Here is a 56873-nt window from a genome sequence, read left to right on the forward strand (position 1 = left end):
CGAGAACGAGGCTCACGGCCTGGTCCTTGTACTCCTGGGTGAAGTTACGGCGTGTCGCCACGCGATTGCCTCCGCTGCGATCAGCGGCAGTCTACGACCGGATGTCTACAAGATCGGGAACGGTCCACCGTTGCGCCGCCGAGAGGACGACCACGATTGGGAGCACCTAAGCCTTCCACCAGGGCCGACAAGCACCTCCACCAGCCCACGCCCGACGCTGCCTCGTCGCGTCGGTGCTGGTGCTCGACGGCGACCCTGTTCAGCCCGGCCGGGGACATCGTCGTGCTGCGGGTGGCGGGCGAGGTGGACCTGGACAGCTTCGTCGTCCTGGACGCCGCCCTCGACGACGTCCTCGAACGGCGCCCCGACCACCTCATCGTCGATCTCACCGGGTTGGTGATCTGCAGCTCCCGCGGCATCACCGCCATCGCCCGCACCGCGCAGGTAGCCATCGCCGACGGCACCCGCTACAGCATGAGCGGCGCCTCACCGATGCTCGCGCGGCTGTGGCCGCACTACTGGCCCGACGGTGACGCTCCCCCCATCCACCGCACCACCGCCGCCGCGGTGCTCTCCGCCATCGTGCTGCAAGCCGACCAGTGGAAGCCGGTGCCGACCGCGCCCGAGCAGGCGCGCCCCGTCGCGGACGAGCACCACCCGGACAGCCGACCGGTGCACCTCCTGGACGACGACGGCACCGACCCGTCCGGCCTCACCGACCGCCGCCATCCACGCCCCGACGTGCACGACCCCGATCCCTCAGCGCTCCGACAGGCGCTGCACCGCCACCGCAGCACGGTGTACCGCAGCGCACTGCACGCCCTCGGCGCCCCCTACAAGACTCATCCCCTGGCACCAGACCTCGACGCGCAACTGCGCATCGCCCTCGCCGGTTTCGCCACCACCACACCGGACGACCACAGCAACGCCCGCGCCAGCGGACCTTCTACGCATACGTCGTAAACGCTCACCGTTCCCTGCCGACGTGCCGGGTCCGAAGCATCCTGGGCAGATGTGGTCACCTGTGGATCAACCCGCCACCGCGCACCGCGACGCCTGATCCGAACACGGCTGGCACCGCGGCGGACCTGCTTCTGATCAGCTCGGTCAGGACAACCCCACACCGACGAGGCCGTGAACGATCAAACCAGCCGAATCATGACGTCGGCCGCCGCCCGACCAACACACGTCGTGGCCGACCACGCACCGCGTCCCCGGCTACACCTCCGGCGCCACGAGGTCGGCCGCCCGCCTCTGGGGTGGCGCGTCTAGCTGCGAACCAGCTTGTATACGTACCCACTGCGTTCGCGTGGGCTTTGTTGCACCAGTCGGTAGGTTGCGGTGGGCACGGAGGTCGAGTGTCTCAACGAACTCTCCTCGAACGGCCTGAGCAGTGCCCCAGGATTCGAAAGCTCGATCTCTTGTGGCGGCAAGCCGTCGGACCCGGCATCGATGAAAAGCGTCTCGCCCCCATGGGGTCCGTCTTCGATGAAGGCCAAGACCTCCCCGCTACCCACGAAGATCATGGTTTCAGTTTCCTGACCTCGGATCCAGGCCGTTCGGCACAGACCTCTCAACGCCGACAGGTCTCGCTGCGAGCGGTCGACCAGCACTTCCTCGACGCGTGAGGCCTTGAAGGGCCTGCGTCCACCTGGCTGCGGCAACCGCACGGCCGCTCGGAACACCACGTCGAACCACAACGGACCCGTGTTCCGCCGCCGGGCCGCGCGTCAGTGGCGACGGAGCGAGTATCCTCGGACACACTGTCGATCGTGCGATCCGGACCCCGTCGTGCTCACCGAACGTACGCAGTATCGAGACGGGGTCGAACATGATCGAGACGTCTGGCTACGCCCCGCCTGTTCCCGGTGCTCCCGGTGGGTGAGCAGGGGGCGGTGACGCGAGCGTTGTTGGGCCTCCCTAGACACGATGTGCGGGATCGGCAACTGGCTGAGCAGATCTGCCGGGCGTGCGTCGACGGGCTCGACGTGCACGGCGCGGCCATCTCGCTGCTGACCGGGAGCCCGTCGCGGGAGACGCTGTGGGCCAGCGACCCGACGGCCGACCTGCTGGAGGACCTGCAGTTCACGCTGAACGAGGGCGCCTGCATGCAGGCCGCATCCACCGGGTCACCGGTACTTGTCGCGAACCTGCACGACAGCACCGACGCCCAGCGATGGCCGGTCTTCGCCGCCGCGGTGGCCGAGCAGACCGACGCCCTCGCCCTGTTCGCCCTGCCCCTGCAATGGGGGACGATCAACCTCGGCGTGTTGGACCTCTACCGCCGCACCCCCGGCGGCCTGAGCCCGGAACAGTCGCGCGACGCGATCAGCGCCGCCGATGTCGCGGCGCTCATGATGCTCGGCGTCCGTACCGAGCCTGCCGACAGGGACGGCGACGGCGACGGCCGGGATGGCGATGGGAACGGGGACGGGGACGGTTGGCTCGATCCCGCGGTCAGCGGCCGTGCGGAGGTCCATCAGGCCACCGGCATGGTGCTGGTCCAGCTCGACGTCGACGCCGAGGTCGCCTTGGCGCGGATGCGCGCCCACGCGTTCGTCGAGCAGCGGCTACTCATCGACGTCGCCCGCGACGTAGTGTCGCGAAAGCTGCGCTTCACCGACGACATGGCCTGACACGTGACCGCTGAGGAGGCAACCGAGATGAGTCAAGCAGTCAGCGGTCGCGAACAGCTGGTGAGCCGAGCCTTCATCGGGCTCGCCGACACCCTGGTCGACGACTACGACATGATCGAACTGCTCGACCGGTTGGTCGGCTACAGCGCCGAGCTGCTCGCCGCGGACGCAGCGGGACTCGTACTGGGCGACGCCAAGGGAACCCTGCGGGTGGTCGCGTCCTCGAGCGAGGACGCCGAGCTGATGGAGCTGCTGCAACTGCAGAACGACGAAGGCCCGTGCCTAGAGTGCTACCACACCGCCACCCCCGTCAGCGTGCCCGACCTGGACGACGCTGGACGACGCTGGCCCGGGTTCACCGCGGCCGTGCGAGCACGGGGGGTGTTCCGTTCCGTGCATGCGCTGCCTCTGCGGCTACGGAAGGAGTCGATCGGTGCGCTGAACCTGTTCCACAGCCGACCCGGTCCACTCCCCGAGGTCGACCTGGCCCTGGGGCAGGCACTCGCCGACGTCGCCACGATCGGGATCCTGCAGGAACGGGCGATCCGACGCGGCGAGGTCGTCACCGAACAGCTGCAGACCGCCCTGAACAGTCGCGTCGTCATCGAGCAGGCCAAAGGGGTCATCGCCGAGCGCGCCGGGCTGCCCATGGACGCCGCGTTCGACCGGCTACGCCGCTACGCCCGCAGCAGCAACCAGAAGCTCAGCGACGTCGCCCGCCGCCTCGTCGAGCGCGACCTCGATCCAGAGCTGGTACTCAGAGCGGCTCACCCCGCCGCGGCCGGTCGATCGCGGCCGCTGCGCACGCCGAACACCTGACCAGCACCGCAAGGTTGCTAGCGCCTGTAACAAGGCGGCCGTAACGTAGGAGTTGTTGCCCCAGACCCCGGTGACCGCATCCGCCGTCGACCCGGAAGTCCGCCATGGCATCGCACGCAGCGGCAGCCACACCCGCAGACACCACCGGCGTGACCCCTGGGCAGCCCGCGAACGATCACCCCGCCGGGTGGTCATGGAGCACCGAACCGCTGCCCACGCGACACGGCATCATCGTCGTCCTACGGCTCGGCGGCGAAATCGACATGCTCAACCAGCCGGAACTGCAGACCGCCCTCACCGACACCCTCACCGGCAGACCGCACCACCTGGTCGTCGATCTGGCAGCCGTCACGTTCTGCTGGGTCCAAGGACTCGTCCTGCTCGCCGACACCGCAGAGATCGCCACCGGGAACGGAACCGGGTACGCCCTCAGCGGTCTGCCCGCGCCCATCCGGCGGCACGTCACCCTGCTGTGGGGCGACGCCTTCCCCACCACTTACCGAACAACCGCCATCGCGGTGAGCACCATCCGGGCCGACCACACCCGCTGATCCCCTGGCCGAATGTTCGACCCGCACCCACCCGGGTACCTACCAGGCACAATGGCGATCAGCGGCGACGACTGGCGGCGGCTGCCCGACCCTGACCCACCGGATTCGCCGTCTAGCGAGACGAGCCCACCCTGGGGCGGCGAGCCCCTGGACGACATCCGTCCGCCGCTGAACGCCGACGGGTTAGCAACGCCGCAGGATGCCGCCCGACTCCGCCATGAACTGGCCGCCTGGCTCGCCCTCGACGTACCCGACGAACCGCTCGAAGACCTGGTCCTCGCCACCTACGAGGCGATCGCCAACGCCGCCGAACACGCCTACGTCGACCACTCCGACGCCGCGGGACCGATCCACCTCCATGCTCGCCGCACCAGCGACTGCGTCATCATCACCGTCACCGACGAGGGCGAATGGCGGATCCCGACCGGGCAGGGCTTCCGCAGCCGCGGCCTTGCCCTGATGCATCTCCTCGTCCCCGACGTCCACATCGGCCCGACCCACACTGGAACCGCAGTCCACCTACGCATGTGTATACCGACCAACGGCCTCGCGTAGCGGGGTCGTTCGACCGGTCGTCGTGCACGATCAGGCGGGCATTGCCTCGACCAAGCTACGTCGAACCCGACGTCCTGACCTACGGAGTCTGATCACGCTCGTCGCGGACGCGCGTCGCCGTCCCAGCTCGGACTTCTCGTGGCCGTCGTCACCGCGCTCCCGTGAGCCGTACACCACCGCCCCACGCCCGGCCAGCACGGTGCAGTGGTGCCCACCCTGCCCGTCGCTCCCCTTGTTCCTGCTCAGACGATCGGCGACCCACCCGTCACGGCGATCACGTCTGCGGTGATGTAGCTCGACTTCTGAGAAGCCAGGAACACGTAGCTCGGGGCGAGCTCGGCAGGCTGTGCCGAGCGACCCATCGGCGACTGTTCCCCGAACGACTTCACCTTCTCCTCGTCCATCGTCGCGGGAATCAGCGGCGTCCACACCGGCCCCGGCGCCACCGAGTCGACCCTGATGCCCTTCGTCCCGCACCGCCACGTCCACCACGCGCCGGCACACGGCCTCGTCGCGGAGATCCCCGGAACCTTCACGGCCTTGCGGCCCGCGTCCTCGATCAGACGCACGGTCTCCTGGGCGTCCTTCTCCTCGGATTCCAGGTACGGGATGAGCACGTCTGCGCCCTCGCGCGCGAACGCCAGTGCCACCGCCCGCCCGATTCCGAACTCACCACCGGTGATGACCGTCTTCTTGCCCTCGACCCGTTGCTCCCCTTGTAGGTCTCCTCGCCGTGGTCGGGCTGGACGTCCATCTCGTCGGCGTGGCCCAGGTACTCGACCGTCTCCTCGCCGCTGCGAGGTGCTGCGTGCTGTGCAGTGGGGTCCTGCTGGGTGGGCTGGTCCTGCGTCACGCGAGATCCTTCGGGCGGTCCGACTGGCTGCTGCGACGGGACGGGTCCCCCAGAAGGGGGCGGCGAACCCTCGACCAACAGCGTCGAACTTCAGGCCTGACGCACGCTTCGGCCGGTGCGAGGGTCCTGAGCGCGACCGGCCGTCGATCCGGGTTGAACTTCGGCCCCAGCGCAAACGCTCTCGGTGTCGGGCCGTACCCGCGTTGCACATGCCGACGGGCGCCTCCCGTGTGGGAGGCGCCCGTGGTGGCCTGTGTGGCCCTACCCCGGATCACGGGGCAGTAGAGCGGTCAGTTGTTGTCCGACCGCTGGGCCCCGGCGATGTTCGCCCAGGCCTTGCGCTGCAGCGCGAACAGGTTGCCCGTCAGCTCTGCCCAGGCCTGAACCGGGTTGACCACGCCGGCCTTCGCAGGCTCCGCAGTCACGCGCGGTGCCGAAGGTGCCGAAGGCGTGACGGGTGCGGTCCACTCGGCCACCGGGCGGATCGGGGTCGCGGGCTCGGGTGCCCAACCCTCGCGGCCCTGCGGCCCGGGGATGCCCTGCGGTCCCGGGATTCCGGGAGGACCCGCGGGACCAGCCGGACCCACCGGGCCCTGCTCCCCGCGGGGGCCCTGCTCCCCCGGCGCGCCCGGCAGACCGTCCGCACCCCGCGGGCCCTGCTCACCACGCTCTCCGATCGGACCCTGCTCGCCGACCGGACCCTTGTCACCGGTCGGGCCGACCTCACCGCGGGGGCCCTGCTCACCGATCGGGCCCTGCAAGCCCATCGGCCCCATCGGGCCCATCGGGCCGGCCGGGCCGACCGGTCCCTGCTCGCCGGGCAGACCCGGCAGGCCCATCGGGCCGACGGGACCCTGCTCACCGGTCAGACCGGTCAGACCCTGCTCGCCACGCTCGCCGTGCTCGCCCTTCTCACCGGGCGCACCCGTGAGGCCCTGCTCGCCGCGCTCGCCGGGCAGACCCTTCTCGCCCACCTCGCCGGGCAGACCCTTGAGGCCCTGCTCGCCGCGCTCACCGCGCTCACCGGTCAGGCCCTTCGCACCGGGCTGACCCTTGAGGCCCTGCTCACCGGGCTGGCCCTTGTCTCCGGGCTGGCCCTTGTCACCGGTGGGTCCGGGCTTGCCGGTGACACCGGGCTTGCCGGGCAGACCCTGCTCGCCGCGCGGACCCTGCTCGGCCACCACCGCGGCCACGGTCACAGTGGCGTCGGTACCGGCGTCGGTGTCGGCGCCGACGTCGATGGCGCCGTTGTCCGTGTTTTCTGCCATGTCGAACTCCGTATCAAAGAATGCGGTACCGGCCGTGAGCCGGCAGTGCCGCAGAACGCGGCGCCGCAGAACGCGGCGTGACATGCCCCACCGGTCGCGACCGCGTCAGCGGTGGCGGTGTGGGCCGTGCCCAGATCAGGCGCCTGAGATCAGGCGTCGCGGTGCGCGCGGACGCCGGCCTTGGCCAGCCCGCGGCTGACCATGTAGCCGATCGCCAGCAGCGTGACGTAGAACCAGGCCTTATCGGCCAGGAAGACATCACCGCGGCCGTCGGAGTCGCCCACCAGGCCGGAGGCGACGAGCACACCGACGACGGCGACCAGGAACACGACGAACTCGGTCGTCTTGAACGCGGCCTTCGTCTCGGCGAAACGATCCACGGAGGCGCCGACGACGGTGCCGTCCTGAGCCTCGGTGCGGAGGACGTGGTTCGGGGTGTTGACAGACAAGAAACAGACTCCATTGATCGACTGCACCCGACGAGCAGTCTCAGAATTTAGACCGCAGAATCGCTCGGGCAACAGAAGCAACACTAGGCGCGTCCCCGGCCCGCTGACGTTTTAGAGACCCATGTCGCAGACCGTTTAGAGCAGCTGACGTGACTTGGGGAACAGCACACTGTGAACTGCTCGAAGATCAGCCGAGCCGGCACGACGCAAACCCTCAACATGACTTGCGATACACATCCGATTACACGAGCACAGTTGTGACCTGGCGTCGTGACCGAGCCAGGTGCGGCGGATCGCGCACCCCGGACCCTCCGTTGGAGATGCGCATTGCAGTCGACCCGTTTCGGCTCGCCCCGAGGCGCGGCAGTTGACCGCGACCGACAGTTTCCCGCCTGTAATCAGCCCCGTCCGCGGGATCTCGCACGGCGGCGACAAGTCGTCTGGGCAGAGATTCGCCTGGACTCCGAGAACGACCAGACGGTGATCAGGACTCCTGTTCCGGTGCTCTCATGTCCCGCACGCGACGGTGGGGAGCGAGGGCAGGCGGCGTTGGCTTCGCGTCACCTTGTCCGAGCGGGCTCGGGGATTGCGCATCCGCGGAACGGCGACCGAGAATCGGCGGGTCGCGACCGGCTGGTTGTGGCGTCCAGCGGAGATGCCTCGGAGTCCCATGGTCGGAGCCCCGGGTTTGGCCTCGAATCCGAGTACGCGGCGCGTCGCCCCGGCCCCTGGCCCGTCACCACTGACTTGACGATCTACCTGACCTGCGACGGTCGTAGGCGGCAATTCACGCAGGTGGCGGTTGCGCTGACCGCGACAGCGCACGGCGGCAACAACAACGACGAGCCCTCGCCGGGCGGGAACGCCCGGGTTACGGCGGCTTGACGGAGCAAACCCGGAGCGAACCAGCTGCGAGACGCCGTCACGTCCCGAGACGCAAGAGCAGGAACGCGCAGGTCAACCTATGTGTCAGCGCATTCTGCCGGTAAAGGCCTGTACGCCCGGCCCGGACAGCTCGGGCAGGGTCGCGGGTCGGCCGGCGATGGCCATCAGCAGGGCCTCGGCGGATCCTTCGACCACTGGTCCGGTTCCCCTTCGCCAGTCGAGATCGGTGGCGACGAAGGAAAGCCCTCGGATGCGCTCGCGGGCGTGGATCGGCGGCGCGGTCGGAGCGAACTCGAGCGCGGCTCGCACTCGGTCGGGGGGAACCTCGCGGGGCAGCCCCAGTGCGCGGCGGATGTCCTGGTGGTGAATGAGGCCATCCGTAAGCGCGATCCGGCCGCCGAAGCCGGCGGGCAGTCCGTGGGGCTGAAGGTGCTCCTTGGCTACAGCAAGCAGCTCGTCGGTGGAGTCGTCGGCGAAGGCGGCGACTCCCAGGGCGTTGACGCGATCACCGCTCAAGCGGCCGGCGAGGAACCGGCGGACGAGCGCGACCGTGCCGAGGGTGTCGTAGCTGAAGACGTGGGCCACGACGTCCCTGACCCGCCACTCCGTGCACAGACTTGGCGCGTTCCACTGCTCCGGCTCCAGTGTGACGAGCAGGTCTGCCAAGTCCGCGCGCTCTGCGCGGGCAAGCGCCATGGTGTCCACGGCCGGAGTCACCCGGCGTTCGCGGCGGTCTTCGCGTAGTTCTCCAGCAGCAGCGTCCAGCTGCCGCCACCGCGAATCGCGTCGTGGATGGCCTGGCCGCCGTCGAGCCGTTCGAAGTAGCGGTGCTCGACCTCGACCCGGGTCTGCTCGGGTCCGTCCTCGACGAACAGCACCTCAATCTCGCTGGCGTGGTCGGGGTCGGGGTCGAACTGCCACGCGCCGCTGATCTGCCAGGTGAACACCACCCGGTCCGGCGGCTCCCAGGCGAGGACGCGACCCCAGTCGCACTCGTTGCCGTCGACGCCCCGTTCGTACCAGCGCCCACCGACGCGCGGTTCGAGGAGGATCTCCGCCACCTCCGCCTCGCCGATGTGGTACTGATGCGGCCACCACCCCGTGAAGTCCTCGGTGAACACGCGGAAGGCCTGATCGACGGGCAGGCCGACAGTGGCGGTGGCGGTGATCGGCGGGATCGGCGCGGTCGTGGTCATCAGTCCTCCTGGTTCGAGACTTCGTCGTTTTCAAGGCGGCCGGCTGTCTCGGCCGCCTTCTGGAACCCGACGAGGGCATCGCCCCAGACGCCGTCGAGCCATGAGCGCAGCGCGCCGACGCCGTCCGGATTGAGCCGGTAGATCCGGCGGGTGCCCTCGGCCTGGCTGATCACCAGACCGCCGTCTTTGAGGACGCGGAGGTGTTGGGACACCGCCGGTCGGCTGATCGGCAGCTGGTCGGCCAGCTCCTGTACCGAGGACGGACGACGCGCCAGCAGTTCGAAGATGACCCTGCGAGTCGGGTCGCCGAGCAACCCCAACCCACCATCTCCGTAAGCTGACACGAACGGTAAGTCTAGGCGTACTGAAGAACGGGAATCAAGACCAGCGAAGGAGACCTCCTCAGGTGGTAGCCGCGAACGCAGTAGTGCGGCGTCGTTCAACGATGGCCGCGGCGGTGAGGGTGGCGATGCCAAGTAGACCACCGGTGAGGGCAAGGGCGGCGTAGCTGCTGGTGGCGACCATGAGGCCCGAGCCGAACCCGCCGGCCGCACCGCCGAGGGCGACCGCGACGTCGACCCGGCCCTGGGTTCGGGCCGTCGTCGCCGGATCGAGGGCGCCTGCAAGTGCGGCGGTGCCGCTGAGCAGGCCGATGTTCCAGCCGACACCGAGCAGGGCAACTGCGATCGCGAGGGCTGCCAGTGACGTCCCAGGGGGCGAGCGCTGCGATCAGGCCGGCAGCGAGCAGGACGGTTCCGGCGAGCACGGCGGCCGGGGTGCTGCCGTAGCGGTCGACGAGCCAGCCGCTGAGAGGGGCAGGCAGATACATCGCCGCGATGTGGATGGCGATGATCAGTCCGGCGGCGGCGACGCCGTGGCCATGCTCGAGGATGTGCACCGGTGTCATCGTCATGATCGCCACCATGACCAGTTGCGTGACGACCATGGTGATGCCCCCGGCGAGCACTGCGCGGGATCCACTCTCTCGCGGGGTGGGCGGTGCCTCGGCAGCGGTGATTACGGTGTCGGAGGCGGTCGCGGACGCGGTGGCCGGCTCAGGGTCGGCCGCGTGCGTTGACTGCTGGGCCCGAGCGTGCAGGAGCGGGTCGGGGCGCAGCAGCGCGGTCAGGACAATTGCTGCGGCTCCGTAGCCACGGCGGCCAGGACGAACGGTCCGGTCAGTGGGGGTAGCCCGAGGCCGACTGCGGTGGTGTCGGTGACCGCAGCGAGGTTGGGGCCGACGACGCCGCCAACGGTGGTGGCCACGAGCACGGTACTGATCGCGCGGCCCCGGCTGGTGGGGTGCGCGAGGTCGGCGCCAGGGAGGCGCTCGACGCTCCCACGCGGTCGCCTGCGCCGGGTCTGCTCCGCAGCCGACGTGGTGCGACGGTAGCAGTGTTCGCACCACAAACGACTCCACGGCGACGACGGTGGGATCCCGTCGCCGGGAAAGTACCTGGTTGGAGCGGTGGGCGCGGCAGGGTTCGAACCTGCGACCGCTCGGGTGTAAGCCGAGTGCTCTCCCGCTGAGCTACGCGCCCGCGCCCGGGCCGGAGCCCGGGGTACCTCAGGCGGCCAGCGCCGCCACCGCCTTGCGCCACCCGTTCTGGTCGCGCGCCTCGCCAGGCCCGTTGACCTCGGCGAACTGCACGATGCCGTCCTTGTCGACCAGGAATGTGCCGCGTGTGGCCATGCCGCGGGGCTCGAAGAACACCCCGTACGCCTGCGCGACCTCGCCGTGCGGCCAGAAGTCCGACAGCAGCGGGAAGTCGAAGCTCTGCGAGTCCGACCAGGCCTTCAGCGCGTACGGAGGATCGGTCGAGATCCCGAGGATCTGGACGTCGTCGTTCTGGAAGTCGGCGAGGTTGTCGCGGACCGCGCACAGCTCGCCGGTGCAGGTGCCGGAGAACGCGAACGGGTAGAACACCAGCAGCACGGCGCGATCACCACGGAACGACGAGAGCGTGACGTCCTGGTTGTTCTGGTCCTTGACGGTGAAGTCAGGGGCCTCGGTACCCACCTCGGGTGCCATGCGGTCCTCCACAGCTCGACGACGCCGACAAGCCTAGCGGGCGGATCCGCTCACTGAGCCGAGGCCGGGACGCCGACCACGAGGAGGGCGGTGTCGTCGTCCAACGCAGGCCCGAACCCGTCGAGGAGACCGCGCACCGCCGCGACGGCGTGCGACGCGCTCGCCGGTGCCTGCGACGCGAGGAACTCCAGCAGGTCGTCCTCGTCGAAGCGGGTGTCCCGGTCGACCCGGGCCTCGCTGAGACCGTCGGTGTAGAGCAGGAGGGTGTCGCCGGGGCCGAGATGCAGGGCCGTGGCGACGAAGGAGGCCTCGGGCAGCAGGCCGACGACCTGTCCCCCGACGTCGTAGCCGTACTCCGCTGTGCCGTCCGAGCGGATCACGACGGGCGGCGGATGCCCGCCGGTGGCGAGGACGACGCCGCAGCCGTCGGCTCCGGGTGTGAGCACGCCGAAGACCACGCTGCAGAAACGGTGCGCCGGGTCGAGCCGCTCCCGGTGCAGCGCGGCGTTGAGCTCGGTCAGCACCGCGACGGGGTCCGGATCGTGGACGGCCGCCGCGCGCAGCGTGTAGCGCGCCAGCGAGGTCACGACGGCGGCGCCTGCGCCGTTGCCGCACACGTCGCCGATGAACAGGCCCCACCGGCCGTCGTCGAGCCGGAACAGGTCGTAGAAGTCGCCGCCGACCTCGTCGGTCGAGGCGGGGTGGTAGTGCGCCGCGACCTCGAGACCGGGCACGACCGGCAGTGCCGGCGGGAGCAGGGTGCGCTGGAGGGTCGCGGCGAGGCGGGCGAGACGGTCGCGCTCGAGGTCGGCCTCCCGCCGCGCCGCCAGCAGCTCACGCTCGTACGCGCGGCGCTCACTGGCGTCGACGACGGTGGTGCGGATCAGCAGCGGCTCGCCGTCCGTGCCCGTCTTGAGGGTGGACGTGACCAGCACCGGCAGGCGCCGGCCGTCGGCCGCCGCCAGTTCCAGCGCCACCCCGTTGATCTCACCCTGCATCCGCAGCAGCGGCGCGAAGTGCGTCTCGTGGTAGAGCCGTCCGCCCACCGTGAGCAGGTCCGCGAACCGGCGGACCCCCACGACCTGAGCACGTTCCAGGCCCAACCAGCCCAGCAACGTCGCGTTGATCTTGGCGATCGTGCCGTCGAGCAGTGTGGAGAGGTAGCCGCACGGGGCGTACTCGTAGAGATCCTCCATGCTGTCCTCCAGCAGCGCCGAGAACCGCGCGTCCGGGCAGTCCGCGCTGCAGGGCTCCTCGACGGCGTCGGGCCCGGTCCGGCACATCGCTAGAGCCCGGCGACGAAGGACGCGATCGCCTCGGCCGTCGCCTCGGGCGCGCTGAGCTGCGGGCAGTGCCCGATGGCGTCGAGGGTGACCAGGCGGCTGCCGGGCACGGCCGCGTGCACGTACGCCCCCACCTCCCGCGGCGCGATGGCGTCGTGTGCGGTCTCGACGACCAGCGTCGGCACGGTCACACGCGCCAGGTCCGCGCGGTTGTCGGACAGGAACGTCGCCCGCGCGAACACCCGGGCGATCCGCGGGTCGGTCCGGCAGAAGCTGTTGGTCAGCTCCTGCCCCAGCTCCGGCCGGTCCGGGTTGTCCATGATCACCGGCGCCATCGCCGCGGACCAGCCGAGGTAGTTGCTGTCGAGCGACTCCAGCAGCTCGTCGATGTCGGCGGCGCTGAACCCGCCGCGGTAGCCCTCTTCGTCGATGTAGCGGGGCGACGGGGTCAGGAGCACCATGCCGGCGAAGCGCTCCGGGTCGTCGGCCACGGCCAGCACGCCGATCATGGAGCTGACCGAGTGCCCGACGAACACCACCTGGCGCAGATCCAGCTCCTGCACGAGCTCGCCGACGTCGTCGGCGTACCCGCGCAGCGACCCGTACCGCTGCTCGCTCCAGGCCGACAGGTCCGAGTTGCCCGCGCCCACGTGGTCGAACAGGACGACCGGGAAACGTTCCGCCAGCGCGGGAGCCACGAGCCGCCACATGTTCTGGTCGCACCCGAAGCCGTGCGACAGCATGACGACAGGTCCCTCCCGCCGTCCGGTGACGACGACGTTGTTCCGGGCCCGCACGTCCACGCGCACATCCTCGCATGGACCGGCCGACGCACCGATGGTGTTGACCATGCGGGCGACCCCCGGCATAGGGTGGGACGAACCGGAGGAGGCGGGCGTGCGGATCGAGGACTGGTTCCTGACCGCGGCGGAACGCGGCAACCCGGCCTACACGCTGCCCGACTGGTCCATCGGCAACCTCGTCGTCGCGCACGTGCACGGGTCGGCGTATTTCGCCCGATTGGTGGGCGTGGTGTCCGCCCTCGATGCGGACGACCACCTCTTCTTCACCGACTGGCGCGGAGACGCCGACGAGCGCCTGGGCCCCGAGGGCCCCACGGTCGGGACGCTGTTCGGCGACGCGGCCAAGCGCGGCGTGGTCGTCAAGGGGCTGGTCTGGCGCAGCCACCACGACGAGCTGTCGTACAGCGAGGAGCAGAACCGCCACCTCGGCGACGACGTCAGCGAGGCCGGCGGAGAGGTGCTCCTCGACCAGCGGGTGCGCCGCGCCGGCTCGCACCACCAAAAGACGGTGGTCGTCCGGACGCCCTCCTCGGATGGGCCCGACGTGGCGTTCGCCGGGGGCATCGACCTGTGCCACACGCGCCGCGACGACGCCGCCCACCACGGCGACCCCCAGACCGTGCCCATGGCGAAGGAGTACGGCGAGCACCCGCCCTGGCACGACGTCCAACTGGAGCTGCAGGGGCCGGTCGTCGGGCTGCTCGACGGCGTGTTCCGCGAGCGGTGGACGGACCCGCGCTCGCTGGACACCGACAACCCGGTCTCCTACCTGAAGGACCGGCTCCGCCACGTCGACCTCACCCCGGACCCGCTTCCGGAGCAGCCCCCGGACCCGTCGGACACCGGACCGTGTGCGGTCCAGGTCCTGCGCACCTATCCCGCCATCCGACCCAAGGCGCGGTACGCCCCGCACGGCGAGCGCTCCGTCGCCCGCGGCTACGGCAAGGCCTTCCGGCGGGCGCGGCGGCTGATGTACATAGAAGACCAGTACATGTGGTCGCCGCACATCGCGCGGCTGCTGGCCGACGCGCTGCAGAGCAATCCCGAGCTGCACATCATCGTCGTCGTGCCGCGTCATCCCGACGTCGACGGCCGCTTCGCGCTGCCCCCGAACGAGGTGGGGCGGATGGAGGCCATCCAGGTGGTGCAGAAGGTCGCGCAGGACCGGGTGCACGTCTTCGACCTCGAGAACGCCGCCGGAACCCCGATCTACGTGCACGCGAAGGTCTCCGTCGTCGACGACGTGTGGGCGTGCGCGGGCAGCGCGAACCTCAACCGCCGCTCGTGGAGCCACGACGGCGAGCTGTCGTGCGCGGTACTGGACGAGACGCCCGACGAGCGGGAGCCGCGCGACCCCGCCGGGCTCGGCGACGGCGCGCGCCGTTTCGCCCGCGAGCTGCGGCTGACGCTGATGCGGGAACACCTCGACCGGGCCGACGGCGACGACGACGATCTCCTCGACCCCGACGACGCCGTCCGGGCCGTGACCAGCGCCGCGGACGCCCTCGACGCATGGCACGACGCCGGGCGGGTGGGGCCGCGGCCACCGGGGCGACTCCGGCCCCACCGACCGGAGAAGCTGCCGTTGTGGACACGGCTGTGGGCCGTGCCGGCGTACCGGCTCGTGTACGACCCGGACGGCCGTTCGGTCAAGGACCGCCTGCGCCGTCGCTGGTGAGCGGCGCGGGGAGAGGCGCCGTGGGGAGAGCTACCGCCGTGACCGCGCCACCCGACCCGACACCAGCCGCGCACCCGCCCAGCTGTCGCCCACGCTGACGTTCGACGTCTGCGACAGGCCCGCTGTGAGTGCGGCCTCGGCGATCTCGCTCGGCTCGACGTGCCCGCCGCGCCCCGTCTTCGGGGTCAGCACCCAGATCACGCCGTTCTCGGCGAGCGGGCCGATCGCACCGATCAGGGCGTCCGCGAGATCGCCGTCGCCCTCCCGCCACCAGAGCAGGACCACTTCGACGACATCGTCCGCGTCCTCGTCGAGCAGATCGTCGCCGCACCGCTCTTCGACGGCGTCGCGCACCGCCTCGTCGACGTCGTCGTCCCACCCGAGCTCCTGGACGACGGTTCCCGGCTCCACGCCGAGCTTGCCCGCGATGTCGGACCCCCGTCCGGCATCTTCCGCGGCAGCCACGCCCTGCACCCCTTTTCCTCGTCTCCGATCAGTTACGGCCAGTCGGGGCCGTTCCGGATGCGGCATCCGAACACGTCGACTCGTGAGCGCGCAACCGCCGTTCCGCCGATCACACATCGAGGGGCACGATAGGGGCAGCAGCGCGGCGCCGGAACACCCACATCGACGGGTGCGGGCCCGCGGGCGAGCACGATCCCAGTCAGCACGAGCCAGGGAGACCCCGTGACCGCGCAGGGCAAGGACGGCAAGAGCGAGGGCGAGCGGGTACGCATCCCGATCATCCGGGAGGGGCTGGCCGCTCACCTGCCCGACATCGACCCCGACGAGACCACCGAATGGCTGGAGTCGTTCGACGCCGTCGTCGACGCTGCCGGGCAGCAGCGCGCCCGCTACCTGATGCTGCGGATGCTGCAGCGCGCACGCGAGCGCCACGTCGGCGTCCCTTCGCTGACCAGCACGGACTACGTCAACACGATCCCGACCGACCGCGAGCCGTGGTTCCCCGGCGACGAGGAGGCCGAGCGCGCCTATCGCCGTTGGATCCGGTGGAACGCCGCGATCACCGTGCACCGCGCGCAGCGGCCGGGGATCGGCGTCGGCGGCCACATCTCGTCCTACGCCTCGTCGGCGACGCTCTACGAGGTCGGCTTCAACCACTTCTTCCGGGGCAAGGACCACCCGGGTGGCGGCGACCAGGTCTTCATCCAGGGCCACGCCTCCCCCGGCATCTACGCCCGCGCCTACCTCGAGGGCCGGCTGGACGAAGACCGGCTCGACGGCTTCCGCCAGGAGCTCTCGCACGGCGGCCCCGGTCACGGCCTGCCGTCCTACCCGCACCCGCGGCTCATGCCCGACTTCTGGGAGTTCCCCACCGTCTCCATGGGCCTCGGCCCGATGAACGCCATCATGCAGGCGCGGTTCAACCGGTACCTGGGCGCGCGCGGGTTCACCGACACGAGCGACCAGCACGTGTGGGCCTTCCTGGGCGACGGCGAGATGGACGAGCCCGAGTCGCGCGGTTTGATCCACATCGCCGCGGGCGAGGGCCTGGACAACCTGACCTTCGTCGTCAACTGCAACCTGCAGCGGCTCGACGGCCCGGTACGGGGCAACGGCAAGATCATCCAGGAGCTGGAGTCGTTCTTCCTCGGCGCGGGCTGGAACGTCATCAAGGTCATCTGGGGCCGTGAGTGGGACGGCCTGCTGGCCCGCGACCGCGACGGTGCGCTGGTCAACCTCATGAACACCACGCTCGACGGCGACTACCAGACCTACAAGGCCAACGACGGCACGTTCGTCCGCGAGCACTTCTTCGGCCGCGACCCGCGGACGAAGGCGCTGGTCGAGCCGATGAGCGACGCCGAGATCTGGAACCTCAAGCGCGGCGGGCACGACTACCGCAAGGTCTACGCGGCCTACGCCGCGGCGACGGCGCACCACGGCCAGCCCACCGTCATCCTGGCTAAGACGATCAAGGGCTACGGGCTGGGGGCGCACTTCGCGGGCCGCAACGCGACCCACCAGATGAAGAAGCTGACGCTGGACGATCTCAAGGAGTTCCGCGACTCCCAGCGCATCCCGATCCCGGACAAGCAGCTCGAGGAGAACCCGTACCTGCCGCCGTACTACCACCCGGGTGAGCACGCGCCGGAGATCCGCTACATGCGCGACCGGCGGGCCCGCCTCGGCGGGGCGGTGCCGGAGCGCCGGGTCACGGCCAAGCCCCTCGTGCTGCCCGGCGACAAGGTCTACGAGGTGATCCGCAAGGGCTCGGGCAAGCAGGAGGTGGCCACGACGATGGCCTTCGTCCGGCTGCTGCGCGAGCTGGTGAAGGACAAGGAGATGGGGGCGCGCTTCGCGCCGATCATCCCCGACGAGGCGCGGACGTTCGGGATGGACTCGATGTTCCCGACGCAGAAGATCTACAACCCGCACGGGCAGCTCTACACCTCGGTCGACGCCAACCTCATGCTCGCCTACAAGGAGAGCGAGACCGGGCAGCTGCTGCACGAGGGGATCGACGAGGCCGGGTCGATGGGCTCGTTCATCGCGGCGGGCAGCTCGTACGCCACGCACGGCGAGCCGATCATCCCGGTGTACGTCTTCTACTCGATGTTCGGCTTCCAGCGCACCGGCGACTCGATCTGGGCGGCGGGCGACCAGATGGCGCGCGGCTTCCTCATCGGTGCGACGGCCGGACGGACCACGCTGACGGGCGAGGGCCTGCAGCACAACGACGGGCACTCGCAGCTGCTCGCCGCGACGAACCCCGCCGTCGTCGCGTACGACCCCGGGTTCTCCTACGAGGTCGCGCACATCGTCAAGGACGGGCTGCGGCGGATGTACGGCAGCCAAGAAGGAGACGAGCAGGGCGACGACGTCCTCGAGGGCGAGAACGTCATCTACTACCTGACCGTCTACAACGAGCCCTACGTCCAGCCGGGCGAGCCGGACGACCTCGACGTCGACGGCCTGCTCCGCGGCATCTACCGGTACCAGGCCAGCGGCCACGACGACGGCCCGCAGGTGCGCCTGCTCGCCTCCGGCGTGGCGCTGCCCTGGGCCGTGCGGGCGCGGCAGATGCTCGCCGAGCAGTGGGGCGTGGGCGCCGAGGTGTGGTCGGTGACCTCGTGGAACGAGCTGCGTCGCGACGGCGTCGAGGCCGAGCACCACAACCTCGTGCACCCCGACGCGGAGCCGAAGGTGCCCTACGTGCACTCGGCGCTGCAGGGCGACGCTCCGGTCGTGGCCGTGTCGGACTGGATGCGGGCGGTGCCCGACCAGATCCGCCAGTGGATCCCGGCCCGGTTCACCACGCTGGGCACCGACGGGTTCGGCCTGTCCGACACCCGGCCGGCGACGCGCCGCCACTTCGCCGTCGACGCCGAGTCGATCACCGCAGCGGCTCTCGCGACGCTCGCCGCGGAGGGCGAGCTGGACCGGTCGGTGGCGGTCGAGGCCGCTGCGAAGTACCACATCCACGATCCGCAGGCGGCCGGTCCGCAGACGAGTGACCCGGGCGTCGCCTGAGGGGGTCCTACCGGCGGAGCGGACGAAGTGCGATCGGTCGCTCCGCCGGTAGCCCGGTCGCGGGTCACGGCCAGAAAAACACTGGTCATTGCCCCTCGGCAAGAGCGTTCTCGCACGGTACGCTCCCCGCCGACGCCGGCCGCGAGACTGCGTACGGTGTCCCGACCCGGGCGCGGACCGTAGCGGCCAGGCGGCGCGATGCCGGGGGCCAGTGCCTCGGCGCCCAGTACGAGGAGAGCAAGAATGGCAGAGGGCACCGTCAAGTGGTTCAACAGCGAGAAGGGCTACGGCTTCCTCGCTCCCGACGGTGGCGGCGCGGACGTGTTCGTGCACTACTCCGCGATCCAGACCAACGGATACAAGAGCCTCGACGAGGGCCAGCGCGTGTCCTTCGACATCGAGCAGGGTCAGAAGGGTCCGCAGGCCACCAAGGTCACGCCACTCGGCTGACCACGCACGGCACCGCACTCTCCACCCGCACCGCCGGCACCGACGGCGGTCCGACAGCGCGGTGCCGGGCGGTGCGTCCCCGAACGCCCCACCCGGCGCCGTGACCCGCACTGGCCGCGGCCCGGTCGGGCACAGCGGGGCGGTCTCCGCCGCCACGCGGCGTCGTCTCGAGCTGGCGGCGGGTGACCTGGCTTCGGCCTGTCTGGCGGCGATGGACCGCCAGCCCTGGTTCGGCCGGCTCACCGCGGACCAGCGTGCCGCCGTGCTGCTCGTGACCCAGCGGGGGGTCGCCAACTTCGTCGCGTGGCTGGACGAGCCTGCCGAGACCATCCGGCTGACGGCCGAGGCGTTCCGCATCGCGCCGCGCGACCTCGCACGGCGCCTGTCGCTGCGCCGGACCGTCGAGCTCGTCCGCATCGCGACCGACGTCTTCGAGGAGCGCCTCCCGCCGCTGGCGGCGGACGACGACGAGCACCGGGTGCTCGTCGAGGGCGTGCTGCGCTTCGGGCGCGGCGTGGCGTTCGCCGCCGCGACCGCCTACGCGGCTGCGGCGGAGGCCCGCGGGACCTGGGACGCCCGCCTGGAGGCGCTGGTCGTCGACGCGGTCGTCCGCGGCCCGCTGCCCGATGTGGATCACACGGGGAACGCGGCGGGCGACGACGACGCACTCGTCTCCCGCGCCGCGGCCCTGGGCTGGGACCCGGCGTCGCCGGTGCGCGTGGTCGTCGGGCCGGCTCCGGACCCGCGGTCGTCGGCCGAGCATCTGGGCGAGCTGCGCCGCCTGGGCGTGCGGACCCACCGCCCGGTGCTGGTCGCGGTGCAGGGCGGGCGTCTGGTCGTCGTGCAGGCGGAGCCGGGCATCGACCGGGATCCGCTCGACGGCGCCGCCGTCCTCGACGCCTTCGGACCGGGACCGGTCGTCATCGGGCCGCTGGCCACGGGCCTGACCGGCGCCCACGCGAGCGCCCGCGAGGCCCTCGCCGGCCTGCGGGCCGCTCCAGGTCGCCCCGACGCCCCGTACCCCGTCGCCGCCGACGATCTGCTGCCCGAGCGCGCCCTGGGCGGCGACCCGGCCGCGCACCGACGGCTGGTCGACTCCGTCGTCGCCCCGCTCGCCGCGGCGGGCGGCGAACTGCTGCACACACTGGCCGTCTACGTCGAGGGCGGCGGGGCGCTCGAAGCCTGCGCGCGCACCCTCTACGTCCACCCCAATACCGTCCGGTATCGGCTGCGCCGGATCGGCGAGATCACCGGCTACTCCCCCACCCATCCGCGTGATTCGTTCGTGCTGCGGACCGCGCTCGTCGCCTCCCGCCTGCAGGGTTGGAGCAAACCTCTAAAGGACGGCGGGTGAGTTTGGTGGAAAGCGACATGCCGTACGACCGCGGCGCCGGTGAAGCTTGCTCCGTGATCGCCCTGCTCGCGCCCGGTCAGGGCGCGCAGACGCCCGGCATGCTCGCTCCGTGGCTGATCGACGACGGCTCGCGGGCCGATGTGGCCCGTTGGTCGGACCTCACGGGCCTGGATCTGGAGCGCCTGGGCACCACCGCGGACGCCGACGAGATCAAGGACACCGCGGTGACCCAGCCCCTCGTGGTGGCCACCGCGCTGCTCGCCCACGGCCTGCTCGCCGGCCGGGTCGAGCTGCCCGTGTCCCTGGTCGCCGCAGGCCACTCGGTCGGCGAGCTGGCCGCGGCCGCCGTCGCGGGCGTGCTCACGCCGGATGCCGCGGTGGCGCTGGCTGCGGTGCGCGGGCGGGAGATGGCAGCCGCGTGCGCGTTGGAGCCGACGGGCATGAGCGCCCTGCTGGGCGGGAACCCGGACGAGGTGCTCGCCCGCATCGAGGAGCTGGGGCTGGACGCCGCCAACCGCAACGGCGCAGGCCAGGTCGTGGCCGCCGGCCCGCGCGACGCGCTGGCCGCGCTGGCCGAGAACCCGCCTGCGCGGGCCCGGGTCGTGCCGCTCGCGGTCGCCGGCGCGTTCCACACCCGGTTCATGGCTCCCGCGGAGAAGGCGCTCGGCGAGCACGCCACGTCGGTGACGCCCGACGAGCCGACCACGACGCTGCTGTCCAACGCAGACGGCTCGGTGGTGACCGGCGGCGCGGAGGCGCTGCGCCGGCTCGTCGCCCAGGTGACCCTGCCCGTGCGGTGGGACGCCTGCCAGGCGACGATGCGCGAGCTGGGCGTCGGCGCACTGATCGAGCTGCCGCCGGCGGGGACGCTGGTCGGTCTGGCCCGCCGGGAACTCAAGGGGGTGCGGACCTTGGCGTTGAAGACACCCGACGACCTCGATGCCGCCGCGGAACTGGTAGCGGGCGACCTCGCAGGGAGCACCCGATGAGCGTCGTCCTGAGGCTGGCCGAGAGCGTGCCGGGAGCCCGGTTGCTCGGGCTGGGCAGCTTCCAGCCGGACCGGGTCGTCACCAACGACGAGCTGGCCGCACGGGTCGACACCAACGACGAGTGGATCCGTTCCCGGGTCGGCATCGAGAGCCGGCGCATCGCGGACAAGGACACGATGCTGGTCGACATGGCGTCCGACGCAGGCGCCCTCGCGGTCAAGGACTCCGGACTCGAGCCGTCCGACATCGGCGCGGTCATCGTCGCCACCTGCACGATGATCGACAACATCCCGAACGCCGCGGCCCAGGTCGCGCACCGGATCGGGATCCCGACGCCCGCCGCGTTCGACCTCAACACCGCGTGCTCCGGCTTCGCCTACGGGCTCGCGGTCGCCGCGGACCTCGTGCGGGGCGGGACGGTCCGGCACGTGCTGGTGATCGGCGCCGAGAAGCTGTCCGACTGGATGGACTGGGACGACCGCGCGACCTGCATCATCTTCGCCGACGGCGCGGGCGCCGCGGTCGTCGGCCCGGCACCCGACGCGGAGTCGGTGGGAGTCGGGCCCGTGGCCTGGGGCAGTGCGGGCGACCAGTCCCAGACGATCCGGATCAATCCCGACACCCGCGCCCTGCACCAGGAGGGCCAGGCGGTGTTCCGCTGGGCCACCACGCGGGTGGCGCCGGTCGCGCTGCGGGCGGTCGAGCTGGCCGGCCTGACCCCCGCCGACATCGACGTGCTCGTGCCGCACCAGGCGAACCTGCGCATCGTCGAGGCGGTCGCCAAGCGGCTCCATGCCAAGGGCGCACGCGACGACCTGCGCGTCGCCGACGACATCATCCACTCGGGCAACACCTCGTCCGCCTCGATCCCGCTGGCGCTGGACCACATGCGGGCTCAGGGCCGCCTGCGGTCCGGTGACACGATGCTGCTCGTAGGCTTCGGGGCGGGGCTCTCGTACGCGGCGCAGGTCGTCGTCTGCCCCTGAGCCCGACCGCTGGATCCAGTCCACCCTGACTTTCCACGTCCCCCAATGGAGGAGAACAGCATGGCCGACATCGCCGAGATCCAGACCGGACTGGCGGAGATCGTCGAGGAGGTCGCCGGCATCGACGCCGCCGAGGTGACCCCCGAGAAGTCCTTCGTCGACGACCTCGACATCGACTCGCTGTCGATGGTCGAGATCGCGGTGCAGGCCGAGGACAGGTTCGGTGTGAAGATCCCGGACGACCAGCTGGCGCAGCTGAAGAACGTCAGCGACGCCGTGGACTACATCGCGAAGAACCAGTGACCTCAGGCGGCACCGTGACCACTACGAACGTCGTCGTCACCGGGTACGGCGCGACGACCCCGCTGGGCGGGGACGCCGCGTCGACCTGGGACGCCCTGCTCGCCGGACGGTCGGGAGTGTCGCGGCTGGAAACCGACTGGGTCGAGCGGTTCGACCTGCCGGTCAGGATCGCCGCGCAGCTGGCGGTGGAGCCCGCCGAGGTACTCAAGCGTGTCGAGGCCCGGCGGTGGGACCGGAGCGAGCAGGTGGCGATCATCGCCGCCCGCGAGGCCTGGGCGCACGCGGGCCACGCCGGCGACGAGCCGACGGTCGACCCGCTGCGCCTGGCCGTGATCGTCGGAACCGGCATCGGCGGCGCCCTGTCGTTGCTCGGCCAGGACGACATCCTGGAGACCCAGGGGCTGCGCAAGGTCTCGCCGCTGACCATTCCGATGCTCATGCCCAACGGTCCGGCCGCCTATGTCGGCCTGGAGCTGGGGGCGAAGGCCGGGGTGCACGCCCCGGTGTCGGCGTGCGCATCGGGCGCCGAGGCGCTCGCGTGGGGCTGGCGGATGATCAAGTCGGGAGAGGCGGACGTCGTCGTCGCCGGCGGCGCCGAGGCCTGCATCACGAGCATCCCGATCGCCGGGTTCTCGCAGATGCGCGCGATGAGCACGCGCAACGACGAACCCGAGCGGGCCTCGCGGCCGTTCGACGTCGACCGCGACGGCTTCGTGCTCGGCGAGGGCTCGGGGATCATGGTTCTCGAGCGGGAGGAGTTCGCCCGGGCCCGGGGTGCCTCGGTGTACGGCCGGCTCGCCGGCATCGGCACCTCGTCCGACGGCTACCACATCACCGCACCCGACCCGCAGGGCAGCGGCGCGGCGCGGGCCATCGGGGCCGCGCTGCGGACGGCGGGCATCGATCCGACCGACGTCGGACACGTCAACTGCCACGCCACGTCCACCCCGGTGGGCGACGTGGCGGAGGCGGCGGCGATCCGGGCCGCGATCGGCGACCACCCGGTGCTCACCGCGCCGAAGTCGGCGATGGGGCATCTGCTGGGAGCGGCCGGGGCGGTGGAGAGCATCGCCGCGATGCTGTCAGTGCGCGAGGGGATCATCCCCCCGACTCTGAACCTGGAGCGCATCGACGACGGTGTGCAGCTCGACGTGGCGGCGGGTGAGGCCCGCAAGGTCGACCTCACCGCGGCGGTGAACGACGCCTTCGGCTTCGGCGGCCACAACGTCGCACTGGTGTTCACCGCGGCGTAGTCGCCCGAGCAAGATATTGGACGAGCGGCCCTTTCCTCGGAACCTTTCCGACGAAAGGGCCGCTCGTTCGTTTCGGCAAGTTCTCGATCAGCCGACCTGGTGCAGCCAGGTGACCGGTGCGCCGTCGCCGGCGAGCCGGAACGGCTCCAGCGCCGTGTCCCACGCCGAGCCGAGCAGATCCTGCAGGCGACCGGCGACCTGGGTCGCCGGAGTGTCGACCATCAGGCCGCGCAGCTGGTCTTCGCCCACGACGATGTCGCCGTTGGCGCTCGTCCGCCCACGCCAGAGCCCGAGCGAGGGCGCGTAACAGAAGCGCTCGCCATCCACCCCGTGGCTCGGCTCCTCGGTGACCTCGAACCTCAGCATCGGCCATGCACGGAGCGCGCCCGCGAGCGCGCCCGCACTGCCGGCCGGCCCGGACCATGTGCATTCCGTACGCAGCAGGCCCGGGGCTGCCGGCTGCGCCGTCCACTCCAGCGATACTCGGGTCCCGAGCACGCCGGATATCGCCCACTCGACGTGCGGACACACCGCAGTCGGCGACGAGTGGACGAAGATCACGCCGCGTGTGCTCACTGCAGACCTCCGCTGTCGACGAGGAAACGTCTTCCCCTACGTCCTCGCGTCACGGTGGACCGCTCGAGCTCGCAACCGGCCGCATCATCGAGGTCGGTTACCGTTGATCAGTCTGCCCGCCACTCCCCCTCCCCGCCAACTTGCGTCGGCGCGGCGCGCGCGGTGGGCGTGTCGTATCCAGGTGCACACGGGTGGGTGCTGTCAAGAGTGATCAGGTGAGTAATCGGCGATCACCGTTCACCGATCGGTGAACGCCGCTTATCGCAGCCGTTCCGCCTCTCTCAGCGGGTGCGGCCACGCGCGCGCAACGGCGTCGACGGCAGCGGCGGAGCTGCCAGCGCGGGGCCCTCGAAGCCGGGAACGACGCCGAACGGACCGGGCCGGAACGGTCCGGCGCTCGCGGCGGACATCGCAGCCGGCTCCTCCGCCAGTTCCGCCTGCCAGCGGTCGCGGGCCGCGGTGATCTCCTCCCCCGTGCGGGCGATGAAGTTCCACCACATCACGATCTTCTCGGTGAACGGGATCCCGCCGAGAAGCAGCAACCGGCTCGGGGCGTCCGCACGCAACCGCAGCGTCGACCGGCCCGTGCCGAGGTAGCACAGGGAGCCGGGCTCCAGCTCGCCGCCGTCGACCTCCGGGGCGCCGGAGACGGTGAGCACGGCGTGCTCGAAGTCGCCCTCCAGTGGCAGCACGGCGTCCGCACCGCGCTCCAGCGTGACGTCGACACCGATGAGTGCGGTGTGCACCTGCCCCGGCGAGCGGGCCCCGGCGAGCTCCCCGAGCAGCACCGTCGCCGCCGCACCCGGCTCGCGCAGGACCGGCAGGTCGCGATGGTGCTCGAAGGACGGCACCCGCTCGCGCTCCGCCTCGGGAAGCGCCACCCACAGCTGCGCGCCGTGCAGCATCGGGGAGTGCGGGTCCGGCGACTGCTCGGAGTGCGCGATGCCACCGCCGGCCGTCATCAGCCCGAGCTCGCCCGGACGGATCAGCGCGTCGCTGCCCAGGCTGTCGCGGTGGTGGACCTCGCCGTCGAGCAGCCAGCTCACCGTCTGCAGCCCGGTGTGCGGGTGCGGCGGGACCTGCATCCCCGGCTCGCAGGCGATCTCGTCCGGGCCGTAGTGGTCGACGAAGCACCAGGCCCCGACCATCCGCCGGCCCATCGTCGGGAGCAGGCGCCGCACCACCGTGCTCTCGCCGAGCGGCACCGCCCGCGCGGGCAGGAGCTCCCGTACGGGGCCCGCGTCGGGCCGCCCCTGACACACCTGCACGGCCGGCTCCGCGGCGATGTTACTCACTGGACCACGGTACGACCCGCCACCGACAATTCGGCGAGACAAGGATGCGCCCATGCGCCGCACGGTCACCGCCCATCTCGCCGCCGACGTCGACGATCCCGCGCTGCTCGCGCTGCAGATCGCCGTGGCCGGTCCGTCGGCGACGGAAGAGCTCGTCGTCACCAGCGACGGCGAGCCCGTCGCCGTCCGTGAGATCGACGGCGGCCACGGCGGCCGGGTCCATGCGCTCGACATCCCCTCCGGACGTCTCGTGATCGACTACATCGCCACCGTCCACGGCTCCCGCGCGGTGCCGCACGGCGGCGAGTCCGACCTGCTGGAGTACCGCCGCCCGAGCCGCTACTGCCCGTCGGACAAGCTGCTCGCGACGGCCGCCAGCGAGTTCGGCGGGATCGACGACGACGCCGAGCTCGTCGCGGCCGTGCGGACGTGGGTGCACAACCGGCTCGTCTACACCAGCGGGTCCAGCGGCCCCACCGACGACGCCGTCGACACGCTGCTGCTCGGTGCGGGCGTCTGCCGCGACTACGCGCACCTCGTGCTCTCGCTCCTGCGGGCCCGCGACGTCCCCGCCCGGCTCGCCGCCGTCTACGCCCCGGGGCTCGACCCCATGGACTTCCACGCCGTGGTCGAGGCCTGGGTGGACGGCGCGTGGCGGCTGGTGGACGCCACCGGCCTGGCGCCCCGAGCCTCGATGCTGCGGATCTCCACCGGCCGCGACGCGACGGACACCGCGTTCATGACCACCCACTGCGGCAGCGTCACGCTCACGGAGATGGAGGTCACCGCGACGGTGGACGAACTGCCGAACGACGACCCGGCGACGGTGGTGGAGCTGCGGTGAGGCGTCGTGCGAGCGCGAGCAGCGCCAGTGGCAGCACCACCTGGACGGCGAACCCGGCGGTCTGCGCGACGGCGTCGGCGGCGGGGAACCCGTCGAGGTGGGTCACGTGGAACACGGCGTGCGGGACCGTGTAGACGAGCTGACACACCAGCGCCACCGTCACGAGCAGACGGTGCGGCGCCACCGCGGCGGCGACGAGGACCACGCACACCGCCAGGTTCAGCGCGCCGACGTCCCGGACGAGGTGCTCGTTGTACGGGGGCAGCAGCGCGACCCAGGCGTGGCCGGCCGCAGGGAAGCCGTCGTAGAACGCGCGCGGCGCGAACAGGGCCCACACCCCGATCACCACCTGCGGCGCGGCGAGGACGAGCAGGCCGGCCCGGAGCACGGAGACGCGTCGCTCCCCTGCCGCGCCCGTCACGGCCGCGCTCCCACCCGGCGACCGGACAGGAACTCCTCGAAGGTGATGCGACCGTCGGCGTGGTCGGGCGCGACCAGGCCGCCGCCGCGCACCGCCCGGGCCAGCGCACCGGGCAGCCGCACCGGCAGCACCGCGCGACGTCGGCCCGTCGCGGTCAGCCACGCTCGGGCGAGGTCGGCCATCGACCTGACCTGCGGGCCGGCCAGGTCGGGCGCGCGGCCCACCGGCGCGCCGGTGGCGAGGTCGGCGAGCCGTTCCGCCACGTCGCGCACGTCGACCGGCTGGAACGACGCCCCGGCGAGCACCGGCAGCACCGGGGACCGGCCGAGGGTCTGCAGCAGCGTCAGCAGCAGGTCGTGGAACTGGGAGGCGCGCAGGACCGTCCACGGCACGCCGGACGCCGCGACGAGGCCCTCGATCTCGACCTTGTCGCGGTAGTAGCGCAGCGGCACCCGGTCCACGCCCACGATCGAGACGAACACCAGGTGCGGGACCTCCGCACGGCGCATGGCATCCAGCAGTGCGCGGGCCTGGGCGACGTCGTGGCCCGGACGGCTCGCCGCGTGCACCACCGCGTCGACCCCACGGACGGCCTCCGCTATTCCCGCGCCGGTCTCGAGATCGCCGACCACCCGGCCAGGGCCGTCGCGGCGGCTGAGCACGCGGGCCACGTGGCCCCGCTCCTGTAGCCGTTCGACCACGACCCGGCCCAGGGTGCCGGTCCCGCCGGTCACCAGGATCTCCATCTCACTCCTCCGTCCGCTCATCTCCGCCGTCAGGCGGATCCGTCGGAGAGTCGACCGCGCAGCCCCGCGCGTTGTGACAGCTGGTGCGCCAGATGGGCGAGCTTGTCCGGATTCACGTGCAGGCGCAGGCCGCTGACGACGCCCCCGTCCACCTCCACCTCGAGGACGCCGACCAGGGCGTCGCCGGCGAAGCCGAGAACGGCCGGAGCACCGTTGACCTCCGCGATCACCGCGTGCCCGACCCGGCGCGCACCGCCGAGCGTGCGGGCCAGATAGGTCGCGACGCGTCCGCGCCCCCGCACGGGCAGGCGCGCGGCCGTGACCCGGCCGCCGCCGTCGGCCCACGCGACGACGTCGGCGGCGAGCAGCGCCTCGAGCGCCGGCAGGTCACCGTGCCGCGCGGCGGCGAGGAAGCTCTCCACGAGACGCAGCCACCCGGCTCGCCCGGCTCCCGCCGGTCCGGCGGGCGCGGGATCACCGCCCTCCGCGAGCCGCTTACGGGCCCGCGTGTGCAGCTGACGGGCGTTCGCCTCGCTGACACCGACGATCTGCGCGATCTCCCGATGCGGGTAGGCGAACGCCTCCCGCAGGACGTAGACGGCCCGCTCGGCCGGGGTGAGCCGCTCGAGCGTGAGCAGCAACGCCAACGACACCGAGTCGCGCTGCGCGGCGGTGTCGTCCGGGCTCAGCGCGCGATCCGCAGTGAGTACGGGCTCGGGCAGCCACGGCCCGGGATACGTCTCGTGGCGGGCGGCGGCCGACGTCAACCGGCTCAGGCAGAGCCGCGTGACGGTGGTGGTGAGCCACGCGGCCGGGTTCGTCACGGCCGCCGTGTCGGCTCCGGACCAGCGCAGCCACGCGTCCTGCAGCACGTCGTCGGCGTCGTGGGCGGAGCCGAGCATCCGGTAGGCCAAGCCGAACAGCCGGGGCCGCTGGGCCGCGAACACCGCCGTCGGTTCGGTCGCCCCGGTCATGGCGTCGAGATTGCCACGTCCCGATGCTCGTGCCCCGCCGCACCCGAGGGTGCGGCGGGGCAGCGAACACTCAGCTGCAGCCGCTGGTGGACCCGCAGCCCTCGCACAGGTAGCACGACCCCGCCGGGCGCATCTTCGTGCCGCAGGTCATGCACAGCGGCGCGTCGGCGGCCTTGCCCAGGTGCAGCTCCAGCAGCTCCGTCGAGCTGTGGACCTCCACCGGGGCGGGCGTGACGCCCACCGGCGTCGCGGGCGCCGTGTCGTGCCCGACACCCGAGCGCAGCTCCTCCAGGTCCACCTCGGCCGACCCGTAGCTCTCGGCGACCTGCGCCGTGCGCTCCTCCGCGGAGAAGACGCCCAGCTGCTCGCGCTTCTCGTACGGCAGGTAGTCGAGCGCGAGGCGACGGAAGAGGTAGTCCATGACGCTCGTGGCGATCCGCACGTCCGGGTCGTCCGTCATGCCCGCCGGCTCGAACCGCAGGTTCGAGAACTTCGAGACGTAGAACTCCAGCGGGATGCCGTACTGGAGACCGACCGAGATCGACATCGAGAAGGCGTCCATCACGCCGGCCAGCGTCGAGCCCTGCTTGCCGAGCTTGACGAAGATCTCCCCCAGCCCGTCGTCCGGGTAGGAGCCCGAGGTCAGGTACCCCTCGGCGCCACCCACCGTGAACGACACCGTCTGGCTCGGCCGCTTCTTCGGCAGGCGCTTGCGGACCGGGCGGTACTCGACGGCCGCCTTCGCGGTCTCGGCCGTGTCGGTGCCGGGCTTGGCCGTCTTGCCCGCCGAGAGCGGCTGGCCGACCTTGCAGTTGTCGCGGTAGATCGCGAGCGCCTTGAGCCCGAGCCGCCAGCCCTCGAGGTAGATCTTCTCGACGTCCTCGACCGTGGCCGTCTCCGGCATGTTCACGGTCTTGGAGATCGCGCCCGACAGGAACGGCTGCACTGCGGCCATCATCCGCACGTGGCCCATGGCGGCGATGACCCGCTGCCCCATCGCGCAGTCGAACACCTCGTAGTGCTCGCGACGCAGCCCGGGCGCGTCGACGACGTGGCCGTGCTCACCGACGAACTCGACGATCGCCTCGATCTGCTCGCCCTGGTAGCCGAGCTTGTCGAGCGCCCGCGGCACCGTCTGGTTGACGATCTGCATGGATCCGCCGCCGACGAGCTTCTTGAACTTGACCAGCGCGAGGTCCGGCTCGATCCCGGTGGTGTCGCAGTCCATCATCAGGCCGATGGTGCCGGTCGGGGCGAGGACCGAGGCTTGGGCGTTCCGCCAGCCGTTGACGGCACCGACGGCGAGCGCCTCGCGCCAGGCGACCGTGGCTTGGCGGTGGATGTCGGCGCTCGCCGGCAACGTGCGCACGTCGTCGTTCGCGGCGGAGTGCTTGCGCATCACCCGTTGGTGCGGCTCGGCGTTGCGGGCGTAGCCGTCGTACGGCCCGACGACCCCGGCGAGCTCGGCGGAGCGCTTGTACGCCGCGCCGGTCATCAGCGAGGTGATCGCCGCGGCCAGGGAGCGGCCGCCCTCGGAGTCGTAGGCGTGACCGGTGGCCATCAGCAGGGCGCCGAGGTTGGCGTAGCCGATGCCCAGCTGGCGGAACCGGCGGGTGGTGTCGGCGATCGGCTCCGTCGGGAAGTCGGCGAAGCAGATGGAGATGTCCATCGCCGTGATGATCAGCTCGACGGACTTCTGGAACCGGGCCGCGTCGAACCGGCCGTCGCCGCCGAGGAACGTGAGCAGGTTGAGCGACGCGAGGTTGCAGCTCGAATTGTCGAGGTGCATGTACTCGCTGCAGGGATTGGACGCGGAAATGCGTCCCGACTCCGGGCACGTGTGCCAGTCGTTGATCGTGCCGTCGTACTGGATCCCCGGGTCTGCACACTCCCAGGCCGCCTTGGCGATTCCCCGGAACAGCTTCGTGGCGTCGACCGTGTCGATGACCTCACCGGTCATGCGGGCCCGCAGCCCGAACTCGCTTCCCGACTCGACCGCACGCATGAACTCGTCGGTGACGCGCACCGAGTTGTTCGCGTTCTGGTACTGCACCGAGGCGATGTCCGAGCCGCCGAGGTCCATGTCGAACCCGGCGTCGCGCAGCACCCGGATCTTGGCCTCTTCCTTGGCCTTGGTCTGCACGAACTCCTCGATGTCCGGGTGGTCGACGTCGAGGACGACCATCTTGGCCGCCCGCCGCGTGGCGCCACCGGACTTGATGGTGCCGGCGCTGGCGTCGGCACCGCGCATGAACGACACCGGGCCGGAGGCGGTGCCACCGGAGGACAGGAGCTCCTTGGAGGAGCGGATCCGGGAGAGGTTCAGCCCCGCGCCGGAACCGCCCTTGAAGATCAGGCCCTCTTCCCGGTACCAGTTGAGGATCGACTCCATCGTGTCGTCGACCGACAGGATGAAGCAGGCCGAGACCTGCTGCGGCGAGGTCGTGCCGACGTTGAACCACACGGGCGAGTTGAAGCTGAACACCTGGTGCAGCAGCATCCACGTCAGCTCGTGGGCGAAGATCTCGGCGTCGTCGTCGGTGGCGAAGTAGCCGTGCTCGAGGCCCGAGCGGTGGTAGACGGCCACCACGCGGTCGATGAGCTGGCGGAGGCTGGACTCGCGCTTCGGCGAGCCGACGGCACCGCGGAAGTACTTGCTGGTGACGATGTTCGTGGCGTTGATCGACCAGAAGTCCGGGAACTCGACGCCGCGCTGCTCGAAGTTCACCGTGCCGTCGCGCCAGTTCGTCATCACGACGTCGCGGCGCTGCCAGGTGACCTCGTCGTACGGGTGCACCCCGGCAGTGGTGTGCACGCGCTCGACGGTCAGCCCCCTGCGCTCCGTGCGACCGGTCTTCCTTCCGCGGCCCGGGGCGGCGGCGGGGGGCCCGGCGGTCTCGGTCATGCTCTCCCTCTCCTGCGGCTCCACCCTGGGGCGGCGGGCCGCGGTCGGTGTATGGCTCGGCGAAATACGTGCGGGCGAGGCAGCGGGGATCGGTGTCGTCAGCCCGGTGTGGCGACGTCGGCCGGGGCGGCCGCCCGTCGCAGATCGGCGATCTCCTTCTCGAAGTCCTCGATGGAGGAGAACGAGCGGTAGACGCTGGCGAAGCGCATGTAGGCCACTTCGTCCAGTTCGCGGAGCGGGCCGAGGATGGCCAGCCCCACCTCGTGGCTGGGGATCTCGGCCGCGCCACCGGCGCGGACGGCCTCCTCCACCCGGTGGGCGAGCTGCGCGAGCGCGTCTTCGTCGACCGGGCGACCCTGGCAGGCTCGCCGGACCCCGCTGACGACCTTGTCGCGGCTGAACGGCTCGGTGACGCCGCTGCGCTTGACGACCGCCAGAACCGCCTCTTCGACGGTGGTGAACCGGCGTCCGCAGGCGGCGCACGATCGCCTCCGGCGGATGGCCTGACCGTCGTCCACCTCGCGGGAGTCGATGACCCGGCTGTCGCCGTGCCGGCAGAACGGGCAACGCATGACGACCCCTTGCTGCTTGAGCATCCCCAAGTACTGGGTGAACAACAGCGATGTAACCACAACATGTAGGGGTAGGCCAAGCCGGATCGGCCATCAATCGGCGTATCGACCGGATCGTGGGACGAGCGGCACGCCCTTCGTGGTGGGCGTGCGCACAGCGTCAGCCGCCGGCCACCCGGAGCACCTGACCGGGCTCCGGACGCACCGAGTGGAGTGCGTTGTCGGCCACGATCCGCTCGGCGACGGCTGCCACCTCCGCTCCCGGACGTCCGGGAGCGACCCGTGCGGCGACGTCCCACACCGTCTCACCGGGCTCCACGGTCACGACGACCGGGGCGGGCACGGCGACAGGGACGGCGGCAGGAGCCGGAGCGGGCTCGGCGACCCGGGCGAGCAGGCCGAGCGCGACGACGACCGCCGCCGACGCCGCGACCATGACGACCCCGGCGACGGCACGACGCCACACCGAGCGCGCACCCACCCGGACCGACGGGTGGGCCCGGCGGACCAGCAGCCGCGGCCCGGACGCGCCGCCCGGGACGCCGTCGCTCCACGCCCTCGCGCGCCGGAGATCCACCCCGGCACCCGGAGCCGCCTCCCGGACCGGCCGCGGGGCCTCGAGCGGACGGACCAGCACCAGCGCCCCCGCCGGACGCACCGGCCGCGGCCCCGGAGCGGGCCGCCTGCCGTCCCACCTGCGCACCCACTGATCGGCCCACCGGCCCGGCCGCCGCCCCGCCGCCTGCCCGGATCCCGTTCGACCGACCTCTCCGTGCTCCACCCGCTCGCGCATGTCGCCTCCGCTGCTCACGCTCCGCTCGCGTACGCCTACTAGAACAGATGTTCGAGAGGCGCTGTCGAAGTGTGTACCACCAGGCACCGACAAAACCGAGAGAAGTCCGCGTGTCGTTCGAACATGTGTTTGGAACTGTCGGTGATCACGGCTACCGTTTCCGCGAGTGCCGATGGCCCTGCGGCACACGCACGGGCACCGGCGGTACCAGAAGGAGCGAGTAGATGGCACGCGACGAGGGCGGCGGGGGTGTCGGAGGATCCGACGTCGAGAGCCCCCCGGCGGGCGGGCGCGGCGACGGCGAGCGTGGTGGCGGCAGCACGGTCAGCGCCTTCCCGGATCCCCCCACGGACCCGGTGAACCTGACACCGCGGCAGCGCAAGGTCCTGGAGGTCATCCGCGACTGGGTGGAGCGCTTCGGCTACCCGCCGAGCGTGCGCGAGATCGGCGACGCTGTGGGCCTGACGTCCACCTCCTCGGTGCACCATCAGCTGCGCACGCTGGAGCGCAAGGGGTACCTGCGGCGCGACCCGCACCGCACCCGCGCCGTGGATGTCCGCAGCCCGGACGACCCGGCCGCGGACGAGGCCGGCACTCCGAGCGGCGTGGCCGTCGACGTCGGTGTGGACAGCGCGGCGGGCCCGCTCGCCCGGCGGCCGGAGCCGGCCTTCGTGCCCCTGCTCGGCGACATCGCCGCCGGCGGCCCGATCCTGGCCGAGCAGGCCGTGCAGAGCGTGTTCCCGCTGCCCCGCGAGATCGTCGGCGAGGGCACGCTGTTCCTGCTGAACGTCCGGGGCGACTCGATGGTCGAGGCCGCGATCCGCGACGGCGACTGGGTGGTGGTGCGCCAGCAGCCGGTCGCGGAGAACGGCGAGATCGTCGCCGCAATGATCGACGGTGAGGCGACGGTCAAGACCCTGCGCCGCCGCGACGGGCACGCGTGGCTGATGCCCGCGAACTCCGCATACGACCCGATCCCGGGCGACGACGCCACGGTGCTCGGGCGGGTGGTGGCGGTGCTGAGGCGGCTGTAGCGGAGCCGACTCTGGGCCCCGTCAGCCCGGTACGACCACCACCGGGTAGTGCGCCGCGCGGACCAGCGCGCCGATCACTCCGCCCAGCAGGATCCGGCGCATGAAGCGGTAGCCGCGTGCACCGATCACCAGGAGGTCGGTGCGCTCGGGCAGGTTGGCCAGGGTCGACACGATCGGCCCGTCGACCACGTCCGCGAGCGCGTCGATGTCCACCGGGGCACAGGCGAGGCCGCGCAGCGCCGCCGTCTGTGCTGCGGGGCGTTGCTCGGGGGTCTCGGCGACGGCGACGAAGCGCAGCGCGGCCCCGCTGCGGCGGGCGAGCCGGGTGGCCACCGCGGCTGCCCGCTCGGCTTCGGGCGAGCCGTCGTAGGCCACGGACACCGCGGTCATCCGCGCCGTCGCGAAGTGCCGGTGACCGCGCGGAGCCACGGCGACGGGACAGGTGGCGGTCGGGAGCAGCCGCTGCACCGTACCGCCGGGGGCCAACCGGCCGGCGAGACCGTGTCCCGTCGAGCCGACCACGAGGAACTCCGCCCCGACCTTGTCGGCGTGGTCGGCCAGCGCCGTGTGCGCGTTCGCCGGGCCCAGCCAGCGGAACTCGGGCTCGACCTCGCCGTAGCCGTGAGCATCGATCTTGGCCCGCGCCCGGGCGAACCGTTCGCGCGCCACCGTCTCGGTCCGCTCCCGCCATCGGGGGTCGCGGGCCACCGCGGTGATGCCGCGTCCGTCCTCCGGGTACACGCTGGCGACGACGGCGCGCACACCCGTCAGCCGGGCCAGCTGGGCGCCGAGAACCAGCGCGTCGTGGCCGGCCGGCGTGTCCTCGTATCCCGTGACGATCGGCAACGGCACCTCCCCGGAAACCTTAACGCCGCCGGGCCCCGTGTCGGGCCATCACCAGCGCGAGCAGGGCGAGGATCACCACCAGCGCACCGGCGCCGATCGCCGCCGTCCGCCATGCCGGCACGGGCTCCGCAACGTCGTCCGGAGATCCTGCCGCGGCGGGTTCCGCCGCAGGCTTCCGCCCGGCCGCGGCTCCGGTCAGTGCGGCGGCCCCGGGCACCGCCCGGAGTTGCCCGTCGACGCCGCCGCGCGCCTCCGAACCCGACAGCAGCGTGCCGTCGGCGGTGAATGCCAGCGCCTCGCCCTGCGGCTCGTCGGGCAGCGGCACCTGCACCGGGGCGGTGCGGAGCGCGTCGGCGACGGTGCCGCCGTCCGGGACGGCGAACAGCCAGGCGTCGGTGTACGTCCGCAGCGCGACGACCCGGCCGTCGGCCGTCATCGCGCCACCGGTGACCGTCCGGGAGCCGAGTCCGCCGATCGGGCCGCCCGTCGTGGTGGAGCTCGGCAGCGCCAGGTCGCCCACGTGCACGAGCGGAGTCGGGCCCACACCGTCCAGCGGCCCCTCCGGCTGGTAGATACCGGCGGTACCGACGCTCTTGGTGACCACGGTGGGCACGCCGCGCGCGTCGACCAGCAGCGCCTCGGCGTCGTGCGGGCCGTCGGGGTAGGTGAGACGGTGCAGCTCCGGCTCGCCCCGCGCCGGAACGACGATCAGGGCCACCGTGCTGCGGCGCTGCTCGTTGTCGCCGGTGTCGCCCACCCACAGCGACCCGTCGGGACCCGCGGCGAGGTCCTCGGCGTCGTACGGGTCGACCTTCGCCGTCCGGCTCTCGACGACCGTGCAGGTTCCGGGGTCGAACCGGTGCAGCTCGACCCGGCGGCCCCCGTCCGCCATCGCCCAGATGCCGTCGCCGACCACCGCCAGCCCGGACAGCTCGACCAGACGCGGATCGTCGACGGTGCAGCGCGTCGCAGAGGTGGACGCAGCGGCAGGCACCGCCGCCACCGGAGCGAGCGCGACCGCGAGCGCGACGAGAGCGGCGGGAAGACTCAGCTGCCCGAGCCCTCCGGGCCCGACCCGTTGCGGCCCGCGTCGCCGACGCAGGCGTACGGCAGCACCGCCGCAGCCAGCTCGGCACCGACCCTGGCGTGCAGCCGCGTGCCGTCCGGGGTGTGCTCCTCGGCGAGCACCTGCCCCTCCGCGTACACCCGTGCCGTCAGCGCGCCCTCGGTGTAGGGCAGCAGCAGCTCGACGTCCTGGTCCGGCCGCGGCAGCAGCTCGGCGATGCGGGCGCGCAGGCGCTCGACACCGTCGCCGCGGCGCGCGGAGACGAACACGGCGTCCGGCAGCAGGTGGCGCAGACGCGCGAGGGCGAGGTCGCCCGCGGCGTCGCACTTGTTGACCACCAGCAGCTCCTGCGGCATCCGGCCGCCGTGCTCCTCGCCGACCTCGACGAGCACCTGCCGGACGGCCTTGATCTGGTCCTCCGGGAGCGCGTCCGAGGCGTCGACGACGTGCACGAGCAGGTCCGCGCCCGCCGTCTCCTCCAGCGTCGAGCGGAACGCCTCGACGAGCTGGTGGGGCAGGTGCCGCACGAATCCGACGGTGTCGGTGAGCGTGTACGCCCGCCCGTCCGGGGTGACGGAGCGACGGGTCGTCGGGTCGAGGGTCGCGAACAGTGCGTCCTCGACGAGGACCCCGGCTCCCGTGAGCGCGTTCAGCAGGCTCGACTTGCCGGCGTTGGTGTAGCCGACGATCGCGACACTCGGCACGTCGTGGCGGCGGCGCTCGCCCCGCTGGGTCTCGCGGACCTGGCGCATCGCCTTGATGTCGCGGCGCAGCTTGGACATGCGGTTGCGGATGCGCCGCCGGTCCAGCTCGATCTTCGTCTCACCGGGGCCGCGACCCCCGATCCCGACGCCGCCGGCCGCGCGGCCGCCGACCTGCCGCGACAGGGCCTCGCCCCATCCGCGCAGGCGCGGGAGCAGGTACGACAGCTGGGCGAGCTCGACCTGCGCCTTGCCGTCCCGCGAGCGGGCGTGCTGCGCGAAGATGTCGAGGATCAGGGCTGTCCGGTCGATCACCTTGACCTTGAGCTTGTCCTCGAGCTGGCGCAGCTGGCCGGGCGAGAGCTCACCGTCGCAGATCACGGTGTCCGCGTCGGCGGCGCGCACGGCGTCGCCGAGCTCGGTGACCTTGCCCGAGCCGATGAAGGTGGCGGGATCGGGTCGGCTGCGGCGCTGGATCAGTCCGTCGAGCACCTCCGAGCCGGCGGTCTCGGCGAGGCGGGCCAGCTCGGTCAGCGACGCCTGCGCCTGTTCGGCGCTGCCCTCGGTCCAGACACCGACGAGGACGACGCGCTCGAGGCGCAGCTGCCGGTACTCGACCTCGGTGACGTCGGCGAGCTCGGTGGAGAGACCCCGGACGCGGCGCAGTGAGCCGCGATCCTCGAGGTCGAGCTCGCCGGCCGACGGGTTGCGGTCCGCGGGGCCGACCGGGTATGGGGAAAGTTCAGTCATCGTGAGAGGCATACTCCCACCTGAACGCTCACGGCGTCGTGCGGATTCCGTCCCACCACGTGGAATCGAGCTCGCCGGACGCGACGAGGACGGCCGGACCGTGCAACACGGTCGTCTCGTCGGTGACGGTGACGCGCAACCGTCCCCCGGGCGTGCGCACCTCGACCTCGCCGGTCGCCCGACCCGCTGCACGCAGCGCGGCGACGACGGCGGCGACCGTTCCGGTTCCGCAGGAGCGGGTCTCCCCCACGCCGCGCTCGTGCACCCGCATCGCCACCCGCCCGTCGTGCACCGGCGTCACGAACTCGACGTTCACCCCGTGCGGGAACAGGGCGCGGTCGTGGTCGGGCTCGACGGCGAGGTCCAGGGCGTCCAGCTCGACGTCGCCGACGCAGGCGAGGTGCGGGTTGCCGACGTCCACGGCCGTGCCCGTGAACGTGCGCGTGCCGACCCGGGCGGTCGACGCCGGACCGACGCGCGCCGGGCCCATGTCGACCGACACCTCGTCGCCGGTGAACCACACCTCGCGCACCCCTGCCCGGGTGCCCAGCCGCAGCGTCTCGCCGTCGGGGAGCCAGCCGGCGCGGTCGAGCCAGTGCGCGTAGACCCGCACGCCGTTGCCGCACATCTCCGCCGCGCTGCCGTCGGCGTTGCGGTAGTCCATGAACCACTCCACGCCGGGCTCGGCGGGGAAGTCAGTGGAATCGTCACCGTCCTTGAGCGCGGCCCACCGGATCACCCGCAGCACACCGTCCGCGCCGAGCCCGCGCCGGCGGTCGCAGAGCGCGGCGACCCGGGCGGCGGTCAGGTCGAGCGTTCCGTCCGGGTCGGGCAGGACGACGAAGTCGTTCTCCGTGCCGTGGCCCTTGGCGAACGCGATGCCGGTCATGCCTTCAGCGTACGAAGCGCCCGCTCCAGCAGATCCGGGCCCGGGCCGAGCCAGACGATCCGCCGGTCGCGGCGGAACCAGGAGCGCTGCCTGCGGACGAACCGCCGCGTCGCGCGCACCGTGTCGGCCGCCGCGGTGCCGAGATCACCGTGCCCGTCGAGCGCGGCCACGACCTGCTGGTAGCCCAGGGCCCGGGACGCCGTGCGGCCCTCGCGCAGGCCGTGGTCGAGCAGCGTGCGGGTCTCGGCGACCAGCCCGGCGGCGAACATCCGCGCGACGCGGCGGGCCAGCCGCTCGTCCAGCTCACCCGTCGGGCGGTCGACGCCGAGCAGCACGGCGTCGTAGCGCGGCGGCCCCCCGGTCTCGAGCCGGGCGGGGAACGGGCGGCCCGTCAGCGCCACCACCTCCAGGGCGCGCACGATCCGGCGGCCGTTGCTCGGCAGCACCACGGCCGCGGCGGCGGGATCGACGGTGGCCAGCCGGGTGTGCAGCACGCCCGGTCCGACGGCGGCGAGCTCGGCCTCCAGCTCCGCGCGCAGTGTCGCGTCGGTGCCGGGGAACTCCAGCTCGTCCACCACGGCCTGCACGTAGAGCCCGGAGCCGCCGACCAGCACGGGCGTGCGACCCGCGGCCCGCAGGTCCTCGATCACCGCGCGCGCAGCCCGTTGGTAGGCGGCGACCGAAGCGGTCTCGGTGACGTCGAGGACGTCGAGCAGGTGGTGGGCGACATCGCCGCGCTCGCCGGGGGCGAGCTTGGCCGTGCCGACGTCCATCCCGCGGTAGAGGGCCATCGCGTCCGCGTTGACGACCTCGCCCCCCAACAGCGACGCGAGCGCGACGCCGAGGCCGGACTTGCCCGTCGCGGTGGGCCCGACGACAGCGACCAGCGGCGGCGGTGCACCCGCCGGTGAGATCACGGCGGCGAGGGTAGCGGGGCGGTCGGCTCGTCGCGGTGGAACCACCGTTCAGGGCGACGCGCGGGTCCAGGCGGTTTCGGTCCGGCCCTGGAGCTGTTTGAATCCTGGGTGGCCACCGTCCTCATCGACCGGCGACGGCCCGCGGAACGTGGCCCCGCTACAGCGGGGCGCCCGCCGTCTCGGCGGGCTGGAGGAGGGAGACGACCGTGTCGGAGCAGCACCAGGGAGCCCACACGGCGGCAGAGCCGGACGGCACACAGCTCGACGGCACCGACCAGCCTCGACCGCAGCCCCCTTCCCCCTCGCCCGGACCGGTCGTCGCGGAACCGCACCGTCCGCGGCCCCCGGCGCTGCACGGCGGACCGGGTGTCGAGCCGGGCAGCGAAGACGAGCTCGACGCCGTCGCCGCGGGCCCCTCGCCGACGCACCCGCACGAGCCGGCCCACGAGCCGGCCCATCCTGTCCCCGCGCCGCCGCCTGCGGCTTCCGGGCACGCCGTGGCGCCGGCGAGCCCGCACCCCGAGCGGTGGGGACGCGTCGACCCCGACGGCACCGTCTACGTGAACACCGCGGACGGCGAGCGGTCGGTCGGCTCCTGGCAGGCCGGCGAGCCCGCCGAGGGCCTCGCGCACTTCGCCCGCCGCTTCGACGACGTGCTCACCGAGGCCGAGCTGCTGGCCACCAGGTTGTCGGCGGGTGGCGCCGACCCCAAGCACACGCTGTCCAGCGCGCGCACCCTGCGCGAGAGCCTGACGGAGGCGCACGTCGTCGGCGACCTCGTGGGGCTGTCCGCGCTGCTCGACGGCGTGGTGGCGCAGGCCGAGCAGGCCGTGGGCACGCAGCGCGCCGAGCGCGACGCCGCGCGGAACGCGGCGGTGGCGCGCAAGGAGACCCTGGCCGCCGAGGCCGAGACGCTGTCGGTCGAGGCGACGCAGTGGAAGCAGGCGGGCGACCGGTTCAAGGCGATCCTCGACGAGTGGCGCACCATCCGCGGCATCGACCGCAAGACCGACGAGGCGCTGTGGAAGCGCTTCTCCAAGGCACGTGAGGCCTTCAACCGCCGCCGGGGCTCGCACTTCGCGGACCTGGACCGCCAGCGGTCGGGCGCCCGGGCGCGCAAGGAGGAGCTGGCACTCGAGGCGGAGAAGCTCGCCGACTCCGACGACTGGGGCCCCACCGCGGCCCGCTTCCGCGACCTCATGACCGAGTGGAAGGCCGCCGGGCGCGCCCAGAAGGACGCCGACGACACCCTGTGGCAGCGCTTCCGCACCGCGCAGGACGCCTTCTTCGCCCGCCGCTCGCAGAACTTCGCCGAGCGCGACGCGGAGTTCGACGCGAACGCCGCCGCCAAGCGGTCGCTGCTCGACGAGGCCGAGAAGATCGACACCGGTGATCCCGACGCCGCCCGGGCGGCGCTCCGCAACGTTCAGGAGCGCTGGGAGGCGATCGGCAAGGTGCCGCGCGACGACATCCGCCCGCTCGAGGCCCGGATGCGCGCCGTCGAGGAGAAGGTCCGCGAGGCCGTCGACCGCCAGTGGCGGCGCACGGACCCCGAGGCCGAGGCGCGGGTGGCCCAGTTCCGCGAGCGCGTGGCCCAGTTCGAGGCGCAGGCGGCGAAGGCCCGCGCCGCGGGCGACGCCCGCCGCGCCCAGCAGGCCGACGCGCAGGCCGAGCAGTGGCGCGAGTGGCTGGCGACCGCGGAGCAGGCCGTCCAGCACCGCTGATTTCTTGGACGAGCGGCCCTTTCGTCGAAACCTATGCGACGAACGGGCCGCTCGTTCGAGTCGCCTGCTGGGCACTAGATCGACGGAGACGCCGGAATCGCGATCACCGCGGGCCGCGGCCGGCGGGCGGCTTGCTCGATACTGCGCCACAACTCGTCGAACACCGCAGGCCAGTCGTTCATGATCCGGCCCGGCGTGTGCGGCACGACGATGATCCCTTCGGCGGTCATGGCCACCCGCCGCTTCAGAGTTCGAGCGTGGTCCTCCGGGTCGAGGTGCCACTCGTGCGAGTCCATCTCCCAGGCCAGGCCCACCTCGTCGAACCATCCGTCGGGTACGGCGATGAACCGATTCGTCGCCGCATCGCGCAGTGTCGGGTTCCACAGAGGTCGTGGCAGGTTGCTGGCGAGGAGACGCTCCCGCGCCTTCGCCTCGGCGACCGACCGGATCCCGTCGCCGACCTCGGTCAGGACCTCCCGCGGGAGCGCGCTGCCTCGGCTGCTGCCGGTGGCGAGCTCCTCGGCCAGAGCGGCAGGGATGTACCTGTGGCGCTGCACGACCTCGGCCAGGCCCGACCTGACCTGGTCGCGGTCCCGGCATCGCCTGGCGAAATCGAGAACGGCGCGGGGTAGCGATGCAAGGGGCCACCGTCCGATTTCCGGCGTCGGCAGGCGTTCGGTGCGCTCCACCAGCACCACACCGTGGCCGGTCCGACGCCGGTCCGACGGCACGAGCACGTGGACCGGTCCGCTCGGCGCCGGAACCCGCTGCATGCCGTGCAGCTGCAGTGCATCGAGGCCGGTGATCACCGCGCCCGGCCCGCAGTGGAGCAGGCCCGCCGAACGCCGGTCGTCGCGCGTCGGAGCGCCGTTGTTCAGCAGCACGACCCCGGGGAGCAGCGACCGCCAGGGGCCGCCGGGCCGGCACCGGTGTGCGATCGTGGATCGGTGCAGGCCCAGTTCCTGCAGGTCGCGGACCCGAACCACCGTCGAGTGGCACAGCGCGGCGTACTGCTCCGGGCTCAGAGAGTGGGATCGTCGTGGCACGCACTGAAGCGTCCACCCGGCACCCCCGTGACCGGGGCCGATCGGCGAACCTGTGGATGGCGAGACCGCGATGTGGACAATCGCAGGAGCGAAATGCCGATTCCGGACGACCGGCCCAGTCGTCCGATAGGTTCCGACGAGTGGGCCGTTCGTCCAGTAGCGGGCGTCAGCCGCGGCGGGTCGAGATCTTCACCCAGCTCGCCGCCAGCACCACCATCGCGATCACCGCCAGCACCAGGCCGATGCCCGGGCCCGTGCCGCCCTGGGGCACGTTGACCTGCCGCGACCAGATCGCCCACACCCCGTTGACCACGGAGAAGCCGCAGCCCACGGCACAGGTCCACGCCGCGGCCCAGTGCCGCCCGGCCAGGGCCACCGCGGAGCCGAGCACCCCGAACAGCACCGCCGTCACCGTGAACAGGCGCGGCAGCAGGCCGAAGTTCGCTGTTCCGGCCAGGATCTCCCAGCCGGCCACGTCGCCGGTCCACGGCAGCATCAACGCGATCAGCACGCCCAGCACCGCGACGGCTACCGGCATCGCCGTGGATCCCGGATCGACGCGGCGTACGACGCTCCGCTCGGCCTCAGCCAGCTCGGCCTCCAGCGCGGCGAGGTCGTCCGGCGAGCTCTCGTTCATCGTGTGCTCCCACAACCAGCGGCGGCGGCAGGCAGCGGCGCCGGCGTGCCGAAGCCCGGCAGGCCCAGACCAGTCGGGGCTCCCCCCGGACGGGTGCCCGCCTCGTGTGCGTCGCCGGCGCGGGTGCGCCGGTGGTCGAGTAGCGGGCCGTCCGCGACGAGGTGGTGCGGGGCGCCGTAGGTCACGCCGACGGTCACGACGTCGCCGGGCCGCACCGCCCGCTCGCCGGGGCTGAAGTGCACGAGCCGGCCGTCGCGGGCCCGGCCCGACAGCCGCCGGGTCTCGGCGTCCTTGCGGCCCTCCCCCGTCGCGACGAGCACCTCCACCGTGCGCCCCTGCAGCGCCCGGTTCTGCTCCCAGGAGATCTGCTCCTGCAGCGCGACGAGCCGCTCGTACCGTTCCTGGACGACGGCCTTCGGCAGCTGGTCCGGCAGCGCAGCCGCGGGCGTACCCGGGCGCGGCGAGTACTGGAAGGTGAACGCCGAGGCGAACCGGGCCTTCTCGACGACGTCCAGGGTGGCCGCGAAGTCGTCGTCGGTCTCGCCAGGGAACCCGACGATGATGTCCGTCGAGATCGCCGCATCGGGGATCGACGCGCGCACCTCGTCGAGGATCGCGAGGAACCGCGCCGACCGGTACGAGCGGCGCATCGCCTTGAGAACCCGATCCGACCCCGACTGCAGCGGCATGTGCAGCTGCGGGCACACGTTGGGGGTCTGCGCCATCGCCGCGATCACGTCGGAGGTGAAGTCGCGCGGGTGCGGGGAGGTGAAGCGGACGCGCTCGAGGCCGTCGACCTCACCGCAGGCGCGCAGCAGCTTCGCGAAAGCGCCGCGGTCGCCGAACTCCACGCCGTAGGAGTTGACGTTCTGCCCGAGCAGCGTCACCTCCAGCACGCCGTCGGCGGCGAGCGCCTGGACCTCGGCCAGCACGTCGCCCGGGCGCCGGTCGCGCTCGGTGCCGCGCAGCGAGGGGACGATGCAGAAGGTGCAGGTGTTGTTGCAGCCGACAGAGATCGACACCCAGCCCGCGTAGGCCGACTCCCGCCGCGCCGGGAGCGTGGACGGGAACGCCTCCAGCGACTCGATGATCTCCACCTGCGCCGCGGCGTTGTGCCGGGCCCGCTCGAGCAGCACCGGCAGCGCCCCGACGTTGTGCGTGCCGAACACGACGTCCACCCACGGCGCGCGGCGCACGATCGTCTCGCGGTCCTTCTGCGCGAGGCACCCGCCGACGGCGATCTGCATGCCGGGGTCCGCGATCTTGCGCGGCCGCAGGTGCCCGAGGTTGCCGTAGAGCTTGTTGTCGGCGTTCTCGCGCACGGCACACGTGTTGAACACGACGACGTCCGCGGTCGCCGGATCGTCCGCGCGCGCGTAGCCCGCCGCCTCCAGCAGCCCGGCCATCCGCTCGGAGTCATGCACGTTCATCTGGCACCCGTACGTGCGGAGGGTGTAGCTGCGACCCACGGTTCGAGGGTAGACGCCCTCGACCACGGCGGCCTGACCCGCCACCATGCAGCCGTGGAGCTCACCCGGCGACAGGCGCTGCGGGCCTTCGGCGCCGCCGGGCTCGTCGCAGCCCTGCCCGGGTGCGCATCGCAGTTCGCCGGGGTACGGCTGCGCATCGCGACCGGCGGCACGGCAGGCGAATACTTTCGGCTCGGCCGGGCTCTCGCGCAGGTGTGGCAGGAACGCCTGGGGTTGACGGACCAGCCCGCCGTGCTGCCCACCAGTGGCTCACCGGCGAACGTGAGCCTGCTGGCCACCGGAGCCGCGGACGTCGCGGTCAGCCAGCTCGACGTCGCCGCGGACCGGATGGCGGGCAGCTCGTCGCTGCGCGCGTTGGCCGCGGTCTACAACGACGCCCTGCAGATCGTCGTCCCGGCGGGTTCGCCGATCCGTGCGGTGGCCGACCTGCGGGGCGCGCGAGTGTCGCTGGGCCCGGAGAACTCCGGAGTCACCTACGTGGCCCAGCGCGTGCTCGCCGCGGTGGACCTCGCGGACGACGACATCCGGCCCTCGCGGCTCGACCTGGCCGGTTCGGTGGCCGCCCTGCGTGCGGGCGATCTCGACGCGTTCTTCTGGGTGGGTGCGCTGCCGACCACCACCGTCACCGATCTCGCCGCCGCCATGCCGGTGCGCCTGCTCGACCTCGAGCCCCTGCTTGACGACCTGCGCACCCGATACCCGGTGTACGCCCCGGGCACCGTCCTCGCCGGCACCTACCGGATCGCGGACCCGGTCGCGACGCTGCTGGTCCGCAACGTCCTGCTGGTCGACGCCGGACTCGACGCCGACCTGGTGGAGGCGATGACCGGCGCGCTGTTCGCCGACCAGCAGCGCCTGGCCGACGCGATCCAGGCTGCCCGCACCGTCGACGCGCGCTCGGCCGTCCTCACCCAACCCGTCCCCCTGCACGACGGCGCTCTGCGCTGGTTCTCCGACGACGCGATGGCCTGATCAGCGGCCGGTGTCGCGCTGCACGGCGTCGACGTCCGCGGACATCCGGTTGATCGCGGCCTCGAAGAACGCCGCCCCGTGCTCGTTGAACGGGTGCAGGTGGCCGACGATCTCCAGCGCCACCAGACCGTGCATCCGCGCCCGCAGTTCGATGAACAGGGCCGCGGCCCCGAGGGGCAGTGCCATCTTGCCCAGGTCGGCCTCGATGAGACCCGGTGCCGCCGGGACGGCGGCGAGCTGCGCGGGCGTCCACCCGTCGAAGACGACCTCGGCGAACGACTGCCCGAGCCGCCACGCCGCCTGCCCGACGTCGCTCTCGGCCAGCGGGGTGAAACCCGGGACCGGCGTGCCGTAGAGCAGCAGGAACGCCGGCCGGTTGGCCAGCGCCCACTCCCGGAACGCCTGGCACGCCGCCAACCGCCGTTCGTGCGGGTGCCGCCCGCGAGTGGTGTCCGCGGCGGCCTGCACGGCGTCGGCCGCGGAGTGGTGCGCGTCGACCACGAGCGCGGTGAGCAGCGCGTCGCGGTTGGCGAAGTAGTGGTAGAGCGACTGCACCGTCATCCCGACGGCACGGGCCACACCCCGCAGGGAGAACCCGCCGGGCCCGGCGTCGAGGAGCTCCCGCAGCGCCGCCTCCTTGATCTCCGCGACGGTCTCCGCGCGCCGACGGTCGCGAACCGAGGAAACTGACACTGCTCTACTCCCTTGACACTGTTAGGCAAACGACGCAGACTGACACGGCTCGCTCAGCCTAACAGTGTGAGGAGAATCCGATGGCCGCCGTACTCGCCGTCGCCCGCCGCGGGCACCGAGGCCTGTTCGCCTTCGCCGTCGCCATGTCCGTGCTGACTCCCGTCCTCGCCGTGCTGGCCGTGGTCGACGACCGGGTGCTGCTGGGTGCGCCGCTGTGGTTCAAGCCGCTCAAGTTCGCGATCTCGCTCGCCCTCTACGCCGCCACGCTCGCCTGGATGCTCGGGCAGCTGCGCGAGCGCACCCTGCAGCGCACAGGCTGGATCGTGACGGCCGCAGCCGCGATCGAGATGGCGGTCATCGTCGGCCAGGCGGCGGTCGGGAACCGCAGCCACTACAACATGGACACGCCGCTCAGCGCCGCCCTGTGGAGCGTGATGGGCGTGACGATCGTGGTGCTCTGGCTGGCCACGCTCGCCGTCGCGCTGCGGTTCCTCCGCGGCGGGGGGACGAATCCGGGGCCAGACAGCCAACTGGACGGTCCCGCAGAGTCCCCCGGAGTCGTCCCTCCGATTACGGTCTCCGACCGCGCCGCGACCACCGCCATCCGGCTGGGCCTCGTCGTCGCGCTGATCGGGCTGGCCGAGGGCTTCCTGATGGCCACAGCGGCCACGCACACGGTCGGCGCGCCGGACGGCGGACCGGGGCTCCCCCTGCTCGGCTGGAGCACCGTCGGCGGCGACCTGCGCATCGCGCACTTCATCGGCATGCACGCCCTCCAGGGCCTCCCCCTGTTCGGCGCCGCGCTCTCCGTCGGACATCGTTTCGACGAGGTCACCCGCGTCCGGCTCGTGCAGGTCGCCGCGGCGGCGTGGACCGGCCTGGTGGTGCTGCTGACCTGGCAGGCACTCCGGGCGCAGCCGCTGCTCACCCCGGACGCACTGACATTGGCGGCGCTCGCCGCGCTGGTCGCGGTCACCGTGGCCGCGACGGTCGGCATGCTGGCCGCGGCCCGCTCCTCCGTCCCGTCGGCCGCGTGAGGTACCGATGGACCCGCAACTGCTCTTCGCGCTGGGCTTCCCGCTCGCGGCACCGTTCTGGGCGCTGATGATCGTGGCCCCGGGCTGGTCGGTCACCCGCCGCGTGATCGGGTCGCCGCTGATCGTGGTGCCGGCACTGCTCGTCTACGCCGTGGCCGTGCTGCCGGCGCTGTCCGACGTGCTCCCGGCCGTGGCGTCGCCGACGCTCGTGGGCGTCGCCGGCCTCCTGGGCAGCCCGCTCGGCGCTGCGGCGGGATGGGCGCACTTCATCGGGTTCGACCTGTTCGTGGGCCGCTGGATCTTCCTCGACGCCCGCGAGCGCGGGATCCCCCACCTGGTCACCGCGCCGGTGCTCGTGCTGACGATCCTGCTCGGCCCGCTCGGGCTCCTGGCCCACCTCGTGGCGCGAGCGGTCCGTCAGCGGTCCGGCGCCGCCGTGCCGTCCTGACCTGCCGCCGTCAGCCGCGCCACCACCCGCAGCCCACCGCCGTCCGGAGTCTCCAGGCGGAGCGATCCGCCGGCCAGCTCGACGGTGCGCGCGGCGATCGCCAGACCCAGCCCCGACCCGTCGACGTTGCTCTGCGACGGGCTGCGCCAGAAGCGGTCCGTGGCCCGCTCCAGCTCGTCGGGCCCCAGACCCGGGCCCGTGTCGCGCACGGCGATCTCCACCCGGTCGTCGCTGCGCACGGTGTGCACCGTGATCGTGTCGCCCGGCGAGGAGCACTTCACCGCGTTGTCCAGCACGGCGTCCAGCACGGTCTCGACCGCCCCGACCGGCGCCGCGACCTTCAGGCCCGGCTGCCCATCGCGCTCGAGCCGCAGGCCGGTGTGCTCGGCCAGCGGCCGCCAGGCCTCCATCCGGTCGCTCACCGCGGCGTCGACGTCCACGTCGGCGAGCGGCGCACTGCGCTCGGTCCGGGCCAGCGCGAGCAGCTGGTCGAGGAGCGTGGAGAGCCGCTCTGCCTCCTCCAGCGCCGCGCCGTGGTCGTCGGTCGCAGCCTCGTCGACGTGCCCCTGCAGGTTCGACAGGCGCAGTCGCAGTGCGGTCAGCGGGTTGCGTAGCTGGTGGCTCGCGTCGGCCACGAACGCCCGCTGCGCGGCCAGCGCGCCCGTCACGGTCTCGGCCATGCGGTCGAACGACACGGAGAGCCGGCGCAGCTCAGGGGGGCCGCTGTCGTCGGCCACGGGCTCGGCCGCGCCACCTGCGAGGACGGCCGACGCGACCCGGCCTGTGCCCTCGTCGAGCCGGCGCACCGGGTGCAGGATCCAGCGCACGACGGGCAGGGAGACGAGCACGCCCAGCGCGAGCGCCAGCAGCACCGCGGCCGCGATCAGCGCCCACGTCTCCAGCTGGCGTTCGTGGAGCGCCGCGGTCGGCGACACCGTGACGACGGCGCCTCGCACCTCCCCGTCGACCAGCACCGGCTCGGCGATCACCAGCGGCCGCTCGTCCCAGGGCATCTGCAGCATGGGCGACTGCGAACGGCGCCCGGCGAGCGCCGCGTCGAGCCGCTCCCGCCCTGTGGCGTCGAGGGGGTCGAGCGGGTTCGACGGCGCGAACGGCGTCCCGTCCGCGGTGACGACGTGCACCGACACGCCGTAGACCTGCCGGTAGCGGTCCAGCAGGGCGTCGAGATCGGCGCCCGTGGCCTCGGTGAGCGGCCGCTGCACCAGAGAGGCGACGTAGACGGTGTCGGTGAGGCGGCGCGTGAAGAAGTTCTCCTGCGCGGCCTGGGCCGTGGTGTAGGCGAGCAGCCCGCCGAGCCCGACCGCGACGAGGCCGACGACGACCAGGACGATCACCAGCAGCCGTGCGCGCACGCCTACTCCGCGGGCGCGGGGCTCGCGTCGGGGACACCCAGCCGGTAGCCGACCCCGCGCACCGTGGTCACCAGCTCCGGGCGGCCGAGCTTCGTGCGCAGCGTCGCCACGTGCACGTCCAACGTCCGGTTCGCCCCCGGCCAGCTGCGGCCCCACACCTCGCCGACGATCCGGCCGCGGGTGCAGACCGTGCCGCCCGCGGTGGCGAGCAGGGCCAGGATCTGGAACTCCTTACGCGTGAGCGCCACGGGGTGGCCCGCCACCGCGACCTCGTGCCGGCGCAGGTCCATCCGCACGTCCGCCACCGTGACGACCTCGCCCGGATCGCCCGGCGCCAGGGCCGGGGCGCGACGGCGCAGCACCGCGTGCATCCGGGCCAGCAGCTCGCCGGTGTCGAACGGCTTGACCAGGTAGTCGTCCGCCCCGCAGTGCAGGCTCTGGATGCGGTCGTCCACCTCACCGCGGGCCGACACGACGATCACCGGCACGTCGCCCGCGGCCCGGATCTCGCGGCACACGTCGACGCCGTCGACATCCGGGAGGCCCAGGTCGAGCAGGACGACGTCGACACCGTCGAGGTGCTGGGTGACACCGCGGCCGCGGGAGAGCCGGGTGGTGGTCATCCCGTGCCGGTGCAGGGCCGGGCGCAGCGCGGCGGCCACCCTGTCGTCGTCCTCGACCAACAGGATGTGCACTCGTGAAGTGTGTCCGATCGCGGGTCCGGCGTCTCCGGCGGCGAGGAGTGTTATCGGACGGAAACCTCATCAATCGCTCAAGGTGCTGGACTGTGCTGTCCGATCCGCCCTAGCGTCCCGCCATGCCCGGAGGCTCTCGATGACCGCTGCGACCCCGCCGATGATCCGGATGCAGGCCGTCGACAAGCATTTCGGTCCGCTCCACGTGCTGAAGGACATCAACCTCGAGGTGGACGCCGGCCAGGTGGTGGTCGTGCTCGGGCCGTCCGGCTCCGGCAAGTCCACCCTGTGCCGGACGATCAACCGGCTCGAGCCCATCGACAACGGCACGATCGAGGTCGACGGGAAGATCCTCCCCGCCGAGGGGAAGGCGCTGGCGGCGCTCCGGGCCGACGTGGGCATGGTGTTCCAGAGCTTCAACCTCTTCGCCCACAAGTCGATCCTCGACAACGTCACCCTCGCCCCGCTCAAGGTCCGCAAGGTCAACAAGGCCGAGGCGCAGAAGCGGGGCCTCGAACTGCTGGAACGGGTGGGGATCGCGAACCAGCGCGACAAGTACCCGGCCCAGCTCTCCGGCGGCCAGCAGCAGCGCGCGGCGATCGCCCGGGCGCTGGCCATGAAGCCGAAGGTGATGCTGTTCGACGAGCCGACCTCGGCGCTGGACCCGGAGATGGTCCAGGAGGTGCTGGACGTCATGACCACCCTGGCCCGCGAGGGCATGACGATGCTCGTGGTCACCCACGAGATGGGCTTCGCCCGCCGCGCGGCCAACCGCGTGATCTTCATGGACGCCGGCGAGGTCGTGGAGGACGCGGCGCCGGACCAGTTCTTCACCGCCCCGCGCAGCGAGCGGGCCAAGGACTTCCTCGGCAAGATCCTCACGCACTGATCAGCGCTCGTTCCCCTCAGGAGGAGATTCTCATCATGAAACTGCGTCATCTGGCGGCAGGGCTGCTCGTCGGCACCCTCGCCCTCACCGCCTGTGGCCGGGAGGGCGCTCCCGGCGCCGAGAGCGCGGGCCCGACGCAGACCGCGGCGGCCGGCGTCACCGTCGAGGGCTCCCCCACCTTCGCGGCCATGCAGCAGCGCGGCCGGGTCGTGATGGGCGTGCGCAACGACCAGCCCGGCCTCGGCTTCCAGGACGCGACCACGGGCCAGTACTCCGGCTTCGACGTCGAGATCGCCCGCCTGGTGGCGGCCCAGCTCGGCTTCGGTGCCGACAAGATCGACTACAAGGTCGTGCCGTCGGCCGCCCGCGAGGACACCATCGAGCGCGGCGAGATCGACTACATGGTCGGCACGTACACGATCAACGACAACCGCAAGCAGCGCGTGTCGTTCGCCGGGCCCTACTACGTGGCCGGGCAGAGCCTGCTCGTCCGCTCCGACGACACCGCGATCACCAGCAAGGACACCCTCAAGGGGAAGAAGGTCTGCTCGGTGACCGGCTCGACGCCGATCCAGCGGGTCAAGGATCAGCAGCTGACCGAGCCGGAGAACATCGTCGAGTTCCAGACCTACAGCCAGTGCGTCGACCAGCTGCTCAACAACCAGGTCGACGTGGTCACCACCGACGACGCCATCCTCAAGGGCTTCGCCGCCCAGCAGCCCGACAAGCTCAAGGTCGTCGGTGAGGTGTTCTCCACCGAGCCCTACGGCATCGGGCTGAAGAAGGACGACACCGCACTCCGGAACAAGATCAACGACATTCTGGAGGCCGCCGAGACCGACGGCACCTGGAAGCAGATCTACGACGCCACGCTCGGCAAGTCCGGCTCCCCGGCCGACCCACCGCCGCTGCAGCGGTACTGACACCCGATGCGGGGTGGGCCACCTCCGGGTGACCCACCCCGCCCTCGTTCACGAACCGGGAAGGAGCAGCGTGAACGTCCTGCTCGACAACCTCGGCCTGTACGGGTCGGCGTTCGCCGGCACCGTCCGGCTGTTCCTGGTCGCCGCCGTCGGCTCGCTGGTACTCGGTGTGCTCCTGGCGGCGATGCGGGTCAGCCCGGTGCCGATCCTGCGGACGTTCGGCGCGGGCTACGTCCAGATCGTCCGCAACACCCCGCTCACGCTGGTCTTCTTCTTCTTCGCCTTCGCCTACCCGCGGCTGGAGATCGCCGACCTGTCGTTCTTCGCCCGCGCGTGCACCGCACTGATCGTCTACACCGCCGCGTTCGTGTGCGAGGTGGTCCGGTCGGGGATCAACACCGTGCCGGTCGGCCAGGCCGAGGCGTCGCGGGCACTCGGCTTCACCTTCGGCCAGACGCTGGGCGCCGTCGTGCTGCCCCAGGCGCTGCGCGCGGTCGTCCCGCCGCTGACCAACATCGAGATCGCGCTGCTCAAGAACACGACGATCGCGGCGGGCTTCTCGGTGTTCGAGGCCGGCGGGATCTACCAGAACCTCTCGGAGAGGGGCTACAACGTGCTGACCGGGCTCCTGTGGGTGGCGGTGGGCTTCCTCATCCTCGTCGTCCCGCTGAATCTGCTGCAGCGCAACCTCGAGCGGCGCTGGAGCGTGGCCCGGTGAGCGAGCTTGCGAGCGAACCAATGTCACCGCGCCGGCGGTCATCGTCGACCGAGCGAAGCGAGGGAGTGCGGTGACCGCAGTCCTGTACGACGCGCCGGGGCCCAAGGCCCGGCAGCGCAACCGGCTCTTCGCGGTCGTCGGCACCGCCCTGCTGGTCGCCCTGGTCGGCTTCGTGGTCTACCGGTTCGTCGGCACCGGCCAGTTCGAGGCCCGGATGTGGGAGTGGATCCTCTACACCAACATCCAGCTGCTCCTGCTCGACGGCCTGCTCAACACCCTGCGGGCCTTCGCTCTCGCCGCCGTGCTGTCCCTGGTGTTCGGCGCCGTGTTCGCCGCGGGACGGCTGTCCGACCACCGCTGGATCAGTCGCCCCGCCACCACGGTGGTGGAGTTCTTCCGCGCCGTGCCGCTCCTGATCCTGATCTTCATCCTGTACTTCGGGGTGTCCCGTGGCATCGGGATCGACATCACCGCGTTCTCCGCGCTGGTCCTGGGCCTGATGCTCTACAACGGCTCGGTGCTGGCCGAGATCTTCCGGGCGGGCGTCGTGTCGCTGCCCCGGGGTCAGCGGGAGGCCGCGTTCGCGCTGGGTATGCGCAAGACCCAGGTGATGACGAACGTGCTGCTGCCGCAGGCGCTGCGCCTCATGCTGCCCACGATCATCAGCCAGCTCGTGGTGGTGCTCAAGGACACCGCCCTGGGCTTCCTGATCCTGTACCCCGAGCTGCTCTACCAGGCCCGCTTCCTGGGCAGCCAGGGCCAGCTGGGGTCGCCGATCCTGCAGGTCGCACTGGTCGTCGCGGTCATCTACATCACGATGTGCCTGCTGCTGGCCCAGCTGGCGAACTACCTCGAGCGCCGGACGCGGCGGACCCGGCGGGCGGACCCGGCGGCACCCGCCGACGACACCGCGGGCGAGATCGAGCAGATCCGGGCCGCCACCCCGTGACCGTGCTCAGCCCTTGATCCGGGAGGTCTGACCCGCCCACTCCTTCTCCCGCAGCGTGAACTTCTGGGTCTTGCCCGTCGACGTCTTCGGCAGCGCGTCGACGAACTCGACCTCCCGCGGGGCCTTGTAGCGGGCGATGCGGCCACGCACGTGGTCGAGCAGCTCGTCCTGGGTCGTCGTCGAGCCCGGCTTCAGCACGACGAACGCCTTGGGCCGCTCGCCCCACTTCTCGTCGGGGACACCGATCACCGCGGTGTCGAGCACGGCGTCGTGGGCGAGCAGCGCCTGCTCGACCTCGACCGTCGAGATGTTCTCCCCGCCCGAGATGACGACGTCCTTGGCCCGGTCGCGCAGCTCGACGTAGCCGTCGGGGTGCATCACACCGAGGTCGCCGGAGTGGAACCAGCCGCCCGCGAACGCCTTGGCGGTGGCCTCGGGGTCGCGGTAGTAGCCCTTCATCACGTTGTTGCCGCGCATGACGATCTCGCCCATCGCTGTGCCGTCGGCCGGCACGTCGACCAGCTGCCCGTCGCGCAGCTCCGCCTCGACCACCCGCATCCGCTCGGCCTGGATCATGCCGACGCCCTGCCGGGCGCGCAGCCGCGCCCGTTGCTCCTGGTCGAGCTCGTCCCACTCGCGGTGCCAGTCGCAGACCGAGTACGGGCCGTAGGTCTCGGTGAGCCCGTAGACGTGCACGATCAGGAAGCCCATCCGCTCGGCACGCGCCAGCGCCCTCGGGCTGGGCGGGGCGGCGGCGGTGGTGATGACGACCGGGTGGTCCAGCGTGTGGGCCCGCGGCGAGTCCAGGACCATCGCGACGACCGTGGGCGCGCCGTTGAGGTGGGTGACGCCCTCGGTGTCGATCTGCTGCCAGATCGCGTCGCCGCGGACGTCGCGCAGGCACACCTGGGTGCCGCCGACCGCGACCACCGACCAGCCCGTGCACCAGCCGTTGCAGTGGAACATGGGCAGCGTCCACAGGTAGACGCTGTCGTGGGTGAAGGCCGAGTGCAGCACCTCGCCCAGCGCGTTGATGTACGCCCCGCGGTAGGTGTACATGACGCCCTTGGGCCGTCCGGTGGTGCCGGAGGTGTAGTTGATCGAGATGGTGGCGCGCTCGTCGTCGACGGTCCAGGGCAGGACCTCGTCAGCCAGGCCGTTCGACGCAGCGCCGGCCAGGAGGTCGGCGTAGGCGATCGCCCCTGGGATCTCCTGGGACGGTGCGGGTCCGTGCGGGTCGACGACCGTGACGACGGTGCGCACCGTCTCCAGCGCGCCCGCCACGGGGGCGACGGTGGACGCGAACGCCGCGTCCACCACCAGGACGACGGATCCGGAGTGGTCGCAGATGTAGCGGACCTCCTCGGCCGAGAGCCGGGTGTTGACCGCGACGAGCACCGCACCGGCCAGCGGGACCGCGAACTGCGCGACCAGCATCTCCGGCACGTTCGGCAGCAGGTAGGCGACCCGGTCACCGGGACCGACACCGGCGGAACGCAGGGCCGTGGCCACCTGCTGCACACGCTCCGCGAACTCGCGATACGTCCACCGGTCCGGCCCGTACACGACCGCGACCTTGTCGGGGTGCACGTCCGCGGAGCGCTCGAGGAACGACAGCGGCGTCAGCTCGGTGATCCAGGTCTCCATGCCCGCTGAGTCTGCGGTGTCCGGCCCGTCCGCAACACCCCTTCGCCCGAGCGGACCGCCCTGGCGGGTCAGCGGTGGCGGTGCTGGTTGCTCAGCAGCACCCCCATGACCGGGATGAGCAGGAACACCACCCAGGTCCTGGTCAGCAGGAACAGCCCCAGGGCGATGAACGGGCTCAGCGCCATCAGCCGCGGGCCCCACACCTCCATGGCCGACCGCTCGTTCCGCACGGGCGGTGCCGACGCGCGCACGGAGGCCGGCAGCGGCGGCCTCACGTGGACCGCGATGGGATCGTCGATCCCGGGCAGCAGCGGATGCGGCGCGGGCAGGTCGTCGAAGAGGGCGGCGAGCTCGGGAGCGGTGGTCGCGACCGAGGCACGGGCGGAGCGCTCGCCGTACTCGTCGACCTCCAGCCTGCCCGCCTCGAGGTGCTCGCCGAGCGCCTTCATCGCCGCGTCGCGCTCCGCGGTCCCGATCCGGATCGGTGGCCGCTCGTTCGTCATGCTCCGAGAGTGCCACCGTTTGCTACAAGTTCTCCACCTCGACCGGGGTGATGGCCTCATCGAGCGGGAACCCGAGCACCTGCGCGTAGAACGACAGCTCGGCGTCGAGCGCTCGGCGGACGTTCTCGGCGCGCCGGAAGCCGTGCTGCTCGCCCTCGAAGAGCAGGTACGCGACCGGCACCCCCGTGCCGCGCAGCGCGCCGACGATCGCCTCCGACTGCGCGGGCGGCACGATGGCGTCCTCCGCGCCCTGCAGCACGATCAGCGGACGGGTGAACCGCTCGACGTGCGTGATCGGGGAACGCTCCACGTAGACGTCGCGCGCCTCGGGATAGGGCCCGACCAGGCCGTCGAGGTAGCGGCTCTCGAACTTGTGCGTGTCGCGGGCGAGGGCTTCGAGGTCGGCGACGCCGAAGTGGTCGGCTCCGGCCGCGAACGGGGTGTCGGCGCGGGCCAGCGCCGCCAGGGTGGTGTAGCCGCCGGCCGAGCCGCCGCGGATGCAGAGCCGGCCCGGATCGGCCCGGCCGCGGTCCGCGAGCGCCCGGGCTGCGGCGAGGCAGTCGGCGACGTCGACGACGCCCCACTGGCCACGCAGCAGCTCGCGGTAGGGGCGGCCGTAGCCCGACGAACCGCCGTAATCGACGTCGACCACCGCGAAGCCGCGGCTGGTCCAGTACTGCACGCCGACGGCCAGCACCGGCGACGCCTTCGACGTGGGGCCGCCGTGGATCACCACGAGCAGCGGCGGCCGCTCCCCCTCCGGACCCTGGAAGCGCGGATTGACCGGCGGGTAGAACAGCGCGCGACCGGTGCGCGACTCGCCGGCGCCGTCGACCGACGGGAACCGCACCGCCTCCGGGACGGAGATCTGGTCTGTGCCCAGCCCCAGGTCGCGAGGGGCGCGCAGGGTCTCCACGCGCGGCGGCGCGCCCGACAGGTCGATGCGGTGCACCCCGGGCTCCGCGACCGGGCTACCGGCCACCACGACGACGGCGTCCGGACCGGCGGCGACCACCGACCCGACGGCGGTGAACGGCAGGTCGAGGTCGGTCAGGATGCCGTCGAGGCCACGCACGGCCAGGCCGTCGAACCCGTCGCGCCACCGCGCCACCACCACCCGTCCGTCGTCGAGCACGGCGTAGCGGGAGGTGCCGAACACCCATGCCGGCACGCCGATGTCGGCGTCGGTGCGCACCACGGCCTCGATGTCGTGGCCGAACTGCCAGCGGTAGAGGTTCCACCAGTCGGTGCGGTCGGAGAGGAACCACAGCGAGCCGTCGGGCCGCCACCGCGGCTCGGTGACCGACTCGACCGGACCACCCGCGACGACGGTCTCCTCCCCGGAGGCGAGATCGCGGACGACCAGCTCGGCGGCGTCCCACGGCATCGCCGGGTGGTTCCACTGCAGCCACGCGAGTGTGGTGCCGTCCGGCGACACCCGCGGCGCCGCCACGAAGTCGGGTCCGCTGACGAGGACCTCCGGCTCGCCCGGAACCCGGGCATCGAGCACGACGACCTCGTTGACGACGTCGATCGCACGGTCACCGAGGTGCCGCTCGCGGACACAGACGATCCGCGTGCCGTCTGCGCTGAGCTCCCCGTCTGCGTAGCGGTCGCCCCGCGGCCGGGCCGGCTCGGGGGTGAGCGGCTCGGGCGTGCCCTCGGGCTCGAGGTGGTACAGGCGCTGGTCGGCCCAGTCGGTGAACCACAGCACGCCGTCGCGCACCCACCAGGCGGCACCGCCGTACTCGTGCACGGCCGTCCGCGCGTTGCGTCCCTCGGGGAGCAGCTCGTCCGTGGTTCCGTAGGGACGGCGCCGGACCAGCTGCGTCCGCCCGCCCTCCGACGGGCGGCTCTCGGCCCATACGACGTCGCCGCCGTCCACCACTACCTCGCCGAGACGGACGGCAGCCCCCACGACGACCTCGGACGTCACCGGGGTGGTCCACGAGCCGAAGGGCG

General features: G+C 72.1%; 57 protein-coding genes and 1 tRNA gene (1 of these 58 running past the window's edge). 23 read left to right on the forward strand and 35 right to left on the reverse strand.

Features of this window, described 5'->3' with window-relative positions; all coding sequences use genetic code 11:
• Nucleotides 1–282: 282 nt before the first annotated feature.
• The 5 genes from RM445_RS27240 to RM445_RS27260 all read left to right on the forward strand — a co-directional run bounded on the left by RM445_RS27240 (nt 283) and on the right by RM445_RS27260 (nt 4561).
• Entirely contained in the window at nt 283–963 is a 681-nt protein-coding gene (locus tag RM445_RS27240) for an STAS domain-containing protein (RefSeq protein WP_311559728.1), read from the forward strand.
• Between the two features lie 968 nt (nt 964–1931).
• Nucleotides 1932–2636: a GAF and ANTAR domain-containing protein gene (locus tag RM445_RS27245; protein ID WP_311559729.1), complete on the forward strand. Its 705-nt coding sequence runs from the start codon at nt 1932–1934 to the stop codon at nt 2634–2636.
• Nucleotides 2637–2663: 27 nt separating this feature from the next.
• Nucleotides 2664–3455, forward strand: a complete 792-nt coding sequence (locus RM445_RS27250) for a GAF and ANTAR domain-containing protein (protein ID WP_311559730.1) — start codon at nt 2664–2666, stop codon at nt 3453–3455.
• Between the two features lie 149 nt (nt 3456–3604).
• Complete coding sequence (locus tag RM445_RS27255) at nt 3605–4006, forward strand: STAS domain-containing protein (protein WP_311559731.1); 402 nt, start codon at nt 3605–3607, stop codon at nt 4004–4006.
• A gap of 51 nt (nt 4007–4057) precedes the next feature.
• Nucleotides 4058–4561: an ATP-binding protein gene (locus tag RM445_RS27260; protein WP_311559732.1), complete on the forward strand. Its 504-nt coding sequence runs from the start codon at nt 4058–4060 to the stop codon at nt 4559–4561.
• A 242-nt stretch (nt 4562–4803) separates the two neighbouring features.
• Here the strand turns inward: RM445_RS27260 and RM445_RS27265 are convergent, their stop codons facing one another.
• From RM445_RS27265 to RM445_RS27315, 12 genes are all read right to left on the reverse strand, one after another.
• Nucleotides 4804–5211, reverse strand: coding sequence for an SDR family oxidoreductase (locus RM445_RS27265; RefSeq protein ID WP_311559733.1), 408 nt, complete (start codon nt 5209–5211; stop codon nt 4804–4806).
• A gap of 493 nt (nt 5212–5704) precedes the next feature.
• The gene (locus RM445_RS27270; protein ID WP_311559734.1) at nt 5705–6682 is read right to left on the reverse strand and encodes a collagen-like domain-containing protein; all 978 of its coding nucleotides are present in this window, start codon (nt 6680–6682) and stop codon (nt 5705–5707) included.
• 149 nt (nt 6683–6831) lie between these two features.
• Nucleotides 6832–7131: a hypothetical protein gene (locus tag RM445_RS27275; RefSeq protein ID WP_311559735.1), complete on the reverse strand. Its 300-nt coding sequence runs from the start codon at nt 7129–7131 to the stop codon at nt 6832–6834.
• A 969-nt stretch (nt 7132–8100) separates the two neighbouring features.
• Nucleotides 8101–8712 carry a maleylpyruvate isomerase family mycothiol-dependent enzyme gene (locus RM445_RS27280; RefSeq protein ID WP_311559786.1) on the reverse strand — a complete coding sequence of 204 codons (612 nt, stop codon included), beginning with the start codon at nt 8710–8712 and terminating at the stop codon, nt 8101–8103.
• Nucleotides 8713–8729: 17 nt separating this feature from the next.
• Nucleotides 8730–9212: an SRPBCC family protein gene (locus RM445_RS27285; protein WP_311559736.1), complete on the reverse strand. Its 483-nt coding sequence runs from the start codon at nt 9210–9212 to the stop codon at nt 8730–8732.
• A complete protein-coding gene (locus tag RM445_RS27290; RefSeq protein ID WP_311559737.1) occupies nt 9212–9532 on the reverse strand; it encodes an ArsR/SmtB family transcription factor in 321 nt (106 codons plus the stop codon). The genes RM445_RS27285 and RM445_RS27290 overlap by 1 nt, the downstream gene beginning before the upstream one ends.
• A gap of 119 nt (nt 9533–9651) precedes the next feature.
• Nucleotides 9652–10347, reverse strand: coding sequence for an MFS transporter (locus RM445_RS32560; protein ID WP_397469408.1), 696 nt, complete (start codon nt 10345–10347; stop codon nt 9652–9654).
• The gene (locus RM445_RS27295) at nt 10338–10478 is read right to left on the reverse strand and encodes a hypothetical protein (RefSeq protein ID WP_311559738.1); all 141 of its coding nucleotides are present in this window, start codon (nt 10476–10478) and stop codon (nt 10338–10340) included. The genes RM445_RS32560 and RM445_RS27295 overlap by 10 nt, the downstream gene beginning before the upstream one ends.
• Nucleotides 10479–10681: 203 nt before the next feature.
• Nucleotides 10682–10753, reverse strand: a tRNA-Val gene (locus tag RM445_RS27300).
• Nucleotides 10754–10779: 26 nt separating this feature from the next.
• Nucleotides 10780–11244 carry a peroxiredoxin gene (locus RM445_RS27305; RefSeq protein ID WP_311559739.1) on the reverse strand — a complete coding sequence of 155 codons (465 nt, stop codon included), beginning with the start codon at nt 11242–11244 and terminating at the stop codon, nt 10780–10782.
• Nucleotides 11245–11294: 50 nt separating this feature from the next.
• Nucleotides 11295–12527 carry a PP2C family protein-serine/threonine phosphatase gene (locus RM445_RS27310; RefSeq protein ID WP_311559740.1) on the reverse strand — a complete coding sequence of 411 codons (1233 nt, stop codon included), beginning with the start codon at nt 12525–12527 and terminating at the stop codon, nt 11295–11297.
• A 2-nt stretch (nt 12528–12529) separates the two neighbouring features.
• The gene (locus tag RM445_RS27315) at nt 12530–13330 is read right to left on the reverse strand and encodes an alpha/beta fold hydrolase (protein ID WP_311559741.1); all 801 of its coding nucleotides are present in this window, start codon (nt 13328–13330) and stop codon (nt 12530–12532) included.
• Between the two features lie 46 nt (nt 13331–13376).
• On the opposite strand from RM445_RS27315, the gene RM445_RS27320 reads away from it, so the two are divergent.
• On the forward strand, nt 13377–15008 hold the full coding sequence (locus RM445_RS27320; protein WP_311559742.1) for a phospholipase D family protein: 1632 nt from the start codon (nt 13377–13379) through the stop codon (nt 15006–15008).
• A gap of 30 nt (nt 15009–15038) precedes the next feature.
• On the opposite strand, the gene RM445_RS27325 is transcribed toward RM445_RS27320, so the two are convergent.
• Nucleotides 15039–15473, reverse strand: coding sequence for a DUF3052 domain-containing protein (locus RM445_RS27325; protein ID WP_311559743.1), 435 nt, complete (start codon nt 15471–15473; stop codon nt 15039–15041).
• A gap of 222 nt (nt 15474–15695) precedes the next feature.
• Here RM445_RS27325 and aceE point away from each other — a divergent pair, with 222 nt between their 5' ends.
• The 7 genes from aceE to RM445_RS27360 all read left to right on the forward strand — a co-directional run bounded on the left by aceE (nt 15696) and on the right by RM445_RS27360 (nt 23838).
• On the forward strand, nt 15696–18503 hold the full coding sequence (gene aceE / locus RM445_RS27330; protein ID WP_311559744.1) for a pyruvate dehydrogenase (acetyl-transferring), homodimeric type: 2808 nt from the start codon (nt 15696–15698) through the stop codon (nt 18501–18503).
• 243 nt (nt 18504–18746) lie between these two features.
• Nucleotides 18747–18953, forward strand: coding sequence for a cold-shock protein (locus RM445_RS27335; RefSeq protein WP_075941971.1), 207 nt, complete (start codon nt 18747–18749; stop codon nt 18951–18953).
• Between the two features lie 100 nt (nt 18954–19053).
• The gene (locus tag RM445_RS27340) at nt 19054–20307 is read left to right on the forward strand and encodes a PucR family transcriptional regulator (RefSeq protein WP_311559745.1); all 1254 of its coding nucleotides are present in this window, start codon (nt 19054–19056) and stop codon (nt 20305–20307) included.
• Between the two features lie 17 nt (nt 20308–20324).
• Complete coding sequence (locus tag RM445_RS27345) at nt 20325–21296, forward strand: ACP S-malonyltransferase (RefSeq protein WP_311559787.1); 972 nt, start codon at nt 20325–20327, stop codon at nt 21294–21296.
• Complete coding sequence (locus tag RM445_RS27350; RefSeq protein WP_311559746.1) at nt 21293–22282, forward strand: beta-ketoacyl-ACP synthase III; 990 nt, start codon at nt 21293–21295, stop codon at nt 22280–22282. The genes RM445_RS27345 and RM445_RS27350 overlap by 4 nt, the downstream gene beginning before the upstream one ends.
• A 60-nt stretch (nt 22283–22342) precedes the next feature.
• A complete protein-coding gene (locus RM445_RS27355; protein WP_311559747.1) occupies nt 22343–22585 on the forward strand; it encodes an acyl carrier protein in 243 nt (80 codons plus the stop codon).
• 14 nt (nt 22586–22599) lie between these two features.
• Nucleotides 22600–23838, forward strand: coding sequence for a beta-ketoacyl-[acyl-carrier-protein] synthase family protein (locus RM445_RS27360; RefSeq protein ID WP_311559748.1), 1239 nt, complete (start codon nt 22600–22602; stop codon nt 23836–23838).
• Between the two features lie 87 nt (nt 23839–23925).
• On the opposite strand, the gene RM445_RS27365 is transcribed toward RM445_RS27360, so the two are convergent.
• Together RM445_RS27365 and RM445_RS27370 are read right to left on the reverse strand one after the other, a co-directional pair.
• Entirely contained in the window at nt 23926–24414 is a 489-nt protein-coding gene (locus RM445_RS27365; RefSeq protein ID WP_311559749.1) for a DUF3145 domain-containing protein, read from the reverse strand.
• 281 nt (nt 24415–24695) lie between these two features.
• Nucleotides 24696–25709, reverse strand: coding sequence for a pirin family protein (locus RM445_RS27370; protein WP_311559750.1), 1014 nt, complete (start codon nt 25707–25709; stop codon nt 24696–24698).
• Between the two features lie 52 nt (nt 25710–25761).
• Between RM445_RS27370 and RM445_RS27375 the strand changes: the two genes are divergently transcribed.
• Nucleotides 25762–26553 carry a transglutaminase-like domain-containing protein gene (locus RM445_RS27375; protein ID WP_311559751.1) on the forward strand — a complete coding sequence of 264 codons (792 nt, stop codon included), beginning with the start codon at nt 25762–25764 and terminating at the stop codon, nt 26551–26553.
• On the opposite strand, the gene RM445_RS27380 is transcribed toward RM445_RS27375, so the two are convergent.
• The 6 genes from RM445_RS27380 to RM445_RS27405 all read right to left on the reverse strand — a co-directional run bounded on the left by RM445_RS27380 (nt 26492) and on the right by RM445_RS27405 (nt 32982).
• Nucleotides 26492–26974 (reverse strand): hypothetical protein, encoded by a 483-nt coding sequence (locus RM445_RS27380; RefSeq protein WP_311559752.1) that lies wholly within the window; start codon nt 26972–26974, stop codon nt 26492–26494. The genes RM445_RS27375 and RM445_RS27380 overlap by 62 nt on opposite strands.
• The gene (locus RM445_RS27385; protein ID WP_311559753.1) at nt 26971–27720 is read right to left on the reverse strand and encodes an SDR family oxidoreductase; all 750 of its coding nucleotides are present in this window, start codon (nt 27718–27720) and stop codon (nt 26971–26973) included. The genes RM445_RS27380 and RM445_RS27385 overlap by 4 nt, the downstream gene beginning before the upstream one ends.
• 29 nt (nt 27721–27749) lie before the next feature.
• Nucleotides 27750–28694 carry an RNA polymerase sigma factor SigJ gene (gene sigJ / locus RM445_RS27390; RefSeq protein WP_311559754.1) on the reverse strand — a complete coding sequence of 315 codons (945 nt, stop codon included), beginning with the start codon at nt 28692–28694 and terminating at the stop codon, nt 27750–27752.
• 70 nt (nt 28695–28764) lie between these two features.
• Complete coding sequence (locus RM445_RS27395) at nt 28765–31599, reverse strand: vitamin B12-dependent ribonucleotide reductase (protein WP_311559755.1); 2835 nt, start codon at nt 31597–31599, stop codon at nt 28765–28767.
• Between the two features lie 98 nt (nt 31600–31697).
• Nucleotides 31698–32171, reverse strand: coding sequence for a transcriptional regulator NrdR (gene nrdR, locus RM445_RS27400; RefSeq protein ID WP_311559788.1), 474 nt, complete (start codon nt 32169–32171; stop codon nt 31698–31700).
• A 160-nt stretch (nt 32172–32331) separates the two neighbouring features.
• Nucleotides 32332–32982, reverse strand: coding sequence for a LysM peptidoglycan-binding domain-containing protein (locus RM445_RS27405; RefSeq protein ID WP_311559756.1), 651 nt, complete (start codon nt 32980–32982; stop codon nt 32332–32334).
• A 206-nt stretch (nt 32983–33188) separates the two neighbouring features.
• Here RM445_RS27405 and lexA point away from each other — a divergent pair, with 206 nt between their 5' ends.
• Nucleotides 33189–33998: a transcriptional repressor LexA gene (gene lexA, locus RM445_RS27410; protein WP_311559757.1), complete on the forward strand. Its 810-nt coding sequence runs from the start codon at nt 33189–33191 to the stop codon at nt 33996–33998.
• A gap of 21 nt (nt 33999–34019) precedes the next feature.
• Here the strand turns inward: lexA and RM445_RS27415 are convergent, their stop codons facing one another.
• The 5 genes from RM445_RS27415 to miaA are packed head-to-tail and all read right to left on the reverse strand — an operon-like array spanning nt 34020 to nt 39167.
• Nucleotides 34020–34850, reverse strand: a complete 831-nt coding sequence (locus RM445_RS27415; RefSeq protein ID WP_311559758.1) for a universal stress protein — start codon at nt 34848–34850, stop codon at nt 34020–34022.
• Nucleotides 34851–34863: 13 nt separating this feature from the next.
• Nucleotides 34864–35838: an SMP-30/gluconolactonase/LRE family protein gene (locus RM445_RS27420; RefSeq protein ID WP_311559759.1), complete on the reverse strand. Its 975-nt coding sequence runs from the start codon at nt 35836–35838 to the stop codon at nt 34864–34866.
• A 53-nt stretch (nt 35839–35891) separates the two neighbouring features.
• Entirely contained in the window at nt 35892–37361 is a 1470-nt protein-coding gene (gene hflX / locus RM445_RS27425; protein ID WP_311559760.1) for a GTPase HflX, read from the reverse strand.
• A 28-nt stretch (nt 37362–37389) separates the two neighbouring features.
• Nucleotides 37390–38250: a diaminopimelate epimerase gene (gene dapF, locus RM445_RS27430; protein ID WP_311559761.1), complete on the reverse strand. Its 861-nt coding sequence runs from the start codon at nt 38248–38250 to the stop codon at nt 37390–37392.
• Nucleotides 38247–39167, reverse strand: coding sequence for a tRNA (adenosine(37)-N6)-dimethylallyltransferase MiaA (gene miaA, locus RM445_RS27435; RefSeq protein WP_311559762.1), 921 nt, complete (start codon nt 39165–39167; stop codon nt 38247–38249). Before miaA ends, dapF begins: the two co-directional genes overlap by 4 nt.
• A gap of 206 nt (nt 39168–39373) precedes the next feature.
• Here miaA and RM445_RS27440 point away from each other — a divergent pair, with 206 nt between their 5' ends.
• Nucleotides 39374–40891: a DUF349 domain-containing protein gene (locus tag RM445_RS27440; RefSeq protein ID WP_311559763.1), complete on the forward strand. Its 1518-nt coding sequence runs from the start codon at nt 39374–39376 to the stop codon at nt 40889–40891.
• A 74-nt stretch (nt 40892–40965) separates the two neighbouring features.
• On the opposite strand, the gene RM445_RS27445 is transcribed toward RM445_RS27440, so the two are convergent.
• The 3 genes from RM445_RS27445 to miaB all read right to left on the reverse strand — a co-directional run bounded on the left by RM445_RS27445 (nt 40966) and on the right by miaB (nt 44091).
• Entirely contained in the window at nt 40966–41937 is a 972-nt protein-coding gene (locus RM445_RS27445; protein ID WP_311559764.1) for a hypothetical protein, read from the reverse strand.
• Nucleotides 41938–42103: 166 nt separating this feature from the next.
• Nucleotides 42104–42574, reverse strand: a complete 471-nt coding sequence (locus RM445_RS27450) for an Rv2732c family membrane protein (protein WP_311559765.1) — start codon at nt 42572–42574, stop codon at nt 42104–42106.
• Nucleotides 42571–44091, reverse strand: a complete 1521-nt coding sequence (gene miaB / locus RM445_RS27455; protein ID WP_311559766.1) for a tRNA (N6-isopentenyl adenosine(37)-C2)-methylthiotransferase MiaB — start codon at nt 44089–44091, stop codon at nt 42571–42573. The genes RM445_RS27450 and miaB overlap by 4 nt, the downstream gene beginning before the upstream one ends.
• A gap of 6 nt (nt 44092–44097) precedes the next feature.
• On the opposite strand from miaB, the gene RM445_RS27460 reads away from it, so the two are divergent.
• A complete protein-coding gene (locus RM445_RS27460) occupies nt 44098–45036 on the forward strand; it encodes a TAXI family TRAP transporter solute-binding subunit (protein WP_311559767.1) in 939 nt (312 codons plus the stop codon).
• On the opposite strand, the gene RM445_RS27465 is transcribed toward RM445_RS27460, so the two are convergent.
• Nucleotides 45037–45729: a TetR/AcrR family transcriptional regulator gene (locus tag RM445_RS27465; RefSeq protein ID WP_311559768.1), complete on the reverse strand. Its 693-nt coding sequence runs from the start codon at nt 45727–45729 to the stop codon at nt 45037–45039. It lies immediately after the preceding gene.
• A gap of 80 nt (nt 45730–45809) precedes the next feature.
• Here RM445_RS27465 and RM445_RS27470 point away from each other — a divergent pair, with 80 nt between their 5' ends.
• Together RM445_RS27470 and RM445_RS27475 are read left to right on the forward strand one after the other, a co-directional pair.
• Nucleotides 45810–46766, forward strand: a complete 957-nt coding sequence (locus tag RM445_RS27470; RefSeq protein ID WP_311559769.1) for a hypothetical protein — start codon at nt 45810–45812, stop codon at nt 46764–46766.
• A gap of 7 nt (nt 46767–46773) precedes the next feature.
• Nucleotides 46774–47214 carry an ABA4-like family protein gene (locus tag RM445_RS27475; RefSeq protein WP_311559770.1) on the forward strand — a complete coding sequence of 147 codons (441 nt, stop codon included), beginning with the start codon at nt 46774–46776 and terminating at the stop codon, nt 47212–47214.
• Here the strand turns inward: RM445_RS27475 and RM445_RS27480 are convergent.
• Both RM445_RS27480 and RM445_RS27485 read right to left on the reverse strand, forming a co-directional pair.
• A complete protein-coding gene (locus RM445_RS27480; protein ID WP_311559771.1) occupies nt 47184–48587 on the reverse strand; it encodes an ATP-binding protein in 1404 nt (467 codons plus the stop codon). The two genes, RM445_RS27475 and RM445_RS27480, sit on opposite strands and share 31 nt — an antisense overlap.
• Before the next feature lie 2 nt (nt 48588–48589).
• Nucleotides 48590–49282: a response regulator transcription factor gene (locus tag RM445_RS27485; RefSeq protein ID WP_311559772.1), complete on the reverse strand. Its 693-nt coding sequence runs from the start codon at nt 49280–49282 to the stop codon at nt 48590–48592.
• A 160-nt stretch (nt 49283–49442) separates the two neighbouring features.
• Between RM445_RS27485 and RM445_RS27490 the strand changes: the two genes are divergently transcribed.
• The 4 genes from RM445_RS27490 to RM445_RS27505 all read left to right on the forward strand — a co-directional run bounded on the left by RM445_RS27490 (nt 49443) and on the right by RM445_RS27505 (nt 52761).
• The gene (locus RM445_RS27490) at nt 49443–50171 is read left to right on the forward strand and encodes an amino acid ABC transporter ATP-binding protein (RefSeq protein ID WP_311559789.1); all 729 of its coding nucleotides are present in this window, start codon (nt 49443–49445) and stop codon (nt 50169–50171) included.
• Between the two features lie 35 nt (nt 50172–50206).
• The gene (locus RM445_RS27495) at nt 50207–51094 is read left to right on the forward strand and encodes a glutamate ABC transporter substrate-binding protein (protein ID WP_311559773.1); all 888 of its coding nucleotides are present in this window, start codon (nt 50207–50209) and stop codon (nt 51092–51094) included.
• A 70-nt stretch (nt 51095–51164) separates the two neighbouring features.
• The gene (locus tag RM445_RS27500) at nt 51165–51812 is read left to right on the forward strand and encodes an amino acid ABC transporter permease (RefSeq protein WP_311559774.1); all 648 of its coding nucleotides are present in this window, start codon (nt 51165–51167) and stop codon (nt 51810–51812) included.
• A gap of 70 nt (nt 51813–51882) precedes the next feature.
• The gene (locus RM445_RS27505) at nt 51883–52761 is read left to right on the forward strand and encodes an amino acid ABC transporter permease (protein ID WP_311559775.1); all 879 of its coding nucleotides are present in this window, start codon (nt 51883–51885) and stop codon (nt 52759–52761) included.
• 6 nt (nt 52762–52767) lie between these two features.
• Here the strand turns inward: RM445_RS27505 and RM445_RS27510 are convergent, their stop codons facing one another.
• The 3 genes from RM445_RS27510 to RM445_RS27520 all read right to left on the reverse strand — a co-directional run.
• Entirely contained in the window at nt 52768–54408 is a 1641-nt protein-coding gene (locus tag RM445_RS27510; protein WP_311559776.1) for a long-chain-fatty-acid--CoA ligase, read from the reverse strand.
• A 68-nt stretch (nt 54409–54476) separates the two neighbouring features.
• Nucleotides 54477–54911 (reverse strand): DUF1707 SHOCT-like domain-containing protein, encoded by a 435-nt coding sequence (locus RM445_RS27515; protein WP_311559777.1) that lies wholly within the window; start codon nt 54909–54911, stop codon nt 54477–54479.
• Nucleotides 54912–54933: 22 nt separating this feature from the next.
• Nucleotides 54934–56873, reverse strand: the 3' portion of a protein-coding gene (locus RM445_RS27520) for a S9 family peptidase (RefSeq protein ID WP_311559778.1). It continues 40 nt past the right edge of the window; 1940 of the gene's 1980 nt are visible here — the last part of the coding sequence; its start codon lies off the right edge, out of view; the stop codon is at nt 54934–54936.

The organism is Pseudonocardia charpentierae (genome assembly GCF_031845345.1).
Lineage (GTDB): Bacteria > Actinomycetota > Actinomycetes > Mycobacteriales > Pseudonocardiaceae > Pseudonocardia > Pseudonocardia charpentierae.

Bases quoted from the DNA above. Each gene is read 5' to 3' on its own strand.
- RM445_RS27250 (WP_311559730.1), top strand. From the start codon at position 2,664: ATGAGTCAAGCAGTCAGCGGTCGCGAACAGCTGGTGAGCCGAGCCTTC.
- RM445_RS27260 (WP_311559732.1), top strand. From the start codon at position 4,058: ATGGCGATCAGCGGCGACGACTGGCGGCGGCTGCCCGACCCTGACCCA.
- RM445_RS27270 (WP_311559734.1), bottom strand. From the start codon at position 6,682: ATGGCAGAAAACACGGACAACGGCGCCATCGACGTCGGCGCCGACACC.
- RM445_RS27280 (WP_311559786.1), bottom strand. From the start codon at position 8,712: ATGGCGCTTGCCCGCGCAGAGCGCGCGGACTTGGCAGACCTGCTCGTC.
- RM445_RS27285 (WP_311559736.1), bottom strand. From the start codon at position 9,212: ATGACCACGACCGCGCCGATCCCGCCGATCACCGCCACCGCCACTGTC.
- RM445_RS27305 (WP_311559739.1), bottom strand. From the start codon at position 11,244: ATGGCACCCGAGGTGGGTACCGAGGCCCCTGACTTCACCGTCAAGGAC.
- RM445_RS27310 (WP_311559740.1), bottom strand. From the start codon at position 12,527: ATGTGCCGGACCGGGCCCGACGCCGTCGAGGAGCCCTGCAGCGCGGAC.
- RM445_RS27320 (WP_311559742.1), top strand. From the start codon at position 13,377: ATGCGGGCGACCCCCGGCATAGGGTGGGACGAACCGGAGGAGGCGGGC.
- RM445_RS27335 (WP_075941971.1), top strand. From the start codon at position 18,747: ATGGCAGAGGGCACCGTCAAGTGGTTCAACAGCGAGAAGGGCTACGGC.
- RM445_RS27345 (WP_311559787.1), top strand. From the start codon at position 20,325: ATGCCGTACGACCGCGGCGCCGGTGAAGCTTGCTCCGTGATCGCCCTG.
- RM445_RS27350 (WP_311559746.1), top strand. From the start codon at position 21,293: ATGAGCGTCGTCCTGAGGCTGGCCGAGAGCGTGCCGGGAGCCCGGTTG.
- RM445_RS27355 (WP_311559747.1), top strand. From the start codon at position 22,343: ATGGCCGACATCGCCGAGATCCAGACCGGACTGGCGGAGATCGTCGAG.
- RM445_RS27375 (WP_311559751.1), top strand. From the start codon at position 25,762: ATGCGCCGCACGGTCACCGCCCATCTCGCCGCCGACGTCGACGATCCC.
- RM445_RS27385 (WP_311559753.1), bottom strand. From the start codon at position 27,720: ATGGAGATCCTGGTGACCGGCGGGACCGGCACCCTGGGCCGGGTCGTG.
- sigJ (WP_311559754.1), bottom strand. From the start codon at position 28,694: ATGACCGGGGCGACCGAACCGACGGCGGTGTTCGCGGCCCAGCGGCCC.
- RM445_RS27395 (WP_311559755.1), bottom strand. From the start codon at position 31,599: ATGACCGAGACCGCCGGGCCCCCCGCCGCCGCCCCGGGCCGCGGAAGG.
- nrdR (WP_311559788.1), bottom strand. From the start codon at position 32,171: ATGCGTTGCCCGTTCTGCCGGCACGGCGACAGCCGGGTCATCGACTCC.
- lexA (WP_311559757.1), top strand. From the start codon at position 33,189: ATGGCACGCGACGAGGGCGGCGGGGGTGTCGGAGGATCCGACGTCGAG.
- hflX (WP_311559760.1), bottom strand. From the start codon at position 37,361: ATGACTGAACTTTCCCCATACCCGGTCGGCCCCGCGGACCGCAACCCG.
- dapF (WP_311559761.1), bottom strand. From the start codon at position 38,250: ATGACCGGCATCGCGTTCGCCAAGGGCCACGGCACGGAGAACGACTTC.
- RM445_RS27450 (WP_311559765.1), bottom strand. From the start codon at position 42,574: ATGAACGAGAGCTCGCCGGACGACCTCGCCGCGCTGGAGGCCGAGCTG.
- miaB (WP_311559766.1), bottom strand. From the start codon at position 44,091: ATGGTGGCGGGTCAGGCCGCCGTGGTCGAGGGCGTCTACCCTCGAACC.
- RM445_RS27470 (WP_311559769.1), top strand. From the start codon at position 45,810: ATGGCCGCCGTACTCGCCGTCGCCCGCCGCGGGCACCGAGGCCTGTTC.
- RM445_RS27475 (WP_311559770.1), top strand. From the start codon at position 46,774: ATGGACCCGCAACTGCTCTTCGCGCTGGGCTTCCCGCTCGCGGCACCG.
- RM445_RS27490 (WP_311559789.1), top strand. From the start codon at position 49,443: ATGATCCGGATGCAGGCCGTCGACAAGCATTTCGGTCCGCTCCACGTG.
- RM445_RS27495 (WP_311559773.1), top strand. From the start codon at position 50,207: ATGAAACTGCGTCATCTGGCGGCAGGGCTGCTCGTCGGCACCCTCGCC.
- RM445_RS27510 (WP_311559776.1), bottom strand. From the start codon at position 54,408: ATGGAGACCTGGATCACCGAGCTGACGCCGCTGTCGTTCCTCGAGCGC.
- RM445_RS27515 (WP_311559777.1), bottom strand. From the start codon at position 54,911: ATGACGAACGAGCGGCCACCGATCCGGATCGGGACCGCGGAGCGCGAC.